This window comes from Paraburkholderia dioscoreae, assembly GCF_902459535.1.
Taxonomy (GTDB): domain Bacteria; phylum Pseudomonadota; class Gammaproteobacteria; order Burkholderiales; family Burkholderiaceae; genus Paraburkholderia; species Paraburkholderia dioscoreae.
This window is the reverse complement of record NZ_LR699554.1, coordinates 633,643-689,596: the sequence shown is the minus strand read 5'-3', so window position 1 is coordinate 689,596 and position 55,954 is coordinate 633,643. Positions and strand designations below refer to the sequence as shown.

Annotated in this window: 54 protein-coding genes (2 of these 54 running past the window's edge); 19 read left to right on the top strand and 35 right to left on the bottom strand. The window is 65.0% G+C overall.

What is annotated here, in order from left to right:
• The 8 genes from PDMSB3_RS23260 to PDMSB3_RS23225 all read right to left on the bottom strand — a co-directional run.
• Positions 1-797, bottom strand: the 5' end (the start) of a protein-coding gene (locus tag PDMSB3_RS23260) for a rhodanese-like domain-containing protein (RefSeq protein WP_165187860.1). Its footprint begins 868 nt before the window's first position; the window shows 797 of its 1,665 coding nt (coding positions 1-797); the start codon lies at positions 795-797; the stop codon falls past the left edge of the window.
• A gap of 54 nt (positions 798-851) precedes the next feature.
• Entirely contained in the window at positions 852-2,075 is a 1,224-nt protein-coding gene (locus PDMSB3_RS23255; RefSeq protein ID WP_007176359.1) for an acyl-CoA dehydrogenase family protein, read from the bottom strand.
• 48 nt (positions 2,076-2,123) lie between these two features.
• Entirely contained in the window at positions 2,124-3,281 is a 1,158-nt protein-coding gene (locus PDMSB3_RS23250) for an LLM class flavin-dependent oxidoreductase (RefSeq protein ID WP_165187858.1), read from the bottom strand.
• 111 nt (positions 3,282-3,392) lie between these two features.
• Positions 3,393-4,433 (bottom strand): ABC transporter ATP-binding protein, encoded by a 1,041-nt coding sequence (locus PDMSB3_RS23245; protein WP_007176357.1) that lies wholly within the window; start codon positions 4,431-4,433, stop codon positions 3,393-3,395.
• Positions 4,423-5,442 carry an ABC transporter ATP-binding protein gene (locus PDMSB3_RS23240; RefSeq protein ID WP_007176356.1) on the bottom strand — a complete coding sequence of 340 codons (1,020 nt, stop codon included), beginning with the start codon at positions 5,440-5,442 and terminating at the stop codon, positions 4,423-4,425. Before PDMSB3_RS23240 ends, PDMSB3_RS23245 begins: the two co-directional genes overlap by 11 nt.
• Positions 5,439-6,302: an ABC transporter permease gene (locus PDMSB3_RS23235; protein WP_007176355.1), complete on the bottom strand. Its 864-nt coding sequence runs from the start codon at positions 6,300-6,302 to the stop codon at positions 5,439-5,441. Before PDMSB3_RS23235 ends, PDMSB3_RS23240 begins: the two co-directional genes overlap by 4 nt.
• Positions 6,299-7,324, bottom strand: coding sequence for an ABC transporter permease (locus PDMSB3_RS23230; RefSeq protein WP_007176354.1), 1,026 nt, complete (start codon positions 7,322-7,324; stop codon positions 6,299-6,301). The genes PDMSB3_RS23235 and PDMSB3_RS23230 overlap by 4 nt, the downstream gene beginning before the upstream one ends.
• Positions 7,317-8,924, bottom strand: coding sequence for an ABC transporter substrate-binding protein (locus PDMSB3_RS23225; protein WP_007176353.1), 1,608 nt, complete (start codon positions 8,922-8,924; stop codon positions 7,317-7,319). Before PDMSB3_RS23225 ends, PDMSB3_RS23230 begins: the two co-directional genes overlap by 8 nt.
• Before the next feature lie 329 nt (positions 8,925-9,253).
• Here PDMSB3_RS23225 and PDMSB3_RS23220 point away from each other — a divergent pair, with 329 nt between their 5' ends.
• Positions 9,254-10,069 (top strand): IclR family transcriptional regulator, encoded by an 816-nt coding sequence (locus PDMSB3_RS23220; protein ID WP_007176352.1) that lies wholly within the window; start codon positions 9,254-9,256, stop codon positions 10,067-10,069.
• Positions 10,070-10,141: 72 nt separating this feature from the next.
• Here the strand turns inward: PDMSB3_RS23220 and PDMSB3_RS23215 are convergent, their stop codons facing one another.
• From PDMSB3_RS23215 to PDMSB3_RS23145, 15 genes are all read right to left on the bottom strand, one after another.
• Complete coding sequence (locus PDMSB3_RS23215) at positions 10,142-10,804, bottom strand: ankyrin repeat domain-containing protein (RefSeq protein ID WP_165187856.1); 663 nt, start codon at positions 10,802-10,804, stop codon at positions 10,142-10,144.
• A 15-nt stretch (positions 10,805-10,819) separates the two neighbouring features.
• Positions 10,820-11,440: a c-type cytochrome gene (locus PDMSB3_RS23210; RefSeq protein ID WP_165187854.1), complete on the bottom strand. Its 621-nt coding sequence runs from the start codon at positions 11,438-11,440 to the stop codon at positions 10,820-10,822.
• A complete protein-coding gene (locus PDMSB3_RS23205) occupies positions 11,437-13,170 on the bottom strand; it encodes a pyrroloquinoline quinone-dependent dehydrogenase (protein WP_007176349.1) in 1,734 nt (577 codons plus the stop codon). Before PDMSB3_RS23205 ends, PDMSB3_RS23210 begins: the two co-directional genes overlap by 4 nt.
• A gap of 284 nt (positions 13,171-13,454) precedes the next feature.
• Complete coding sequence (locus PDMSB3_RS23200) at positions 13,455-14,408, bottom strand: vWA domain-containing protein (RefSeq protein ID WP_165187853.1); 954 nt, start codon at positions 14,406-14,408, stop codon at positions 13,455-13,457.
• Positions 14,405-14,995, bottom strand: a complete 591-nt coding sequence (locus tag PDMSB3_RS23195; RefSeq protein WP_165187851.1) for a tetratricopeptide repeat protein — start codon at positions 14,993-14,995, stop codon at positions 14,405-14,407. The genes PDMSB3_RS23200 and PDMSB3_RS23195 overlap by 4 nt, the downstream gene beginning before the upstream one ends.
• Positions 14,992-15,978: a vWA domain-containing protein gene (locus tag PDMSB3_RS23190; RefSeq protein WP_165187849.1), complete on the bottom strand. Its 987-nt coding sequence runs from the start codon at positions 15,976-15,978 to the stop codon at positions 14,992-14,994. Before PDMSB3_RS23190 ends, PDMSB3_RS23195 begins: the two co-directional genes overlap by 4 nt.
• Positions 15,975-16,928, bottom strand: coding sequence for a hypothetical protein (locus PDMSB3_RS23185; protein ID WP_007176345.1), 954 nt, complete (start codon positions 16,926-16,928; stop codon positions 15,975-15,977). Before PDMSB3_RS23185 ends, PDMSB3_RS23190 begins: the two co-directional genes overlap by 4 nt.
• Positions 16,925-17,794, bottom strand: coding sequence for a DUF58 domain-containing protein (locus PDMSB3_RS23180; RefSeq protein ID WP_007176344.1), 870 nt, complete (start codon positions 17,792-17,794; stop codon positions 16,925-16,927). The genes PDMSB3_RS23185 and PDMSB3_RS23180 overlap by 4 nt, the downstream gene beginning before the upstream one ends.
• Positions 17,795-17,797: 3 nt before the next feature.
• On the bottom strand, positions 17,798-18,817 hold the full coding sequence (locus PDMSB3_RS23175) for an AAA family ATPase (protein ID WP_165187848.1): 1,020 nt from the start codon (positions 18,815-18,817) through the stop codon (positions 17,798-17,800).
• Between the two features lie 209 nt (positions 18,818-19,026).
• A complete protein-coding gene (locus PDMSB3_RS23170; RefSeq protein ID WP_165187846.1) occupies positions 19,027-19,644 on the bottom strand; it encodes a DUF3280 domain-containing protein in 618 nt (205 codons plus the stop codon).
• The gene (locus PDMSB3_RS23165) at positions 19,641-20,603 is read right to left on the bottom strand and encodes a LysR family transcriptional regulator (RefSeq protein ID WP_007176341.1); all 963 of its coding nucleotides are present in this window, start codon (positions 20,601-20,603) and stop codon (positions 19,641-19,643) included. Before PDMSB3_RS23165 ends, PDMSB3_RS23170 begins: the two co-directional genes overlap by 4 nt.
• A 15-nt stretch (positions 20,604-20,618) precedes the next feature.
• Positions 20,619-21,383, bottom strand: coding sequence for a hypothetical protein (locus PDMSB3_RS23160; protein WP_165187844.1), 765 nt, complete (start codon positions 21,381-21,383; stop codon positions 20,619-20,621).
• Entirely contained in the window at positions 21,380-22,291 is a 912-nt protein-coding gene (locus PDMSB3_RS23155) for a substrate-binding domain-containing protein (RefSeq protein WP_007176339.1), read from the bottom strand. The genes PDMSB3_RS23160 and PDMSB3_RS23155 overlap by 4 nt, the downstream gene beginning before the upstream one ends.
• A gap of 30 nt (positions 22,292-22,321) precedes the next feature.
• Positions 22,322-22,741: a c-type cytochrome gene (locus tag PDMSB3_RS23150; protein ID WP_007176338.1), complete on the bottom strand. Its 420-nt coding sequence runs from the start codon at positions 22,739-22,741 to the stop codon at positions 22,322-22,324.
• 182 nt (positions 22,742-22,923) lie between these two features.
• On the bottom strand, positions 22,924-24,741 hold the full coding sequence (locus PDMSB3_RS23145) for a methanol/ethanol family PQQ-dependent dehydrogenase (protein WP_007176337.1): 1,818 nt from the start codon (positions 24,739-24,741) through the stop codon (positions 22,924-22,926).
• Positions 24,742-25,164: 423 nt separating this feature from the next.
• Here PDMSB3_RS23145 and PDMSB3_RS23140 point away from each other — a divergent pair, with 423 nt between their 5' ends.
• The 9 genes from PDMSB3_RS23140 to PDMSB3_RS23100 all read left to right on the top strand — a co-directional run bounded on the left by PDMSB3_RS23140 (position 25,165) and on the right by PDMSB3_RS23100 (position 33,136).
• Positions 25,165-25,563, top strand: coding sequence for a 4a-hydroxytetrahydrobiopterin dehydratase (locus PDMSB3_RS23140; protein ID WP_007176336.1), 399 nt, complete (start codon positions 25,165-25,167; stop codon positions 25,561-25,563).
• Between the two features lie 147 nt (positions 25,564-25,710).
• On the top strand, positions 25,711-26,739 hold the full coding sequence (locus PDMSB3_RS23135; RefSeq protein ID WP_165187842.1) for a beta-ribofuranosylaminobenzene 5'-phosphate synthase family protein: 1,029 nt from the start codon (positions 25,711-25,713) through the stop codon (positions 26,737-26,739).
• A 123-nt stretch (positions 26,740-26,862) separates the two neighbouring features.
• Entirely contained in the window at positions 26,863-27,804 is a 942-nt protein-coding gene (locus tag PDMSB3_RS23130; RefSeq protein WP_007176334.1) for an NAD(P)-dependent methylenetetrahydromethanopterin dehydrogenase, read from the top strand.
• 49 nt (positions 27,805-27,853) lie between these two features.
• Positions 27,854-29,062, top strand: a complete 1,209-nt coding sequence (locus tag PDMSB3_RS23125; protein ID WP_007176333.1) for an ATP-grasp domain-containing protein — start codon at positions 27,854-27,856, stop codon at positions 29,060-29,062.
• Entirely contained in the window at positions 29,037-30,068 is a 1,032-nt protein-coding gene (gene mch / locus PDMSB3_RS23120) for a methenyltetrahydromethanopterin cyclohydrolase (RefSeq protein ID WP_165187840.1), read from the top strand. Before PDMSB3_RS23125 ends, mch begins: the two co-directional genes overlap by 26 nt.
• Complete coding sequence (locus tag PDMSB3_RS23115; RefSeq protein WP_165187838.1) at positions 30,065-31,099, top strand: ATP-grasp domain-containing protein; 1,035 nt, start codon at positions 30,065-30,067, stop codon at positions 31,097-31,099. The genes mch and PDMSB3_RS23115 overlap by 4 nt, the downstream gene beginning before the upstream one ends.
• Entirely contained in the window at positions 31,092-32,030 is a 939-nt protein-coding gene (locus tag PDMSB3_RS23110) for a triphosphoribosyl-dephospho-CoA synthase (protein ID WP_007176330.1), read from the top strand. The genes PDMSB3_RS23115 and PDMSB3_RS23110 overlap by 8 nt, the downstream gene beginning before the upstream one ends.
• Before the next feature lie 101 nt (positions 32,031-32,131).
• On the top strand, positions 32,132-32,641 hold the full coding sequence (gene fae / locus PDMSB3_RS23105) for a formaldehyde-activating enzyme (protein WP_007176329.1): 510 nt from the start codon (positions 32,132-32,134) through the stop codon (positions 32,639-32,641).
• Positions 32,642-32,728: 87 nt separating this feature from the next.
• A complete protein-coding gene (locus tag PDMSB3_RS23100) occupies positions 32,729-33,136 on the top strand; it encodes a hypothetical protein (protein ID WP_007176328.1) in 408 nt (135 codons plus the stop codon).
• A gap of 67 nt (positions 33,137-33,203) precedes the next feature.
• Here PDMSB3_RS23100 and PDMSB3_RS23095 read toward each other — a convergent pair whose 3' ends face one another.
• Entirely contained in the window at positions 33,204-33,728 is a 525-nt protein-coding gene (locus tag PDMSB3_RS23095; protein WP_007176327.1) for a dihydroneopterin aldolase, read from the bottom strand.
• 440 nt (positions 33,729-34,168) lie between these two features.
• Between PDMSB3_RS23095 and PDMSB3_RS23090 the strand changes: the two genes are divergently transcribed.
• The 3 genes from PDMSB3_RS23090 (at position 34,169) to PDMSB3_RS23080 (ending at position 38,280) form a co-directional block, all read left to right on the top strand.
• Positions 34,169-36,244, top strand: coding sequence for a sigma-54-dependent Fis family transcriptional regulator (locus PDMSB3_RS23090; RefSeq protein WP_007176326.1), 2,076 nt, complete (start codon positions 34,169-34,171; stop codon positions 36,242-36,244).
• Positions 36,241-36,819 carry a flavoprotein gene (locus tag PDMSB3_RS23085; protein ID WP_007176325.1) on the top strand — a complete coding sequence of 193 codons (579 nt, stop codon included), beginning with the start codon at positions 36,241-36,243 and terminating at the stop codon, positions 36,817-36,819. The genes PDMSB3_RS23090 and PDMSB3_RS23085 overlap by 4 nt, the downstream gene beginning before the upstream one ends.
• Positions 36,820-36,897: 78 nt before the next feature.
• Positions 36,898-38,280: a DUF6513 domain-containing protein gene (locus PDMSB3_RS23080; protein ID WP_165187836.1), complete on the top strand. Its 1,383-nt coding sequence runs from the start codon at positions 36,898-36,900 to the stop codon at positions 38,278-38,280.
• Between the two features lie 22 nt (positions 38,281-38,302).
• On the opposite strand, the gene rpe is transcribed toward PDMSB3_RS23080, so the two are convergent.
• The 8 genes from rpe to PDMSB3_RS23040 all read right to left on the bottom strand — a co-directional run bounded on the left by rpe (position 38,303) and on the right by PDMSB3_RS23040 (position 47,461).
• Entirely contained in the window at positions 38,303-39,022 is a 720-nt protein-coding gene (gene rpe / locus PDMSB3_RS23075) for a ribulose-phosphate 3-epimerase (protein WP_007176323.1), read from the bottom strand.
• A gap of 29 nt (positions 39,023-39,051) precedes the next feature.
• Positions 39,052-40,089 (bottom strand): class II fructose-bisphosphate aldolase, encoded by a 1,038-nt coding sequence (fba, locus tag PDMSB3_RS23070; protein ID WP_007176322.1) that lies wholly within the window; start codon positions 40,087-40,089, stop codon positions 39,052-39,054.
• 59 nt (positions 40,090-40,148) lie between these two features.
• Entirely contained in the window at positions 40,149-42,191 is a 2,043-nt protein-coding gene (gene tkt, locus PDMSB3_RS23065) for a transketolase (protein WP_165187834.1), read from the bottom strand.
• Between the two features lie 44 nt (positions 42,192-42,235).
• The gene (locus tag PDMSB3_RS23060) at positions 42,236-43,108 is read right to left on the bottom strand and encodes a phosphoribulokinase (protein ID WP_007176320.1); all 873 of its coding nucleotides are present in this window, start codon (positions 43,106-43,108) and stop codon (positions 42,236-42,238) included.
• Positions 43,109-43,172: 64 nt separating this feature from the next.
• The gene (locus PDMSB3_RS23055; protein WP_007176319.1) at positions 43,173-44,300 is read right to left on the bottom strand and encodes a class 1 fructose-bisphosphatase; all 1,128 of its coding nucleotides are present in this window, start codon (positions 44,298-44,300) and stop codon (positions 43,173-43,175) included.
• A 26-nt stretch (positions 44,301-44,326) separates the two neighbouring features.
• Positions 44,327-45,370 (bottom strand): CbbX protein, encoded by a 1,044-nt coding sequence (gene cbbX, locus PDMSB3_RS23050; protein WP_197740270.1) that lies wholly within the window; start codon positions 45,368-45,370, stop codon positions 44,327-44,329.
• Positions 45,371-45,424: 54 nt separating this feature from the next.
• Positions 45,425-45,853 (bottom strand): ribulose bisphosphate carboxylase small subunit, encoded by a 429-nt coding sequence (locus PDMSB3_RS23045; RefSeq protein WP_007176317.1) that lies wholly within the window; start codon positions 45,851-45,853, stop codon positions 45,425-45,427.
• A 108-nt stretch (positions 45,854-45,961) separates the two neighbouring features.
• A complete protein-coding gene (locus tag PDMSB3_RS23040) occupies positions 45,962-47,461 on the bottom strand; it encodes a form I ribulose bisphosphate carboxylase large subunit (protein ID WP_007176316.1) in 1,500 nt (499 codons plus the stop codon).
• A gap of 493 nt (positions 47,462-47,954) precedes the next feature.
• Here PDMSB3_RS23040 and pqqA point away from each other — a divergent pair, with 493 nt between their 5' ends.
• The 3 genes from pqqA to PDMSB3_RS23025 all read left to right on the top strand — a co-directional run bounded on the left by pqqA (position 47,955) and on the right by PDMSB3_RS23025 (position 49,499).
• A complete protein-coding gene (pqqA, locus tag PDMSB3_RS38205) occupies positions 47,955-48,029 on the top strand; it encodes a pyrroloquinoline quinone precursor peptide PqqA (RefSeq protein ID WP_013342881.1) in 75 nt (24 codons plus the stop codon).
• 100 nt (positions 48,030-48,129) lie between these two features.
• Positions 48,130-48,729 carry a DUF447 domain-containing protein gene (locus tag PDMSB3_RS23030; protein WP_007176314.1) on the top strand — a complete coding sequence of 200 codons (600 nt, stop codon included), beginning with the start codon at positions 48,130-48,132 and terminating at the stop codon, positions 48,727-48,729.
• Positions 48,730-48,755: 26 nt separating this feature from the next.
• On the top strand, positions 48,756-49,499 hold the full coding sequence (locus PDMSB3_RS23025) for a (5-formylfuran-3-yl)methyl phosphate synthase (RefSeq protein ID WP_007176313.1): 744 nt from the start codon (positions 48,756-48,758) through the stop codon (positions 49,497-49,499).
• Positions 49,500-49,566: 67 nt separating this feature from the next.
• Here the strand turns inward: PDMSB3_RS23025 and PDMSB3_RS23020 are convergent, their stop codons facing one another.
• From PDMSB3_RS23020 to PDMSB3_RS23010, 3 genes are all read right to left on the bottom strand, one after another.
• Positions 49,567-50,157 (bottom strand): amino acid kinase family protein, encoded by a 591-nt coding sequence (locus PDMSB3_RS23020; protein ID WP_007176312.1) that lies wholly within the window; start codon positions 50,155-50,157, stop codon positions 49,567-49,569.
• 216 nt (positions 50,158-50,373) lie between these two features.
• Positions 50,374-51,507, bottom strand: a complete 1,134-nt coding sequence (locus tag PDMSB3_RS23015) for a hydantoinase/oxoprolinase family protein (RefSeq protein WP_165187832.1) — start codon at positions 51,505-51,507, stop codon at positions 50,374-50,376.
• The gene (locus tag PDMSB3_RS23010) at positions 51,504-52,556 is read right to left on the bottom strand and encodes an ATP-grasp domain-containing protein (RefSeq protein WP_165187830.1); all 1,053 of its coding nucleotides are present in this window, start codon (positions 52,554-52,556) and stop codon (positions 51,504-51,506) included. Before PDMSB3_RS23010 ends, PDMSB3_RS23015 begins: the two co-directional genes overlap by 4 nt.
• A gap of 14 nt (positions 52,557-52,570) precedes the next feature.
• Here PDMSB3_RS23010 and PDMSB3_RS23005 point away from each other — a divergent pair, with 14 nt between their 5' ends.
• The 3 genes from PDMSB3_RS23005 to PDMSB3_RS22995 form a co-directional block, all read left to right on the top strand.
• Entirely contained in the window at positions 52,571-53,323 is a 753-nt protein-coding gene (locus PDMSB3_RS23005) for a HisA/HisF-related TIM barrel protein (protein ID WP_007176309.1), read from the top strand.
• A gap of 286 nt (positions 53,324-53,609) precedes the next feature.
• On the top strand, positions 53,610-54,986 hold the full coding sequence (locus PDMSB3_RS23000; RefSeq protein WP_035516465.1) for a molybdopterin-binding domain-containing protein: 1,377 nt from the start codon (positions 53,610-53,612) through the stop codon (positions 54,984-54,986).
• Positions 54,983-55,954, top strand: the 5' portion of a protein-coding gene (locus tag PDMSB3_RS22995; RefSeq protein WP_165187828.1) for a formylmethanofuran dehydrogenase subunit A. The gene runs 729 nt beyond the window's last position; the window shows 972 of its 1,701 coding nt (coding positions 1-972); its start codon is at positions 54,983-54,985; the stop codon falls past the right edge of the window. The genes PDMSB3_RS23000 and PDMSB3_RS22995 overlap by 4 nt, the downstream gene beginning before the upstream one ends.

Sequence of the window (55,954 nt, the reverse complement as noted above, 5' to 3'; positions counted from 1 at the left end):
TCGACCACGCCGGCTCGCGCCGCCGCGCGTTGCGCGAGCGTCCGCGCGCCGGCGAGCGCGGCTCCGTCGGGACGCGGCGCCGTGCTGATGCGGCCACGCTCGAGTTCGAATCCCGACAGCAGCCACGACATCGATCCTCCTGTCAGCGCTGCAACGGGATTCGGGATACCGGCATTGACGAGCGACTGCGCACCGAGAATGCTGCGCGTGCGACCCGCGCAATTGACCACGATCAGCGTATCGGGCGACGGCGCGGCCGCGAGAGCACGGTGAACCAGCTCGGCACCCGCGCATTCGACGCCGCCCGGTATGTTCATGGACTGGTATTCGGGGAATGGCCGACTGTCGAGCACCACCAGGTCCTCGCCTGCGTCCTGCAGTTGCTTGAGCGTAGGTGCATCGATATTCGGCGTATGCAGCCGATGCTCGATCACCTCGCCGAACGCCTTGCCAGGCACGTTGGTCCCGCTGAACACCTCGAAGCCGGCGGCATCCCAGCCGCTTACGCCGCCGTCGAGAATCGACACGTCCGTGTAGCCGAAGCTGGCCAGCAGTGCCGCGGCACGCGAAGCATATTCGCCGGCTTCGTCAACCAGCACGACCGGCGTGGTAAAACGCGGCACGAGCTGGCCGACGACAAGGCCAAGACGACCGACAGGCGCAATGGACGAATAGAACAGCCGGCGGCGCGCGGATACCCCTTCTTCGCGGACATCGAGAACGGCGAGCTCGCGCCGAGCGGCGAGCGCTGCGCGCAACGCGGAGGGTGTAATCAGCAGAATGGTTGAGTGGCTCATTGTCGGACTAACGGAACGTAATGAAATAGGGAGAGCGAACTAACAGGCGGTGACTCAGAAGAATGCCGCGGTCGGCAGCGGAACACCGTTGATCGCATGGTTGCCAATCACCCTGGCTTTGTAGAGTCCGGGGTTGTGCGATGCGATCGTGCGGATATTGCGCCAGTGACGATCCAGCTGCGCGGTCTGCCTCGCAGCGGACGCACCGCCCACATCGAAAAGCCGCGTGGCCGACTGAAGCGCGAGCTGGTCGATCACCACCTTCGCTTTCGCGCTGCGCAGCGCGGCTTCCACGAACAGCGCGTCGTCGGGCTTGCCGGCAATCGCGCTGTCGAACGCCTCGCCCAGCACACCGGCTGCGTTCAGCACCGCGGCCTCTGCGACGAAAGCCGCGCTCTGTAGCTCGCCCACGGTTTCCTGAAGCAGCGGATCGTCCGCAGGGCGCGATGCCACCGCATGGTAATAATTGCGTTCGCGCTGCAGGACCAGTTTCACCGCGTCCTTCGCGATACGGCGCAGAATGCCGGCGATAATCGTCGTGAGGTAGAGCTGTGCAAACGTGGCCTGATGCGTGACCTTCACATCGGCGGAGAGAACCAGAACGTCATTTGCCGCGACCTCGACGTCGGTGAACACGGTGGTGCCGCTCGCCGTCTGACGCTGCCCGATGCCGTCCCAGTCTTCCCGCACATCGACGCCCGGTTGCCGGACCGACACGCGCGCGCCGACGAATCGCCCGTCCGGCGTCTTCGCATTCACGATAATGTGGTCTGAATAGAGATTGCCGGTGCTGTAGTACTTGGTCCCTGTCAGGCGATAGGCGCTGCCGGTCGGCTCGAGCCGGGTATTGCCGTCACCGTCGCCGATATTCTGCGTACCCAGTTCGCTCGCCCCCAGACCGAAGAGTTCGTTGTCATGCACGAACTGGATCCAGCGTTGGTATTGCGGCAAATGACGGGCGCGCAGAGCCTTTTCGACGAAGGCGAAATGGTTGCGCAGAATGTGCGGGACGTTCGAATCGGCCTCGGCCAGATCCAGCACCAGTTCATATAACTGCGGCAGCGTCGCGCCCGCGCCGCCTTCGGCCTTCGGCACGCGGAACACGCCAAGGCGCGCGGCTCGCACCTGCGCGATCGCGTCGCGGGTATCCGCGTCTCCGCGATCACGGGCTTCCGCCCCGGCTGCGATCGCGGCCACGAGCTCACGCAGCGCTGCTGAGCCGGGTTGCACCGCGTCGGCGCGCAGATTGTCGGCCAGTTTCGAATCGGTCGTTCCCATCAACAAGACTCCCTGTGAATCAAATGAACGCGTTTGTCTGCACGGCTATCACGCAGACGCCTGCACCGGCACTCTGAGGCCGGCCTGCTCCAGCAACGGCAGCACAGCCTCGCCGAAGTACGCGAGATCGGGTTCGAAATCGAAGAAGGTCAGTTGCACGCCGCCGATACCTGCCGCTTTCAGGCGCAGCAGATCTTCCACCACATGCTCAGGTGAACCGATGATCTGGATGTTGCCTCCAAGGACACGCTGCTCACGTTGGTGGCCCTTCCAGGCTTTCGCGTCGCTGCGGCGGCCCGTGAAGCCATCCACCGCGCCAAAATCGGCATGCGAGAGGATCGCGTCGTGATAGGCATGCGCCTCCCGCTCGGTCGGCCGGCAGACGATCGTCGGATTGATCAGCGTGCTTACCTGCCGCCCGTAAGCCTGCGCACGCGCCTGAACCTGCGCGGTGTGGGCCGGCAAGACCTCCAGCGCCGCGTCGATCTGCGCGCCCGCCGAGCTCGTGATGAAGATCAGGTCGGAGCGTTGCGCCGCGTAGTCGATTCCGGCGGGCGAACTCGTCGCGTTGACCAGCACGGGCCGGCCGAAGCGCGGCTTCGGTGAAACGAATGCGTTGCGCGTGCGATACCACTTGCCGTCGAACGTCAGGTTGTCGTCCAGCGACCAGAGCTGCTCCATCAGGTCGACGAATTCCCCGGCCATCTCGTAGCGCAGGTCGTGCTCGAAGTGGCCTTCGCGGCCGAACATCTCGGCCTCGTCGACCGAATGGCCGGTGACCATGTTCAGCCCCCACCGGCCGCCGGAAATATGATCGAGCGTTGCGCCGAACTTCGCGAGATGCAGCGGATGCCAGCCGCCGTAAAGAATATGCAGCGTCGAGATCAGCAGGATGCGGTTCGTAATGGAAGCCAGCGACGCGATCGTGATGAACGAATCGAGCGAGTCGCGACGGTAGCGCGTCGTCCCGCCGTGACCGTCCTTGCCGAGCCACTGCGCGAGACCGAACACGAGGTCGAAGCCGAGAGCCTCCGCCTTGCGGGTCAGCCGCGCGTTGTAGTCGAAGGTCCAGTCGGTCGTGCGCGGCAACGTCGACATGGACCACCCGCCGCTCTGGATCGGCAGGAACAGGCCCAGCATCAGAGGCTGGGAGAGCGCCCGCGAAAGCGGGCTATCGGGAAAACTGGCGGGAGACAAAGTCGACATGGGACACCGCATTAAAAATGGACGTGGAGAGTCATCAGGCTTCGTGCACTGACGCAAGCGACGAATAGGCGGCCATTGGCCATCTGAAAGAACTGGCGACGGGTGATCAAGTCAGGCACTCCTCGTGGTTTCGGGTTGCGGCTCGCCGTCCGCGTTGACGGCCTGCGCCGCGCGGCGGACCGGCCACGCAATGTCTGCAACGGCTACGCGTGCCGAAGCGGCGCTGCCGTACAGGTGACAGGCCACGGCATGCGAGGCGCCGACCGTGAGCAGTGCAGGCGGCGTTTCGCTGCACACCGGTTGCGCATGCGGGCAGCGTTGCTGGAACCGGCAGCCGCGCGGCGGGGCGAACGGATCGGGCAGCTCCGCAGACGAAGCCGCGGGCAACTGCGCGCCACGCGTCGGAATCGAGTCGATTAGCAATTGCGTATAAGGGTGTGCTGCGTGCCGCCAGAGGTGATCGGCCGGCAATATCTCGACGATCTGACCGAGGTACATGACAGCGATCCGGTCGGCCAGATAGCCCACCGCCGCGAGGTCGTGACTGATGAACAGGCAGGTGATCGCGCGCTCGCGCTGCAGGTCGGACAACAGGTTCAGCACCTGAGCCTGGAGCGACACGTCCAGCGCGGAAACGGGTTCGTCGCAGATCAGCACATCCGGGTCCAGGCTCAGCGCACGGGCGATATTGACGCGCTGGCGCTGACCGCCCGACAGTTCGTGCGGCATCCGCTCCGCGAGCGCCGGGGCGAGGCCCACCTGATGCAACAGCGCATCCACGCGCTCGCGCCGTTCCGCGGAGGTTCCGATCCGGTGGACTTCGAGCGGCAGCGTCAGGGTCCGGCGCACGCTCTTGCGCGGATCGAGTGCGCTCAACGGATCCTGGAAGACCATTTGCATGCGCCTGCGCCACGCCAGCCACTGCCGCCGCGTGAGACGGCCGAGGTCCTGGCCGTCGAGCCGCACGGCGCCCTCGGCCGGTTCGATCAGACGCACGATCGCCTTGCCAAGCGAGCTCTTGCCGCAACCGGATTCGCCCACGAGGCCGAGCGTTTCACCGCGCCCTACGTCGAGTGACAACTGATCGACGGCGCTCAGCACGCCGCGCCGTGTCTTGTAGCGAACGCTCAGGCGGTCGATCTCAAGCAGCATCGCTCCTCCTGTCGTCTGTCCCGATGCTGGCGACGCGCGCATCGAGAACGCAGCGAACGCCGCCGTCGCCGAGCTGCCGCCACGCCGGGTCGGCTTCGCGGCATGCTGCATGCGCGAGTTCGCAGCGCGGCGCAAATGCGCACCCGCCTGGCGCCACGCCCGGCGCGGGAACCGCACCGGCAATCTCGGCGAGCCGCGCGCGTGAACCGCCGCGACGCGGCCTCGCTTCGAGCAGGCGTTGGGTATAGGGATGCCGCGGGTCATCGAACAGCGCGGCTGTTGGCCTCTCCTCGATCTTGCGGCCGGCATACATGACCGCGACACGATGAGCAAGCTGCCCGACAATACCGAGGTCATGCGTGATCAGCAGCAACGCCATGCCGGTCTGCTGCTGCAGCGTCGCAAGCAGCGCGAGGATCTGCGCCTGGATGGTCACATCCAGCGCGGTCGTTGGCTCATCGGCAATCAGCAGTCGAGGCCGGCCGGCCAGCGCCATTGCGATCAGCACGCGCTGACGCATGCCGCCCGAAAGCCGGTGCGGGTAATCGTCGACACGCCGCGCCGGCTCGGGAATACCGACCTGGCGCAGCAGTTCGAGCGTTTCGCTGCGCGCGGCCCGTCCAGAAAGTCCACGATGCAGTTTCAACGCCTCGCCGATCTGTCGTCCGATCGTGCGGACCGGGTTGAGCGCGGCCAGCGGATCCTGAAAAATCATCCCGATGCTGCCGCCGCGCAGCCGTCGCCACGACTCTTCGGGCAGGCGCAGCAGGTCGGTTCCGGCGAAATGCAGGCGCGTCGCATCGACACGGGTACTGGATGTGTCGAGCAGTCCCATCAGCGCCAGCGCGGTCGTGGATTTGCCGCAGCCGGACTCGCCGACCAGCGCCAGCGTCTCGCCCTCGCGGATGCCGAACGACAACCGGTCAACCGCCGTCGCGGGCGCACGGCCGCGCGCCGTGGAAAACGCGACGCTCAGGTCCTCGACCTCCAGCAGCGCCGCGCCGCTCACAGCGTTCTCCTGCGACGCGGATTCGCGAGGTCGTTCAGACCGTTGCCAATCAGGTTGAGGCTCAGCACCGTAACCAGCACCGCGCAGCCCGGCAGCGCGGTCATATACCACGCTGTCTGCAGCGCCTCGCGGCCCGATCCGATCATGCTGCCCCACGTGATCACGTTGGGGTCGCCCAGGCCGAGAAAAGACAACACGGCTTCGGTCAGGATTGCATTGCCGGCGAGGATCGAGACCATCACGATGGCCGACGTCGCCACGTTGGGCAGCACATGGGTGAATACGATGCGTGGCCGGCTCATGCCGACCACGATCGCGGCCTGCACGAATTCCGCACGGCTCACGCGCAGCGCCTCGGCCCGCACGAGCCGCGCAACCTGCGGCCAGTTGGTCAGCGCAACGCCCAGCACGATGGTCGCCACGCTCGGATGAACCACCACCACCATCACGATGGTGAACAGCAGCGCGGGCATGGTCTGGAACAGCTCGGTGATCCGCATCAGCACGTCGTCGACGAGGCCGCCGTAAAATCCGGCCACCGCGCCGATCAGAAGGCCAGCCAGCGTGGCAAGCAGTCCGGCCGCGACGCCGATCTCGAGCGACACCCGCGCACCGTACGCGATGCCGCTGAACATGTCCCGTCCCATCATGTCGGTGCCGAGGGGAAAGGCCCGGTCCGTTCCCGGCCAGGTGAACGGCGTCCCGACCATGTCGAGCGGATCGTTATGGGTGAAGTACGGAGCGCCGAGCGCCAGCACGGCTATCGCGACAAGCAGCAGCGCGCCGATCGCGAGGCTCGGTGCCTGAGTCATGCGGTGCCAGAGGCGTGAGCCCGGTCTCGTCAGCAGGAGCTCGCTCATCGCTGCGCCTCGATACGTGGGTCGAACCATCCGTAGGTGAGATCCACCGCCAGGTTGACGACGAGCACCAGCACCGAACTGAAGAACAGAATGCCGAGCAGCAGGTTCAGGTCGCGTGAAGCGACGGCATCGAGGGCAAGCTGGCCCAGACCCGGCCAGCTGAACACCGTCTCGATCGCCACCGAACCGCTGAATAGCGCGCCGAACTGCAATGCGGTCATCGTGACGATTGGCAGCAGTGCATTCGGAACCACGTGCGACGTGATCGTGGCGAGCCGCGACACCCCTTTGGCTCGCGCGGTACGGACGAAATCGAGTCCTGCCACCTCCAGCACGGAGGCGCGCATCAGCCTTGCATAGATGGCAAGGTAATAGGCGGCCAGACAGAACACCGGCAGCACCATGTGCGCCGCGATATCGCTGACGTGAGCCCAACCGGTCGCGGCAACGCCGGGCGTAGTGATGCCCCCTGCGGGCAACCAGTGCAGATGGGCGGAGAACAGCACCATCAGCATCAGGCCGAGCCAGAACAGCGGTGTGGCGAAGCCCAGTGTCGCCAGAACGGAGACCACGACATCGATCCAGCGCCGGCGCGACACTGCGGCCACGGTTCCCGCAAGGCAGCCGAACAGCAGTGCAATCACGAGCGCGCCCACCATCAGCAGCGCGGTGGCAGGCAGGCGCCCAAGGATCAGGGACAGCACGGATTCGTTATAGCGGAACGACCAGCCGAGATCGAGATGGGCGAGCCGGTTGAGGTAGGCAAAAAACTGTAGCGCGAGCGGCTGGTCGGAACCGAACTGGTGACGCAGCGCAGCCAGATACTCCGGCGTGGCGCCGCCGGCCTCTCCCGCCATGACGTCGGCCATATCGCCCGGCGCCAGTCTCAGCCAGAAGAAATTCAGTACCCCGATGAACACGACGAGCGGCAGCGCCTGGAGCAGCCGGCGCACCGGATAAGGCAACGAACGCCGACGCTCGCCGAGCGCCGCCGGCAGCGTACGAACCGGCAGATCAGCCATGACCGGCGGCACCGATACTCACGTCGTTCAGCGACGCGTAGACGCCGATCGGCGTCGTGTTGACGTTCTGCAGGTTCCTTGAATAGATGCGGAAGAACTTCAGCTCGGCCAGCGAGATGGATGGCAGGTCACGCTGCGCCACCACCTGGAGCTGATGAATCGCCTGCGTCCGTTTCTGCGGATCCTGCTCAGTCTGGATTGCCTCGACAACCCGGTCCATCTCCGGCGATGCATAGCCCGAACCGTTGCTCCACGGCGCGCCGCTGATGATGTTCTTCGACCAGAAGCGGCGGATCACGCCGATCTGCGGATCGGCGAACGCCGCATAGAACACGTTCATCGTGTCGAAGTCGTGGTCGGTGTAGATCTTGCGCAAATAGGTCGGCAAATCGTAATTGACCAGCGTGACCTCGACACCGACGCGCTTGAGCTGCTGCTGGATGAACTGTCCGGCCCGCTGGAAGTCTTCGCCATACGTATGGTTCAGGTGATTGAAGCGCATCCGGACACCGTCCGCTCCCCGCGGGAAACCCGCGGCGTCGAGCAGCGCCTCGGCCTTTTGCGGATCGTAGGGATACTGGGGCGTATCCGCTGTGTAGAAGCGTGTCTGGTAACTGGGCACGGGGCCCGTCGCCGGGGTCGCGAAATCGTAGAACACGGTCTTTGTCAGCAGCTTCAGATTGATTGCATGAGCGATCGCCTGGCGCACGCGCACATCCTGGAAGCGCTTCTGACGCAGATTGAAGTCCATGAAGAACATCGGCGCATTCGAGCGCCAGCCCTTCGTATCGACGATGAGATTCGGGTTCTGCTCCAGCCGGTGCGCTTCGACCAGCGATACCGGCGTAAGCGGCGCGTATTGCACGCTGCCGTTCTGCAACGCGATGCTGCGAGCGCTCGCATCGGGAATGATCCGGAATATCAGTTCGTCGACGCGCGGCCTGCCCTTGTCCCAGTAGTCCGGATTCTTCACGAGGCGAATGTAGTTGCCCCGGTTCCATTCCTTGAAGACGAAGCCACCCGTGCCGACCGGCTTCGCGTTGTACGGATTGGCCAGCGGATCGGTCCCGGCGTAAAGGTGCTTCGGGAAAATGAACGCCGACGAGGTATCGAGATACGACCAGATCACCGGGGACGGTTGCGCCAGCCGGAACACCGCGGTATGCGGATCGGGCGTGTCGACCGCGATGATCTGCGCGAAGGTGGGCCGCGCGATCGGATGAACCTTCTTCGATACTTCCATGATCGAATACTGCACATCCGCCGATGTGAACGGCGTTCCATCGTGCCACTTCACGTCGTCGCGCAATTTGAACGTGATCGTGCGCTGATCGGCCGACTCCACCCATGAAGTGGCAAGTTGCGGCACCGGACGGAATGCTTCATCGTAAGTGATGAGCCCGTCGAACAGGTTGCTCGACACGACATTGGTCGGATTCGCCGGCGTTGAGCCGGCTGCGAGGCCGGCGGGCTCAGGCAGCGTGTTCGCAACGAGCGTGGTGCCGCCGCCCGGCGCCGGCGCAGCAAACGCAAAGTCGGCAAGAAGGCCGCCGCCCGCAAACGCACCAGCCCCGATCAGAAATTCCCTGCGAGTAGTCATAGCTGAAATCGTAATTTATATAGGTATCCTAGATATAAGGCGGAAACCCGCCATCCAGGCAGCCAGAAGTTCCGGCCCTAACTTCGAGCCGGATCACCGATGCGATCCACCACCGTAGATTCGGGCGGTCAGTTCGATTCCGACCCGCTACGCCCTATTGCCGGTACAATATTTAGAAATTTCGGAAGAATAATTCCGTTTTATTGTAGAAGGCTGCCCCAGCGGCCCCAACCAAGCAATTCATATATGCAAATCTGCACAACGTGTCCGTTGTTGACGCATTTCGCCGGCTCCCGGCTCGCGCCCGTCTTTTCAGAATCCCGCTGATCATGGCCACTGTCACCACCAACGAGGGAAGTGCCGAACGGCGCGAGGCGGACTCCGGCGCGCTCGCCAGAGGGCTGAACATTCTTTCCCGGCTGAACGAGGCAGCGCGGCCGCTGAGCCTGCAGGACATAGCGGAAAGTGTGGGCCTGCCCACCACCACATGCCACCGTCTGCTGCAGTCCCTCGACCTTGCCGGCTATGTGTACCGGGAAGGCTCGCTCTATTGCCCGACCCCGCGGGCGGCCTGCCCGCTTCCGCTGGAACACCCGCTGAACCGGTTGCGCCGCGACACCGCGTCGCTCATGCGCGAGTTGCAGGAGCGGCACGGCCCGTCCGTGCTGCTCATAGCTTTCCTTGGAGATCACCGGGTGACGGTGGAATGTGTCGCGGGGAATTACAGCGTCACGCCGTATTTCGACACCACGGTTACGGCGCCGCTACACGCGTCCGTGTCGGGCAAGATATTGTTGAGTGACCGCACAGATGAACAACGCGACGCAATGCTTGGCCAGGCGCCCTACTCCGCCCGCACGGAATTGACTATCCGCGATCGCGCGGCGCTCTATGATGAACTCGAAGAGGTACGAAAGCGCGGATGGGCGACCAACCAGAATGAAAACGTGATTGGCATATGCGCCGTGGGCTCACGGCTCGCGGCTCCGTCCGGCCGGGCCTTGGGAGCGATCGTGCTCACCGGGCCGAGCCGCTTCTTCAGCAAAGGCTTCGACACCATGCGTGACGATCTGCTGCAGGCTTGCCAGATGCTGAATTCGACCTCGCATGCCATCCGTACGATGACGCAGCTTCTTGGGGTCTAGGCCGATTCAGGGAACCGGAGTCGCACACGTCGAGTGAATGGCTCCGGATTAGACGCACGTTCAGATCGCGCGCTAGCCAGTAGATAGCAGCCGCGCAACCTGATCCGATTTTGTCTGCACGGCGATATCTTTCGCCGTCATGCCCCGATTGTCCTTCAACGCCCGATTCGCACCGCGCGCGATCAGCAGCCGCACGGTATCCGCGCGATCGTATCCGGCGGCCCACATCAGCGCGGTGAGATCGTTCTTGTAGGTGCGGTTTACATTGACCCCGGCATCGAGCAACTGATTTACAACCTTCGTTTGCCCCTGACCGGCGGCGTACTCCATTGCGGTTTTACCGATGCGGTCCGTGGCAAGAGGATCCGCGTCATGCGCCAGCAGGAGCGCGACGATTTCATCGAAGCCTCCATACGCCGCAGCCATCAACGGTGTAACGCCCGGCGCATTCGCGTGCCGGACGTTCGCGCCGTGGTCGATCAGCATGCGTGCCGTAGCCGCATCGCCTCGTTTGCACGCGGTGATCAACGGAGTGTCGCCGATGCGGTTCATGGCGTCCACCGCCGCGCCGCGCTGGAGCGCCGCGAGAGCCGACGGCTGGTCGCCGTCTTTCGCGGCCGCCAGCAACTGCCTGTTTGTTTCTCCATCGCCCTGCGCATGCGCGGGCAGGCACGCACCCAATGCGCCCGCTAGCAGCGCGACAGTCGCAACGGTACGGGTGAGAGTCTCTTTCACGGTATCTCCTCCCTGCTACTGGAGATTGTTGATATACGCGGCCAGATTGCGAATGTCGTCGTCGGTCAGATTGCGCGTCACACTGGTCATATTGCCGGCGTCGTTGGTTCGCGTGTGCGAGCGGAAGTCCTGCAATTGCTTGACGATGTATGGATACAGTTGACCCGAGACGCGCGGAATCTCGTTCTGGCCGGCAAAGCCGCCCAGGTGGCACATGGTGCATAACACCTCGGCCGCTTTCTTCCTTCCGGCTTCGATGCTGGCGTTATCCGACTTGAACGGAACGGACACTGCCTTTTGCGCGGCAAAGTAGTCGGCCAGATCCTGCATGTCCTCACGCGAAAGGTTGGCCGCCATCGGCGACATGCGCGGGTCGCTGCGCCGTCCTTCCTTGAAGTCCTTGAGCTCCAGATAGATATAGCGCGCGGTTTGACCGGCAAGAATCGGATAGTCCGGGTTCGTCGAATTACCCATCGGCCCATGACAGGCCACGCACACCTGCGCCTTCGCCTTGCCGGCCTCGGCGTCGGCGTGCGCGTTCAACGGCAGCCATGCGGCGGCGAACCAGCCGCACAGCACTGCCGTCCATGAGCGGCGCGCCCGCCCCGGCGTTCCCCGCAGCGTCGGCATCGTCATGGCAACGCAAAGACGAGCACGGTGTTGCCGCGCTTGAAGTCGAGCTGCGTATTGCCGCCCGCCGCGACCGCGATGTACTGCTTGCCGTGCACCATGTATGACACCGCGGGCGCATTGACGCCGGCGCCGCACTGGAACTCCCAGAGCTTCTTGCCCGTGGCGGAATCGAATGCGCGGAACAGGCCGTTGCCTTCGCCGTTGAATACGAGGCCGCCCGCCGTCGTCAGCACGCCGCCGATGAGCGGCTGTTCGGTCTTGTAGTCCCACGCGACCTTGCCCGTATCGACGTTCACGGCGGACAACTTGCCCCATTGCTGTTCGGACGCGATCGTCTTGAACGCGCCGCCCAGCCACAGCTTGCTGCCGCCCGGATAGGCGGCGTCCTCGACCTGATACGTCATCGGCTGATGCAGATTGGCCGCATACACGAGACGCGTGTGCGGATCGAATGCCATTGGCGACCACTCGACTCCGCCGTTCGCGCCAGGCAGCATCCGCGCGCCGGCGGCGGTCGGCAACGTCCACATGTTCTCCTGCGGAATCATCGCCTGCGAATAGCGGATCAGCCTTCCGGTGGCGCGATCGTGAACGTACACGTGACCGGTCTTGCCGCCGTGCACCACGCCCGGAATCATCTTGCCGTTGTTGTCGCGCACGTCGATCAGCATCGGCGGGCTCACGGCGTCCAGGTCCCACACGTCGTGCGGCACATACTGGTAGTGCCATTTGTATTTGCCGGTGTCCAGATCGATGGCGACGAGCGAATCCGTATAGAGGTTGTCTCCCGGCCGGATTGCGCCATACAGGTCAGGCGAAGGATTGCCGACCACGAAGAACACCGTATGCGTCTGCCGGTCGATTGCGGGCGCCATCCACACGCCGCCGCCGAGCGTCTTGTAGAAGTCGCCGCCTTTCTCGGCCAGCTGCCTTTTCTCGGCATCGATGTCGCGTTTCTCGTCGCGGCCGGTCGCGTCCTTCGTAGCCCACACGCCTTCCTGGCCGGTTTCCGGAATCGTATAGAAGGTCCACAGCAATTGACCCGAGTTTGCGTCGAACGCCTTGAGGAAACCGCGAATGCCATATTCGCCGCCGTTCGTGCCGATCAACACCTTGCCGTCGACCACCGTCGGCGCCATCGTTTCCGAGTAGCCTTCATCGGGATCGGCGATCTGCGTTTGCCACAACACGCTGCCGGTTTTTGCGTCGAGCGCGACGAGCTTCGCGTCGAGGGTGCCCATGTAAAGCCGGTCGCCGGCTATGGCTACGCCGCGATTGTTGGGCCCGCAACAAAACGTCGTGACCGAGCCCATCTTGTGTTTGTAATGCCAGAATTCCTTGCCCGTTACTGCGTCGACCGCATATACGTGATTGAACGAGGTGGTAATGAACATCACGCCGTTCGATACGATCGGCGCCGTTTCCATCGACTCGTTGACGGCTGTCTGGAATATGAAAGCCGGCCGGAGTTTCGACACGTTCGTTTTGTTGATTTGTGCACCACGGTAGTACCGCGTCTGCGCGTACGAACCGTTCGAAAGCAGCCAGTCGTTCGACGTGGTGGCCGCCCTGTCGAGCTGTTCCTGGCTCACGGGCTGCAGCGTCGAGGGCACGGGCGAGGTCGTCGTGGTCGAACTGTTCTGAACTTCGTCCGCGGCATACGCAGCGGGCAAGCCGAATGCGATGGCGAGCAGAGGAAGACCAATAGCGTCTGGAATGCGAATGAATGGCATGAGCGTCTCCTTGGCTTTTTATTGTTCAAGAATTTCAGCGCTGGAGTGCGGCATTCATCCACGCAAGCGACGGCGTAGAAAAGCAGGATGGCACAACCCTCTCAAACAACAAAAGCGTACGATTTAGAACCGTTGATTGCTTTGTCAGAATGGGTCGGCTGCGCATGGATGGGTGGAGGGAATGCTCTCTTCCCCAAAAGGCCGGCTCGCTTAAGCGTAGGCTAAACGCTCGGGATTTTCCAGACTCTCAATGGGTTTTGATGAGCATTTTAGTAAGCATGGCTTCACACATATGACGAGTTCGCAGATCTGCCGGTCACGCGACGCGTGGCCCAACGGAACTCCGGCGCGAATCGCCAGACGAGCAGCAACAACGCAAGCAGTGCGGGACACCAGCGCAAGTCGGTCGGCACCGGTTCGCGGTGCGCGAATCGCACATCGAGCATGGCATCGCTCAAGGCCGCGGCACCCAACAGGCGGCGGTATCCGAAGCCGATCTGAGCGGCCACCGCAGCAAGATAATGCCCGTGCAATGCGGACAGTTCCTCGTGGCTTTCCGCCTGCGTTGCGGAACCCGGCAGCGGTGGAGCCTGGATCACATCGTCCGCCTGCCAGTAGCCGCTACGCTTACCGTCGGCATCGGTGTGCGGAATGGGCGCGGCCTGATCACCGCCGACGCCGATCAGCCAGCCCTTGACCTGAGCAGGGTTGATGTCCCGCGCCGGCGCATCCGAAGGCAGCACCGGCGGCGCCTCCTGGCCATCGGTGACGAACACCACGGCCGCGCCATGACCGACGTCCTGCGCCACGCGGACCGCTGAATAGACGCCGCCCTCGGCAATGCGGCTCCAGTTAGTCCAACGCATGTGCCAGTCGATCCTGTCGAGCGACGAAAGCAGCGCGTCATAGTTGCCGCAGACTTCGACCGGCGGCAGCAACAGCAAGGTCCGCTGACCGGTGAACACACTCCAGCCGACCTTCGAGCCGCACGGCAATCGTCCGATCGCGTCGCGCATCGCCGCCCGCGCGAATACCAGCCGGCTCACCGGCACGCCATTCAGCGCGACGTCTTCGACGTACATGCTCTGCGTAATGTCGAAGGTGACGATATAGCTGAAGGTATCGCGCGGCAGCACCACGCGGGGCATGGCGACCGCAGCGATCAGCAACAGCAGTGCCGCAGATGTCGCCCAGTGCCGTCCGCGGGAAAACCCACGCGTCCACTCGAGCAAGCTCATGGCAGATCCTTGCTCTGCGGATCGCTGACCTTGACGTTGTGCTGCGACTTGACCTCGGGCGAATCGTTCGAGGCGTGCGTTTCAGGGGCGAGCCACAGCGCCCGTTCGAGGTTGTAGCGTGCGTCCCAGTCGTCCGGTGCCGCGCGCAGCAACGTACGGTAGCGTGCCTTCGCTTCCTCGATCATCGCGACCGACTGCACTGTGCCGGACCGGTTGTTGCCCAAACTCTCTCTCAGGTACATGTTGCCGAGATCGAACAGCGCGGCGCGCCCGATCTCGTCGAGGTGTTCGTCGCGGATCAGATCCTCGAAGAGCGGGCCGGCCGTATCGTAGATACCGGCGTTCGACAGCGCGACGGCACGCGCGAGTCTGACCTCGCGGAAGTCGCCGCCGCCGTTGCCGCGTTCGTTGCGCGGGGCGCCTGTCGCGCCGCTTTTGCCCGCCGCTTTGCCTGTTTCACCCGCTGCTGCGGCCATCGCCTGATCGACGTGCTGCGCGTGCTGCAGGCGAGCCCAGTCATACGCCGCGACACCAGCGCAGCACAGCGCGACAGTCGCGAAGATCACATGAATGGATAAGCGTTTCATGACCAGGCCCGCACCTGAAGCAACCGCAAAGTCAGCAGGAGCGCACAAGCCGACAGCGCCACCGCGAAACAATACGGGCTGAGATCCTGTCGCGGCAGACGCTCGACAAACGAAGTCCGCGCATTCTGCTGCCGGTTGATCTCCGCCATCGCGTCCTTCATCGCCCGCGCGTTACCGGCCTGAAAAAGCCGGTAGGGTGTCTTCAGCGAGAGAAAGTAGCGATGCAGTTCGGCTTCGGCCGAAGACTCATTCGCGGGCACCGCGGCGTTCAGATCGGGACTGTAGGTGCCGCTACGCAAGTAGATAAAGTAAAGCGCGATCTGGTTGCGCATTAGTCCATCCTGGATGAGCCGCCGTACCTGCGTGTCGAGTCTCGCGCCGCCGTCCGAGACGAGAACGATCGCCCGGCGGCCCGAGGAGGCCCGTCCATTGAACTCGCCGATCGCCGCCAGCAGCCCACGGTCGAGTTGCGTGTCCGGCATGCCGCGACCCACCGCCGTGCCCGCAATTGCCGCCTCGATTGCACGCAGGTCGTAGGTGAACGGCATCGCAAGCACGGGGCTCGTGCCGAACATCATGAACGCGAGCCGGTCGTTGGGCCGCTGCGCGACGAAGTTCGTCAATGAAGCACGCGCCACCTTGTTCTTCGACTCGCCCGCCGGCGACTCCACCCCTTTGCTGTTCATCGTTTCGTCCATGCTCGCACTGCGATCCATCAGGATCAGAATCTGGGCTCCGCTGCCCGTACGCAGCACCTGCCGCTGCGAGCGTCCCGGACCGGCCAGGCCGAACACGATAGCCGCCATCGCCAGCACCGCACTGCCCCGCCCGATCAAGCCGATCCATTGTCCGAGGCGATCGTCCGGAAGCCACGCGACCCAGGAGAAGGCGAGCGTGTCGCCGCGCCGTCGCAGCAACGGCAGCGCGGCCAGCGGCAACAGCACGAGCAGCCACGGATAGGCAAAGTCGAACACCGTGTTCATCGCTGATGGCGCTGCTCTGCGCGATACAGTGCGCGGCATAGCCCCCGCAACGGATAAGGCGCTAACGCCGGTGCGGGCGTGAAGAACCGTTCGCCGGATTGCTGATAGAACTGTTCGAGCTGCGCGTGTAGCGGCTGCAAATACGGCGCTCGCGCAAACAGGCTGGGCAGGGAACCCGCGTGAACGACATGGCCCGCCGTTTCGTTCAGTGCGCGGTGCAGATACAGCCACGCATCTGCGGACGTGTCGGCGTTCGGCCCGTCCATGCGCCGCATCTGCTGCCAGGCGCGCGCGAAAGGCAACCGCGCCGACTCACGCCAGTTGCGCCACAGCCACCAGCCGACCCACGAAAGCAACGTCAGCAGCAACAGGCCGAGCGCGAAAGCCGCCTGCCTTCGCAGCGGCGCGGTCGGCGTCAAGGGAGCCTGCCGGTCGGGCCGCATCGGTTGCAGATCGCCGGCGTCGAAGGCATCGGCGGAGGTTATCGGACCGACGCTGAGCGGCCACTCCGCAACCTGCAGCGTCGCGCCGGACGCGGAGGTCAATGTCAAGGCCGGCAACGCAATCCGGGTGAGCGTGGGCGCGACGTTGACGATCTGATAGTCGATTGCCATCCACCGGCGACCTTCGGCATCGGTTTCGATCCGGGCAGGCCGCCGTTCGAGCCACGCGCCGGTGCGGCCTATGGAAGGCGGCGCGACCGAACCGACATCGTTGCCGCCGGCGCTCAGGAGGATGCGTTGCGTGACGATATCGCCGAGCAGATGGCCGAATGCGCGCGGCTCCTGAACCGTCGGCTGAAGGACATCGCCTGAGCCGGCAGCGACGCTCATCGCCGGCGCTAATGCCAATGCCAATGTCAACGCGAGTGACGAGACAAACCTCGTTGCGCCGGACGCCTCGCACAGCGACCTTCCCGATCTGCCAATGCCGCGCCCGTCAGGTCTCATGCGATCGTCTCCAGAAAGTAGCGCGACATCGCCTCCGGATCAAAAGCGCTCTCGACATAAAACGGCTGGATGCCGCGTTTGCCGAACATGTTCGCGAGTTCCGCGCGCCGCCGCGCGACAGCCTCGCGCCAACGCTCGCGCACGCTGCCGCGCAGCCATAGCGTGCGCTGCCGGGCGGACTCTGCATCGTTGACCGCGAGTAGCGAACCGCCGTTCGGCGGGGCGATTTCAGCGGTGTCCCAGACTACTATCGGGACCACGCAGGCGTGCACCAGCAAATCGAGTGCGGCCGGCAATTCCGCGAGCGGCCAGTGAAAATCCGAAACGAGGAAGATCAGTGCCTGCCGTCCGGCCAGCGCCGAAGCGGCGCGTTGCAGCCCGGCAATACCACCGCTTCCGGCGGCGGCGCTCGCGCTCTCGCTCTCGCGCAACATCGTCGCGAGCAGGTTGCCGACGCCCCGGCCATATCGCGCCGGCATGAAAAGATCGTCGCGCGCGCGGGTATCGAAGGCAAGCATGCCCAACGGATCGCCGACACGGAATGCGCTGTATCCCAACGCTTCGACAAAATCCGCGGCAACCTGCAACTTCGTCTGGCGCTTTCCGAAGTGCATCGACGCCGAGACATCGACGATCACCTGCACCGGCACCGCGGCGCGCTGCAGGTGAACCCGCACCAGCCACTCCGAGCGCGCGGCGCGCACGCTCGCGCGCAGATCCAGGCGGCGCGGATCCGGGTAGTCGAAGAGACGCCCGTGCATCGCGAATTCCTGGCCGGCGCCGAAGCTCGATCCCGGATGCGAGCCGGGACGAAATCCGCCTGCGCGCATCGGCAACCGGTAGTGAAATTCCGCTGTCCCGTTCATGGTTCAGGGTACGGCCAGCCTGTTCATGATTTGCGCCATGAGCGCTTCAGCGAGTTCCTGGCGGCGCAGTTCATAGATCGGCGTGAAGAACACACGATGCCCGAGCGCGGGCATCAGCACGGCATGAATATCTTCCGGAACCAGATGCGAGCGGCCGGCCAGCCACGCCACCACGCGGGCCGCGCGCAGCAGCGCGCTCATGCCCCGAGGGCTTGCGCCAGCCAGAATCAGCCGATCCATATCGACGCCGTCGAGCGCAATGCCGAAACGCTGCGGCGTTTCCGTGGCCTGCCAGATGTCCAGAACATAGCGCTCGATCGTTTCACTCGATTGCACGCTCTCCTGAATGGCCGCGCCGACCTGGTTCAACTGTTCCCACTGAACGATCGCAGGCGGGAGCCGCGCAAGCAGGCTGTCGACGTCATGGAACGCCGCGTCGAATACCAGCGAGCGCCGCACGTCGGGCTCGGTCGGCGTGGGCATGCCCAACTCGAACAGGAAGCGATCGCGCGCCGCCGATGCAAGCTCGAAGGTCTCTTCCTTCTCGACCTTGTTGCGGTCGGCGAACACCGTCATGTGCGGAAAGCGATATTCGCGATCGAACGCCCACACCGAACGCTCCGCCATCGCGCGCAGCAGCAGCGACTGAACCTGGGGACGGGCGCGATTGATCTCGTTGAAGAAGAACGTGGTGAGCCGCTCGCCGTGTCGAAGCAGCGGACCGGGATCGATTCGCGGCCTGCCCTCGGCGTCGACGTACGTGTGATAGACGAGATCGCCCGGCATCAGGTCGATGGTGCCTTCCACGCGCTCGAACTCGCCTCCCACCACCCGCGCAAACGCGCGCAACACGGTCGTCTTGCCGACCCCGACGCCGCCTTCGAGGAGCACATGGCCACGGGCAAACAACGCGACGGTGATGAGACGGATGGTCTGCGGCTGGCCGATCACGACTCGCGAGACTTCGTCTTCGATCTGCAGTGCATGCACGCGCCAGTCCTGAAGCAGTTCGCCAGCACCCATCGATGCAATCCCCTATAGCAGGCAATCAGGCGCGGGCTCGTCATAAACCCGCGATACGGATGTGCTTCTCATCGCTATGCGCGGACCTCGCCGCATACTCTGTGCCAGTACTCGGCTGGACGCAGCAGGTGCGCTCGCGCGAGGAACGATGTCAACCTGTTACGTATTTCGAGTACACAGTGTGCCGCTGCGGGAAAATCGCTGCGCTCTCACGGAGAGGCGCCACGATCTGCCGAGCCCGCTGTCGAGCCCGCTGTCGAACCCGCTGCCGCACCGCCAGCCAGCAATCCGGCCAGCGCCGCCGCGCCTCGTCGCCAGGACAGGTCGGTATTGCCGCGAATATCGACCGAACGCTGGAAGACGGTCGTCCCGCTGGAGACGTCTTCGACATGCAGGTTAATGTTCAGGATCAGGTTGCTGACTTTCTGGACCCAGCACCGGCCGATCTGCTCGACACCGAGTTTGCGTCCCACCTGCCGCGCACAGTCCGCGCATGCGTTCAAATCCTGCGATGCGCCGAGTTGAGCGATCAGGCCGGCAGCGGCCGTATTGTCGGCAACGCGGTAACGCTGACTCTCGCGCAACTGCTCACGCAGCGCCTCGCTCACCATCCCGATGCGCGCCTGCTGGATGCGGTTGGTCCCGGCATCGTTGTAGACCGCGTTATCGTCGATCAACACACAGTCCATGACCGCGATCGAAGTCGGCGCACCGAGCGCCTGCGAACAGGCGAATGCCACGCAGATCATGCCGATGGACCCCACGTAACGCCCATAACGTCCATAACGTCCATAACGCACGCGCGCCGCACCTCCCGCCTCGCTCATTTCAACACTCCCGATTTCGCGGGCAAGGCGACGAACGCCGCATACTCGCGCTCCAGATAAGCGGCGGCCTGTTCGAGCAGAAACTGCCTGAATACCGAACACGTCGGCGACAACTGCTTGGCCCGCAGATGCACGACTTGCCACGTCCGTTCGATCGGCGTGCCGTTCACGTCGAGCAATGCAATTTCCTTGGTACGCAGTTCCAGCAGCAGCGTATGCAGCGAAATCAGGCTCACGCCCATGCCCGCCATCACCGCCTGTTTGATCGTTTCATTGCTGCCGAGCGTGACGACCTTCGCGGGCGTGAAAAGATGCTGCCTGAACATTTCCTCCGCGGCCATGCGCGTTCCGGAGCCGGGCTCGCGCAACAGAAACGTGTCGCCACGCAGTTCCTGCAGATCGAAGCGCCGCGCACCGCATAACGGATGGTCGAGCGGCGCGATCACCACTTGCGGATGCCAGGCGAGCGGCTCGGTCGTGGTGTCGAGCTCCGGCGGCGGGCGGCCCATGATGGCGAGATCGATCGCATTGTCCTGCAGGAGGCGCAGCAGCGCATCGCGATTGCCCACTGAAAAATGCACGTCCACCTTCGGATACAGATGCGAATACATGGCGAGCAGCTTCGGCGCGAAGTACGTCGCGGAACTGACGATGCCCACCGCGATCGAGCCGCTATCGGCCTGCTTGAGCGAGGTCATCGCGTCTTCCGCATCCTTGATCTCGCCGAGAATCCGGCTCGCGTGATGGCTCAGCATCTCGCCCGCTTCGGTCAACGCGAGCTTGCGCGCAATACGCTCGAACAGACGCAGGCCCACCGCCTCCTCGAGCTGATGAATCTGCATCGACACCGCCGGCTGGGTCAGATGCAATTCCTCCGCGGCCCGGGCGAAGCTCGTGTAGCGGCTCGCCACGACAAAGATCTGCAACTGGCGCAAGGTCAGCGAGCGGATGAAATTCACCTTGGCGCGGCCTCGCTAACGGCTCGCACGCGGCGCGTCGGAAGGCTTCAACGGCACATTCGGCGCGTTCGGCGGCGGCGACAGTTTTCGCAGCGCCGCCTGGAAGCTCAGCGTTTGCGTCTGCAACGGGTGCGCGAAATCGTTGTTCGCGCCGGGCACGTCGGTGCGGATCAGCGCGACCTCGCCCGGCACCGTATCGGCAATCAGGAACGTGTAGCGCTTGCCGGTGAATTGTGCGAAGCGTTCCGAATTGGGATCGCCCAGGTACGGCTGGACGACGATCTGCCGCGCCTTCACGGGCTTGCCGCCGACCTGGCTCGTCACCGTCTCGATCTTCGGCCCCGCGGCGAGCGCGAGGCGCAGGCGCTGCTGGAAGTAGCGGCGCTGGCCGCCGGTCAGATGCTCCATCTCCGCGATATCGCGTTCGAGGAAATAGATGATCACCGGATTGCACTGCAAGCCGGCGTTCGGCAACGGCACCGCGCCGCTGTGATCGGACACCTGAGCATCGCCTTTGGCGTTGTCCGGGCTGACCACCAGCACCTTGACCACGTCCGTACTGTGCGCCGGCTGGTCCGTACTGAGGAAAGCGTAGTCGAGCTCGGTTTGCTGCTGGATGCCGTGCAGATGATCCGTCGTGAAGATGAGCCGCTCGGCGGCGGAGATTTCGTCGGTGCCCGCAGCAAACGCTGCGCCGTGCGTCGCACACATTGCGCACGTTACACACACCGCAAGCACTTGCCGCCACGCGCGGCGCGATCGCTGCCGCTCCCGCCTCATGGCGACCCGTCCGCGGGCTTGCCTGCCGGCGTATCGACGGGCTTCAGAAGCGGCACTTCGTAACTGGTGAGGATGTTGTCGATCTTGTCGTGGTTCGCGCCGATCCATTGATCGACCTTGTCCTTCCACGCTTTCTCGCCGTAGCGCACGCCCATCGAGATCGTATAGTCGAAGCGGATCCCCGGCGTGGCCGGGAACGGCACGAGCTTGACCGTATCGCCGGAGCGCTTCGCGAAGTAGCCCGCAATCGGCCCCCACAGGAACACCACGTCCACGTTGCCCGCCTGCAGATCCTTTTCGATCATCTGGCCGGGGTATTCCTGCGGATCGCCGCTTTGCACCTGATACGAAACCGCCTGATCGATCAGATCATGGCTGAGCAGCCAGTCGACCGCGGGCGTCTGCGTGAAGATGCCAAAGCGCAGTTTGTGCAACTGGTCCGGCGGCAGCTTGAGCAGATCGTCCGGCGTATTGATGCCGGCCAGTTCGGGCCGCTTCGTAAAGACCATTGCATACGTGGAGCGCAGATAAGGCTGCGTCGTCGAGGTCATGTCGTAGCCCTTCGGCACGCCGATGATCAGATCGCACTTGTAGCGCTCGGTGTCCGGCACCTTCTCGCGCAACGTGTGCCGCACGAAACCCATGCGCTGCGGAAAATACGTGTATTCGAGCTTGTAGCCGAAATCGCTCGCCATCTGGCTGGCTATGCGGTTCTCGTAGCCCTCGCCCTTGTTGTTGGACAAAGGCATGTTGTTGGGGTCCGCGCAGACCCGCAGCACCCCATCGGCGCCATCGTTATTGGGCATTGTCTCGCCTTGGGCGCGCACCGCGCCGCTTGCAATCGCCGCATAGCACAGCGCGGCAGTTACGATTGCGACGTGCGTGGGCATTCGTTTGCCATGACGCATCGATAACCTCCTGAGGTAGAGACGTGGGCGCTATTTCGAGTCGATGGCCTGCAGATCGCCCGGCTTGATCTGGCCGTCGGAACGCCCTTTCAGATAGGCGTAAAGGTTCTCCCAGTTCTTCTGCATCATCTGGCTCGAACTGAAGTCGGGCATGCCCTTGTCCACGCGACCACCGAACACGGTGCGGTGAAACTCGGTCTTGTCCAGCGTCTTGAACGCATCGACGAGCGAGGGTCCGACCATCCCCTGTTGCTGCGCGCCATGACAGCGTTCGCAGGCCAGTGCGCGCCAGGTCTTCCACCCTTGCAGCGTATTGGGGTCCACCTTGCTGCCGTCGACCACCTTGTACGCCACCTGGGCAATCGCGGGATTGGTCTGGGCGAACGCAGCGGGCAGTACGACGAAAACGGCGGGCAGTGCCGCCCGCAACAAGATTGATCGGCCTTTCATATGCACATGTCTCCTTCAAAGTAAGGCCGCGCCCCGACGCGTTTCATCGACGCATCGGCGAATTGCCGGCAAAGGCGCGGACCAGATGACTCGTAGACGACTACGTATGACTGAAGGCGCCGCCGGCCGCCCGATCCTTTGCAAGGGCAAGCCGGCCACGCGTTTCGGTCAACTCCGGCGCTTCAACTGTTGCCGCCGGGAATGGCGAACACGAAGAGCGTGCCGCCCAACGCCGTGTACTTCGCAAGCTCGCGATAACCGCCCACCGCGCCGAGGCCTTCCGTCGACTTCTCGAGGCCCGCCGCCATGCCGATACCGGCCCAGCCGCCAATACCCGAGTAGACGCCGATGAACTGCTTGCCCTGATACTCGTAGGTGAAGACGTTGCCGATGATTCCCGACGGCGTCTTGAAGCGCCACAGTTCCTTGCCGTCCTTGATGCGGACCGCCTTGATGTAGCCTTCCAGCGTGCCGTAGAAGGCCACGCCGCCTGCGGTGGCCAGCACGCCCGACCATACCGAGAACCGCTCCGGCTTGGACCAGACGATCTTGCCCTTCGAAGCATCCCAGGCAATGAAGTTACCCATCGAGTTGTTGTCGTTCGGGCCCGGATACATCGACAGCGTGGCGCCCACATACGGCTGGCCCGACACGTAGTCGACATCGAACGGTTCGTAGTCCATGCAGACGTGGTTGGTCGGCACGAGGAAGAGGCTCGATCCCGGGTCGTACGCTGCGGGCTGCTGGTCCTTCGAGCCGAGCGCCGCCGGACAGATGCCCTTCACGTTGTGGTCCGAACCGGCTGCCTGCGTCGAATAGGCCGCGTTGCGAATCGGCTTGCCGCTCTTCATGTCGACGTGATCGGCCCAGTTCACCGCCGGGTCGAACTTCTGGGCAACCAGCAACTGGCCGGTCTCGCGATTCAACGTGTAGCCGAAACCGTTACGGTCGAAGTGAACGATAGCCGGAACCTTTTTGCCGTCGATCGACAGGTCCGACAGGATCATTTCGTTGACGCCGTCATAGTCCCACTCGTCGTGCGGCGTCATCTGGTAGACCCATTTGGCTTGACCGGTATTCAGATCGCGCGCAAAGATGGACATCGACCATTTGTTGTCGCCCGGACGCTGCGTCGGATTCCATGTACCCGGATTGCCGGTGCCGTAGTAGACCAGGTTGAGTTTCGGATCCCACGCGTACCAGCCCCAGGTGGTGCCGCCGCCCAGTTTCCACTGGTCCCCCTTCCACGACTTCAGCGACGAGTCCGCGCCCACCGGCACCATCTTGCCGTCGGCATACGTCGTCGTCTTGTCGGGATCGATCAGCATGTCCTTGTCCGGGCCCGTGCTGTAGGCCGTCCAGGCCGGTTTCCCGGTCTTGATGTCGTACGCGATGAGACGCCCGCGTACGCCGAACTCGCCTCCGGAAATGCCGGTCAGCACCTTGTCGCCGAATACGTGCGGCGCGTTGGTGTTGGTTTCACCTGCTTTGGGATTGCCGTTTTGCGCGGTCCAGACCACGTCGCCGGTTTTCGCGTTCAACGCGACGAGTTTGGTGTCGGCCTGCTGCAGGAAGATCTTGCCGTCGCCATACGCGAGCCCGCGGTTGACGGTATCGCAGCACATCACGGACACCACCTGATCGTCCTGTTTCGGCAGGTACTGCCAGATGAACGTCTGATCCTTCAGGTTGATAGCGATTACCTTGTTAGGAAATGGCGAGTGGATATACATGGTGTCGCCGATCACGAGCGGCGCGCCTTCGTGGCCGCGCAGCACGCCGGTCGACATGGTCCACGCGACCTGTAGTTTCCCGACGTTGTTTTCGTTGATCTGCTTGAGAGGGCTGTAGCGATGGTTGGCATAGTCGCCCGCCTGCGCGGCCCAGTTGGACGGATTCTTCATGAGCCCGTCGAGCTGCGAATCGGCCTGTGCAACGAACGAACTCAAGGCTGCCGACGCGAGGATCGCGAGCCCAAGAACCGTGGTGCGTAAGTTCATGTCTCCTCCAGAATGGTCTTGCTGTTCAACTCACGAATGACCCACGCTACCTCGTCGCATCGGGCGCGCCTCCTCGAATACGGGTAACGATCAGCGCCGCTTCCCGATCGTTGCCGGGCTTTATGGCGCATGACGGCCAACGCATATTCCATGCCGGAATCGAACCACCGTGCGCATCGTTCGCCGACAGAAGCTCGTCGGCACGCGCCGCGCGGCGCGGCACGCGGCTCATGCGTGTCACGGCCGTGACGGCTGCGCCGCGGCACGTGGGACATACTGTGTCACTCGCCGGTACGAAGCGTGTCCGTCGCGCAGCAGGCAGCAACAGAACGCCCGAACCTGCGGCGCGAGCGCCTGACTGGCCCGTCAATTGCAGCGCGTCATACGGTTAGCGGCGGTTCCAACACGTGCGGAGCAACGGTCATGGCAAACGCAGAACAGGTCTATTCCGACGAGGAGATCCAGCAACGCCTCATCGGTCCGCTACAGCACTGGTATCTGGAAGAGGGCTGGCTGCGGCGTAAATATCGCACCGAGGGCTGGAAAGGAACCTTGATGGTCGTGAACGCGGTGGGCCACCTCGCGGAAGCCGCCTGGCATCACCCGGATCTCACGGTCTCCTATGCATTCGTGACCGTGAAACTCAAAACGCATTCCGCCAAAGGCATCACGGACAAGGACTTCGCGCTCGCCAGCAAGATCGAATCGTTCATTCAGTGGCAACCAGCAACCGAAGGCGGCCCGCTCGAAGGCACCCCGACCGACGATCAGCGCTTCCGCTACATCAAATACGACAAGCCGAAAGACCCCGGGGCCGACTGATCCCGGTGTCGCGCTACGAGCCTGGTACGGCTTTCGCTTGAAGTCCCCCGCCGGGCCGCCGCGCCGCGGTACGCGCCCTCGTCGCGGCGGCCCACCAGGTAGGTCCGCTGATGCACGGCAACTCAAGCACGAACAAGGACACTCGCGATGCAGCTTCACGTTCGCCGCCTTCCGCCTCAAGCCACCGTGACGGTCGACGCGCCCGCGCGGCTGCACCTGGGCTTTCTCGATCCGAACGCCTCGCTTGGACGCGCGTTCGGCAGTCTCGGGCTGGTCGTCGATGGCGCCGGCACCCGCGTCGAAGCGCGGCTCGCCGAGCGCGACCGGATCGACGGTGCGGCGACCGATGCGGAACGCGAGCGCATTGCGATCTGTCTGGAACGTCTGCACGCCGCCTACGACCCGACGCCCGTTGCGATCGAAGTGGTCCGCACGCCGCGCGCACACAGCGGCCTGGGATCGGGCACGCAACTCTCGCTCGCCGTGGGCAGCGCCTTTGTTCGTCTGCTCGGCCATGTGGCCACGAGCGCCGAGCTCGCCAGCCTGCTCGGACGCGGCGCGCGCTCGGGCATCGGCGTGCTCGGCTTCGATTCCGGCGGCCTGCTGGTGGACGGTGGGCCGTCCGGCGATCTGCATCCGGGCGTGCCGCCTCTGCTCGCGCGCCAGCCGTTTCCGGAAAGCTGGCGCGTGCTGCTCGTCAGCGACAACGCTCGCGAGGGCCTGCACGGTGCCGAGGAACGCCGCGGTCTCGCCGCGCTCGCCCCGTTCCCGCAGCAACTCGCCGCGCACCTGTGCCACCTCGTGCTGATGAAGATCCTGCCGGGCGCCGCGGAGCGCAACATCGTGCCCTTCGCGCATGGCCTCACGGAGATGCAGCAGACCATCGGCGAATACTTCGCGCCCGTGCAAGGCGGCGTGTTCGCAAGCCCCGATGTCGAGCGCGCGTTACGCGCCGTGGCCGCCGAGCGAACCGCGGGCATCGGCCAGACCTCGTGGGGACCGACAGGCTTTGCGATCGTCGCCAACGCGCGCGAGGCCGAGGCCGCGCTCGCCACGGCGCGCGCGGCGACGCGCGGTCTGCCTCACATCGAATGCACGGTGGTGGCGGGACGCAATCGCGGCGCGACGGTGCGCTCCGTCGAAGCGCGGCAGCCGCAGCGTATCGACGCAGCATGACGCGCCCCGGCCTCGCACTGCTGCCTGCCGATCCGGCAGCGAGGCAGCCGCGGATAGCCCACGCAGCCATGAGCCATTCCCTCGCGCCTTCATGAGAAACGTCACTGAAACGAGCCTCCTGCCATGTCCGACACCACTGAAAAACCCGCTGAAAGGCCTTATATCCTGCACATGTTCACGGCCACGCCGCAGATGAGTCCGTTCGACGTGAACATGGCCGCCGACGCCGGCTACCAGATCATCGTGCCGTATTGCAGCGTCGAGGCGGGGATGGTCGCGAACCTGACTCAGGACGCGATTTTTTCGCGTGGTCCGAAGGGCGTGTCGCGCACCGGCATCTTCATCGGCGGGCGCGACGTCATGCTCGCCGCCGACATGCTCGACAGCGCGCGCAAAGCGATGGTCCCGCCGTTCGAAGTCTCCGTGTTTGCCGACCCAAGCGGCTCGTACACGACCGCCGCCGCGCTCGTCGCACTGGTCGAGCGGCATCTGGCCAAGGCGTTCGGCATGGAACTGGGCGGCAAGCGCGTGCTGATTCTCGGCGGCACCGGCGCGGTCGGGCGTGTGGCGGCGGCTATGGCGGCCTCGCTCGGCGCCGACGTGTCGATTGCGAGCCACACCGACCAGGCGCGCGCGGCGCATGTCAGCGACGACATCAACCGGCGCTTTGGCATCGTGACCAAGGGAGTGAGCACGGCGACGCCGGCAGACCTGCGCGCGGCATTGGGCGAGGCCGAGATCGTGCTCGCCACCGCCATCGCCGGCGTGCAGGTGGTCCGCACCGACGACCTCGCGCATGCCCGGCATCTGCTGATTGCCGCGGATGTGAACGCCGTGCCGCCGGAAGGCATTGCGGGCGTCAACGTGATGAACGACGGCAAGCCGATCGAAGGCGCGCCGACGGCTGGCGGCGCGATCGGCATCGGCGCACTCGCGATCGGCAATGTCAAATACCAGGTGGAGCATCGCCTCTTCATCCGCATGCGCACGGGCGGCAAGCCGGTCTACCTGGGTTTCCCGCAAGCCTTCGACGAGGCCCGCGCAGTCGCGGCCGGCCTCGGATGAGCGCGCTTCGTTGCGCCTGCGCGCTACACCTGACCCTGCCCGAGTCGCCATGAAGCCGCACCCATCGCTACCGCCTGCGCCGTTCGTCGCCGTGGCGGGACTGTCCGCCCGCATGCTCGCGCAGTCCGCCGCGCGCGCGGGTCTGCGCGTCGCCGCGCTCGATGTGTTCGGCGACCGCGACACTCGCGAAGCATCGGAGTTGTGGTTCGACATCGGCGGCGGCCCGTTGTCGATCGACGCCGAGCGGCTCGCCGCGGCGCTCGAACGTACCGCGCGTTTGCCGGGTCTCATCGGCTGGATCGACGGCAGCGGGCTCGAACCGTTGGTCGCGCGGTTGTGCGGCATGCCTCACCTGCCCCGCTTCATCGGCAATCCTGTGGAAGCGAGCGCCGCAGTGCGCGAGCCTCGACGTTTTTTCGCGCTGCTGGACGCGCTGGATATTGCCCATCCGCCGGTCGTGTTCGCGCCGCCCGCAGCGGCGCACGGCTGGCTCGTCAAACGCGCGGACGGTTGCGGCGGCACGCATATCGAACTGGCCACGGCGTTCAGCGATCCGCGTGCTCCCGCGCAAGTCTATTTCCAGCGCCGGCGTGGCGGGCGTTCGCTGTCGGCGCTGTTCATCGGCGCCCGCGGCCACTCGCGTGTGCTCGGCTTCGCTGAGCAACTCACCTGCGAAATGGGCAATCTGCCCTTCGTGCATGCCGGGTCGATCGGTCCGATCGACCTGCCGCTGACCGTCCAGGCGCGCGTGCATGCGGCCGTCGCCGCGCTCTGTGCGCAGACCGGCCTCACGGGCATCAATAGCTGCGATTTTCTGCTCGACGGCGACGCGTTCGAACTGCTCGAAATCAACACCCGCCCCTCGTCGACGATGACGCTCTACGAAACCGCGTCGCCGCATGCATGGCCGCGCGGGCTGCTCGCGTGTCATATCGAAGCGTGCCGCCACGGCCGCCTGCCGGCCGCGCCAACGCCCGCGGCAGCACCGTGGCGTGCGGGTCAACAGGTGTTGTTCGCGCCGCGTCCGTTCGCCGTCTCCCAGTCCTTTAGCGACGCGTGTCTGCGCGATCCGCGCTGCCGCGACGTGCCGATGCCCGGCACGCGCATCGAAGCCGGCCAGCCGGTCTGCACGCTGCTCGTGCGCGCGGCTTCGGTAGACGCGGTGCGGTGTGCGCTCGACGCGCAGCGCGCGCTCGTTCTGCAACGAATCGAAACCTGCCGTGAGCCCGACTATGCCTTCATCCAATGCCACTCCTGATGCGCCCCAGCCGCCGCTCGCCGGTGCTGCCGCGCTGAGCGTCAACGCGCTCAGCGAGCGTCTCGTCAGCCGTCTGGTCGACGACGCCGCGCGCTTCGGCGCGGCCGTCAGCCATGCGCAAAACGGCACCGTGCTCGTCGACGCGGGCGTCGTGGCGCCCGGCAGCGTCGCGGCAGGCGTGCTGATCGCGCGCATCTGCATGGGCGGGCTTGGCCACGTCACCGTGCGCGAGAGCCTTGATGCGCAGCCGCTGTGGCCCAGCATGATCGAAGTGCGCACCTCGTGGCCCGTGCTGGCCTGCCTCGGCAGCCAGTACGCCGGCTGGAGCCTGTCGGCGACCAAAGAACAGACCGGCGGCAAGAAATTCTTCTCGCTCGGCTCGGGACCGGCGCGGGCGCTGGCCGTGAAGGAGCCGCTGTTCGCCGAACTCGGCTACCGCGACACGCATGAGCGTGGCGCGCTGGTGCTGGAGGTCGACCGCCTGCCGCCGCAGGTCGTGATCGACAAGGTGCTGCGCGACTGCGGCCTCGCGCCTGAGCGGCTGACGCTTGTCACCACGCCGACACACTCTGTCGCGGGAACGGTACAGGTGGTGGCGCGCGTGGTCGAAGTTGCGTTGCACAAAACGCATGTGCTCGGCGTCGCGCTGGACGAAGTGGTGGAAGGCGGCGGTTCGGCGCCGCTGCCGCCGCCCGCGCCGGACGGCATTCAGGCAATGGGGCGCACCAACGACGCAATCCTGTACGGCAGCCGCGTGCATCTCACCGTGAAGCACGATGCAGTGGCCAGACGGCTCGCCGCGGAACTGCCCGCTTCCACCTCGCGCGATTACGGCCGCCCATTCGCGGACATCTTCACGTCGTTCAATTACGACTTCTATCAGATCGATCCCGCGCTGTTCGCACCGGCCGAAGTGTGGGTGAGCAGCCTTGAAAGCGGCGCGACGTATCACGGCGGGCGCGTCGACGCGGCGTTGCTGCATGACCAATGGAGCGGCAAGCCATGAGTTTCCCCGCGCCTTGCGCAGAGCCCGTCGATCCGCAAGCGCCCCTGCGCATTGCGATCATGAGCGACGAAACGGGCTGGCACACCGGCCGCCTGAAAAAGGCCTTCCGCGCGCGCGGCGCGCAGGCGCGCTGTATCGATCTGGCGGACTGCCGGATCGATACGACGTGGGAGCCGCATGGGCTGGTGCTGCCGGGCTTCGGCCGCACGCTGCCGGACGCGGTCTTCGTGCGCGGCATCGCCGGAGGCACCTTCGAACAGGTCACGTTGCGACTGGGTATCCTGCATGCGCTGCGCGAGTCCGGTGTGCCGGTGTACAACGACGCGCGCGCGATCGAGCGCAGCGTCGATAAATCGATGACGAGTTTTCTGCTGCATCGCAACGGCGTACCGACGCCCGCGACATGGGCCGGCGAATCTGCGGCATTTGCGCAGCGCGTGCTGATGCGCGAAGCAGCGGCCGGACGCCAGGTGGTACTCAAGCCGCTGTTCGGCTCGCAAGGCCACGGGCTCAAACGGCTCGGCGCGGGCGGCGCCCACCCCGGCGCGCTGGCGCCTCTGCCTTCGCTCAAAGCGTATCGGCAGGTGGCGTATCTGCAGCGCTATATCGAAGGCGGCCGTCCGGGTTTCGACTGGCGCGTGCTGGTGATCGGCGGCCGTGCCGTCGCGGCGATGCGGCGCGTCGGCGGCAAGGGCTGGATTCATAACTTCGCGCAAGGCGCCGCGTGCGAAGCCGCCGAGCTCGATCTGCCGCTCGCGCAAACCGCGGTGCGGGCCACCGAGGCGCTCGGACTCGACTATGCGGGCGTCGACCTGATCCCCGATCCACACGACGCCGCCCGGCCGCTCGTACTCGAAGTCAACGGCGTGGCGGCATGGCGCGGCCTGCAGTCGGTCGCGTCGATCGACATCGCGGCGGCGCTCGCCGACGATCTGCTCCTGCGCAAGCTGCCCGCGCAGCGCCGCGCCGTCGGCGAGTCCGGCGAGACCCGCGAGGCCGCCGTCGTGGCGTTGCACAGACGTCATGGCTGAGCCGCCCGGTTGCGTCGGGTTCGAGCAGGTTCACGCCGCTTTCCTCGCGGCCTGCCGGCTCGATGTGGAAACGCCCAAGCCGGGCAACGTCAGCGTGCAAAGCGCCGGCCACGGCATGCGCGCAGCCCAGTTCATCGCCAGCGCGGCAGTCGCCGCCGACGCGCTGCTCACACGCGGCGCGCCGGTCGGTCAGCGCGTGCTCGATGCGGTCACTCGCACGCGCGACGCGGTCGGCTGCAACACGAACCTTGGCATTCTGCTGCTGGTCGCCCCGCTCGCGGCGGCGCTGGAGGACACCGCGCGCCCACTGTCGGCCGACGCCTGGCGCGCGGCGACCGCGCGCGTGCTCGCGCGGCTCGACATCGACGACGCTCGCCTCGCGTATCGCGCGATTGCGCTCGCCAATCCCGGCGGTCTCGGCGAGGCCCCCGAGCAGCCGGTCCACAGCGCGCCCACGGTCAATCTGCGCGACGCGATGACGCTCGCCGCCGGGCGCGACAGCATCGCCCGTCAATACGCGGAAGGCTTTCGCGACATCTTCGAAACCGGTCTCGCCGCGTTTCGCGAAATGCCCGCAGATCAGCCGCGCAGCGCCACGCTCCATGTGTTTCTCACCTTCCTAGGCCATTGGCCCGACTCTCACATTGTGCGTAAGCAGGGTGTCGCGGTGGCGCAGAGTGTCACGCTTGCGGCACGCGAACGGCACGCGCAATGGCGGCATACCCTCGCGCAAAAGCGCCCAGATGCAGCAGCGCAACCGCTCGATGCATGGGACGCCGAACTGAAGGCGCGCGCGATCAACCCCGGCACCAGCGCGGACCTGACCGTGGCCACGCTGTTCGTCGCCGGCTGCCTCGCACGTGCCTGCAATGGCGGCCCGATCCCACCGCAGCAACGCGAACCGCGCACTGGCACGGATCCTGTTAGTTAGTGCCACCGTGCATCAACCGGCCGTCCGGCGATCGGGCAACAGGATCGCCACCGGCGGCATGTCAGTCAGCAAGTCCGTATTCCACTCATCGGAGGAACAGAATGGCCAAGATCAATCGCGTGCTGATAGGAGAGTCGCTCGTCGGCGACGGCAACGAGGTCGCACACATCGACTTGCTGATCGGACCGCGGGGTTCGGCTGCGGAAACCGCATTCTGCAATGCGCTCACCAATAATAAGGATGGCTTCACATCGTTGCTCGCCGTCATCGCACCGAACCTCCTCACCAAGCCGAACACGATCCTGTTCAACAAGGTGACCATCAAGGGCGCCAAGCAGGCCGTGCAGATGTTCGGCCCAGCGCAGCATGCCGTTGCGCTCGCTGTCGCGGACAGCGTCGAGGACGGCACGATTCCGAAAGACGAGGCGGACGATCTGTTCCTGTGCGTCGGCGTCTTCATTCACTGGCAGGCGGACGACGACAAGAAGATTCAGGAGTTCAACTACAAGGCCACGCGCGAGGCGATCCAGCGCGCTGTCGCCGGTGAACCGAGTGCCGCGGAGGTCGTGGCGAAAAAGGGCAGCGTCGCGCATCCGTTTGCACCGAACTGAGGGTGCGCGAGTTCGCGTGGATGCGACAGGAGCCCGCCGTTGCGCGGGCTCTGAGCTGAAGCGCAAACCCTTTGATAGAGGCATGAGATGACCATACGATGTCGTGCGCTGGCGGCCTGTGCCTGCGTCGCGCTCGCGGTGCCGCTCGCCTGGGCGGACGGCGACGCGCCCACGGCGCAGGCCCCGGCGGGAGGCTACAGCTACCCGACGCAGGGACGCGTCGAATACGTGTTGAGCTGCATGGACGACAACGGACACGATTTCGTGAACGTCTATAAATGCTCGTGCGTGATCGACAAGATGGCCACCGCGCTGTCCTACGACGATTTCGTCGCCCAGTCGACGTTCTCGAAGTACGCAACCCTGGGCGGCGAAGGCGGCTCGGAGTTTCGGGTCGATCACGCGAAAGCACAGACGAAGAAATTCCGCACGCTGCAGACCGAGGCCTATCACAGTTGCGGACTGGGCCCCGACAAGACGGCGTCGGCGAAATAGTCGACCGTGTGACGCACAGCATGAGGCAAGCGGCGCCGGCAACGGCGCCGCTTGCCTTCTTTTGCGCTCAATTCGGAATCAGCCCTGCCCCGAGCGACGCATAACCCACGAGCCCTGTGGCCGCTTGCTGCATATCGCTACGCTGCCGCTCGATCTGCACGCCGACGGCCGACACGTCATCGAACTTGGCGGGTTTGGCGAGCGCAACGCGCACCCAGTGAGCGCCGAAGTCCGTAATCAGCAGACGCGCCACCGCTTCGGCGAGCGCTTCGAGCAGCCGCACGCCGTGCGAGGCGAGCAGCGCATGCAGCGCACTGCGAACCGCCGCATAATTTATCGTGTCCTCGATGCGATCGGTCGTGCACGCACGAATCGAGGGAACCCCGATTGCGAGGTTCATTCTTACCGGCTGCAGAACATGTTGCTCGCTGCTGTCGATACCGATAATCGTCTGACCGACAAAGTTTTCGATAAAGACGATGTCCATGCGCCCGGACAGCGTACCGGCAGAGAGCGAACCGGACGGGGCAGTGGCGCCCGGCGCGCCGGCAGCGGAGAAACTGGCAAGGCGAACGGCATCGATACGGTCCATGATGTTCTCCACCGCAGTGCGGCAAATAATGGGCAAACGAGTTAACAGACGGGATTCGGGTAAACACAAAAGGGTAAACACAAAGCAGATCATGGGTGACAGGACGCGAAGCACTCTGCACCAAACCTGCAACAACCTCCGCGCCGCCGGCGAGCGCGAAGCGCCCGCAACGGCATGGCATTGATAAAAGCAAAAATCGGGCACGCCATGTAGGGTTATTGCGACTTCTTATTGAACGGCCGCGACATCCGGCGTACAGTTTTAAGCCGACGCCTTGTTACAAGGGCGAATCACTCAGTGCGCATACGGACAGCAGAAGCCGCAGCGCGAGGGGAAGACAGTATCGATAAAGCGGCACTCGTGACGCGCATGGCGAAGCAGAGCACCCGCAACGCAATGCGAGCCGGCGCGCACGAACTGACGCAACGGAGACAGGCCCCATGTCGTTGCTCGCTGACAGCACTCTGCACGTCCGTGAAGTTCTGAACGTCGTCAACCATCAATTGGCCACGCGCCCAACGAGCGAGCCCGTCGCTCAATCGTGGGCGCGCTGCATGAACGAATTCCGGCTCGACCCTTCCCGTTTTGTCACACCGCCTGTCCTGACAGACTACGAACTAAGTTCGCGCCGCGAGGCAATGGGTGATCTGATCGCCTGTTCGAAGCTCGAAATGACCACGCTTTATCAGCAACTGGCCGATCCCGAACTGGCGGTCGTGCTGGTCGACGCGGGCGGCATGATCGTCCATCAGGTTTCGTCGGTGCCTTTCGCCGAGGCAGTCGCCGCGGACGGCTTTCGCGTCGGCGCGTTGTGGAGCGAGCGCGAGGCCGGCACGAACGGCATGGGCACGTGTCTGGCCGAGCGCGACTGCATCGCCGTCTGCCAGCACGAACATTTCTATCCGCGCTATACGTCGCTCACCTGCTCCGCCGCGCCGATTTTCGATGACCGCGGCGAGATTGCCGGCGTGCTGGACGTAACGAGCCGCTCGAAGCTGTTGCAGCAGCATTCGCTGGTGCTGGTCGGCATGTCGCGGCAAATGATCGAGAACCGTCTGCTGGATGCGCGCTACCGGCACGCGAACATGATTCATTTCCACAGCCGCCCGGAATTCGTCGGTACGCTGCACGGCGGCAAACTGGCGGTAGCGGACGACAGCACGGTGCTCGCCGCGAACCGCAGCGCCCTCTTCCAGCTCGGCTTTCGCACGCTCGGCGAATTGCGCGGCCGGCGTATCGAGGAAGCCTTCAATGCGTCGCTCGAAGACATGATCGCGCGCAGCATTCGCGGGTCGTTTCATCCGGTCACCGTGTACAGCGCGAACGCGACCAACCGCTTCTTCCTTGTCGCGCAGACGCCGCAAAACAGCGCGGAGCGCGGCACGCGGGTGGTGGTGTCGGCGCCGGCCGCGCGCGCCAGCGCCGCTGACAAACGGCCGGCGCCGGCGAGGCTCGACGAAATCGCACACCTGGAGTTCGGCGACCCGCGCATGGCTTCGCAAATCCAGCTCGCGGCGCGCGTGGTCCAGCGCAAGATCCCGATCATTCTCAGAGGACAAACGGGCACCGGCAAGGAAGTCTTCGCGCAGGCGCTGCATAGCATCAGCCCGCACGCATCGGGCCCGTTCGTGCCGGTGAATTGCGCATCGCTGCCCGAAAACCTCATCGAAAGCGAACTGTTCGGCTATCGTGCCGGCGCGTTTACCGGCGCCCAGCGCGAAGGGCGGCGCGGCAAGATCGTGCAGGCCAACGGCGGCACCCTCTTTCTCGATGAAATCGGCGACATGCCGCTCTCGTTGCAGGCGCGGCTCCTGCGCGTGATCGAAGAACACGAGGTCACACCGCTCGGCGCGGAAACGACTATCAAGGTGGATTTTCAGCTCATTAGCGCAAGCCACCGCAATCTGCTCGAACTCGTGCATGGCGGACAGTTCCGCGAGGATCTGTACTACCGGCTCAAGGGCGTCGAACTGAATCTGCCGCCGCTTTCCGAACGGATCGACAAGCTCGCGCTGATTCATCATCTGCTCGAAAACGAGTCGGACAACGATCCGCCCGAATTGACGCCGGAAGCCGAGCACGCGTTACTGACCTACGCGTGGCCCGGCAATATCCGCCAGTTGCGCCACGTATTGCAGATGGCCATCGCGCTGTGCGACGGACAACCGATCCGCTGCGAGGATCTGCCTGTCGAAATCACGCAACGTGGGCCGGAAACCGGGCTGCCAGTCGGTTCGCGCACGGCGGCGGTGGACTTCGAGCCGCATCCGGCCGACGAAGCGGATCTCTCCTCGCTCAATGCGATTCAATTGAACGAACGCGGGACTGTGCTTACGCTGCTCGACGAGCATCGCTGGAACGTCAGCAACGTTGCCAAGGCGCTCGGCATCAGCCGCAACACGCTGTACCGCAAGATGCGCCGGTTGCATATCCGTCTGTCTCACGACGGCTCGGCGCTGGACGGATTGCCGCCTGACGATTCGCCATCCGAAGAATCGCCGCCCTTCACCGCATGACCCAGGCGCCTGCTCGCAATCTCGCGGACTTCAAGCCCGATGCGCGCTTCGCGTGGTGCGTAACCGGCTCCGGCCATCTGCTCGACGAGTCGATTACGCTCGCACTGGAGTTGCCGCGCGCCGACCTGTTCCTTTCCGCAGCCGCGGAAGAAGTCCTGCCACTCTACGGCTGGCCGTTGCCGAGGCTGCGCAAACACTTCCGCGTGTTTCGCGACAATAGCGCGAGCGGCGTGCCGGTCGGCATGCTCTATCACGGCATGTATCACACGGTCGTGATCGCGCCGGCCACCAGCAACACCGTCGCCAAATGTGCGTTCGGCATCTCCGACACGTTGCCCACCAATATGTACGCGCAAGCCGGCAAGCAATGCATTCCGGGCATTGTCTTTGCATGCGACACCGAACCGACCGTGGTCACACAGAGCCCGAACGAATGGGTCGAACTGCGTCCGCGGGCGATCGAACTCGACAACGTTGAGCGCCTGTCCCGCTTCGAATACACGACGCTCGTCCGCTCGCTGGACGAACTGAAAGCGGCGCTCGGTGAACGCCTGTCGACATTCGATCTCACATGAAACAGCACCCACGCTCCGTACGTTCTCAGCTTCCCGAGCGGGAGTCGATACATTTGGGGCAGCCCCGCGCGTACTGACATGGATCACATCGTCTTCCTGACTGGCCGGCTCGCCGAAAAGAGCCTGATCCGCGTGCTCGAAAGCATGGCGTCCACGCCATTCAGTTGGGAAATCCGCGAAATCGGCCTGCAGGTCGCCGCGCTCATGACGGCGGACCTGATCCGTCGCCGGGTGCCTGCGCCACTCGTCGCGCAGCGCGTGATCGTGCCCGGTCGCTGCCGTGGCGATCTCGCTGCGCTGACCGAACACTACGGCGTGCCGTTCGAGCGCGGCCCGCAAGAGGTCAAGGATCTGCCGCAATTCTTCGGCCGCGAGGCGCAGCCGTTCGATCTGACGCGTTACGAGACCGACATTTTTGCCGAAATCGTCGATGCGCCACGCCTCGATCTGGACGGCATCGCCGCGCGCGCGCGCGAGTATGCCGCGCAGGGCGCCGATGTGATCGACATTGGTTGCCTGCCCGAAACGCCGTTTCCGCATCTCGAAGACGCGGTGCGCCTGCTGAAAGACCAGGGGTATCGTGTCAGTGTCGATTCGATGCGCAGCGAGGAATTGCTGCGCGGCGGCCGCGCGGGCGCGGATTATCTGATGAGCCTGAATCTCGATACGCTATGGATTGCGGACGAGGTGCCGTCCACGCCCATCCTCGTTGCGCGCGAGCCGGGCGATCCGGCCTCGCTCGACGCCGCGATCGAACTGCTCGCCGCACGCGGACGCGCGTTTCTCGCCGACCCGATTCTCGATCCGATTCCGTTCGGCCTCGCCGCATCGATTGCGCGTTATGTCCGGCTGCGCGAGCGCTACCCGAACATCGCCATCATGATGGGCATCGGCAACGTGACCGAGTTGACCGAGGCCGACACCAGCGGCATCAACGCGGCCCTGCTCGGCATGGCGGCGGAGCTTCGCGTGAGCGCGGTGCTCACCACGTCCGTCAGCCTGCATGCGCGGCGCGCGGTGCGCGAAGCCGACGTCGCTCGCCGGGTGATGCACGCCGCGCGCGAGGCGCAGGTGCTGCCCAAGGGCATCGACAGCGATCTCGCTACCGTCCACGCCAAACGCCCGTTTCCGTACAGCGCCGCCGAAATCGACGAGTTTGCGCGCGACGTGCGCGACCCTAACTTCCGCGTCCAGGTCAGCGCCGACGGCATTCATGTCTACAACCGCGACGGTCATCGCCTGGCAGGCGACCCGTTCGCGCTCTACCCGCAGTTGCATCTCGAAGCAGACGGCGGCCACGCGTTCTATATGGGCGTCCAACTCGCGCGCGCCGAGATTGCATGGCGGCTCGGCAAGCGTTTCGATCAGGATCAGCCGCTCGATTGGGGCTGCGCGGTCGAGCGGCCCGAACAGGATCTCGCGGCATGGCGTGCGCCGGGCGAAACGATGAAGAAGCGCTGAAGACGAAAGCCGGCGCGTCGAGTCATCGCGCCATCGCCAAAGCGTCGGCGCCTTCGTTGTCTTCGTTCACGTGCTCGAGTTCATCGCGCATCGTGCCGATTGCCTGTGCATAGTCACCCGCACCGAACACAGCCGACCCCGCCACGAACACGTCCGCGCCCGCCGCCGCGATTCGTGCGATGTTCGCCGCCTTCACGCCGCCATCCACCTCGATCAGCAACAGCCGTCCCGTTCGCTGCATCGCCGCATCGACCCGTTCGCGCAAGACCCGCAGTTTATCCAGCGTTTCCGGAATGAACGCCTGCCCGCCAAAACCCGGATTCACCGACATCAGCAGCACCACGTCGAGCCGCTCGATCACATGGTCGAGCACCGCGAGCGGCGTAGCCGGATTGAGCGCGAGTCCGGCGCGCGCACCGCTCGACTTGATGAGCTCGATGGTCCGGTGCACATGCAGCGACGCTTCCGGATGAAAGCTGATCGTATTCGCACCGGCTTCGGCAAAACCGGCCACGAGCGAATCGACGGGCATCGTCATCAGATGCACGTCGATCGGCACGGACGTATGCGGGCGAATCGCCGCGCACACGAGCGGCCCGACCGTGAGGTTCGGCACGTAGTGATTGTCCATCACGTCCAGATGAATCCAGTCGGCACCGGCTGCCGTGACGGCGCGTATTTCGTCGGCAAGGCGGGCGAAATCGGCGGACAACAACGACGGGGCTATCAGGAAATCGCGCATGGCCGTCTCCTTGCGAACAGGTCAATGGTTCAGTGGTAACGGCGCGCCATCGCATCGAGCGGCAGCGGCTTGATGCGCGACGCCTGGCCCGCGCAGCCGAACGCCTCGAACCGTTCGACGCAGATCGCGCTCGCCGCCGCCGTCGCCGCCTTCAACGCGGCGCGCGGGTCGAACTCGGCGCGTGCATTCGCCATCGACTTGCGCATCGCGCCGCTCATCGCGAGCCGGATGTCGGTGTCGATATTGACCTTGCGCACGCCATGCGCAATGCCGCGCTGGATTTCCTCGACGGGCACGCCATACGTGGTGGGAATCTCGCCGCCGTATTCGCGGATCACCGCGAGCCACTCCTGCGGCACCGAAGACGAACCGTGCATCACGAGATGCGTGTTCGGAATCCGCTCATGAATTTCGACGATCCGGTCGATGGCCAGAATATCGCCGGTCGGCTGACGGCTGAATTTGTACGCGCCATGCGACGTGCCGATTGCAATCGCCAACGCGTCGACGCCGGTCGCCTCCACGAAAATCTGCGCCTCGCGCGGATCGGTGAGCAGATCGTCGCGCGAGAGCTGGCCTTCGGCGCCGACGCCGTCCTCTTCACCCGCCGTGCCGGTTTCGAGTGAGCCGAGACAGCCCAGTTCGCCTTCCACGGAAACGCCCACTGCGTGCGCCGCCTCGACAACCCGGCGACTCACATCGACGTTGTACTCGTACGCGGCGGGCGTCTTCTGGTCGGGCAGCAAGGAGCCGTCCATCATCACCGACGTGAAGCCCGAGCGGATCGCCTGTTGACACACCGCCGGGCTCGCGCCGTGATCCTGGTGCAGCACGAGCGGGATATCCGGATGCGCTTCGAGCGCCGCGAGCACGAGATGGCGCAGATACGGCTCGCCCGCATACTTGCGCGCGCCCGCCGACGCCTGCAGGATCACCGGGCTCGAGGTCGCCTCGGCGGCCTGCATGATCGCGTGGATCTGCTCCATGTTGTTGACGTTGAAGGCGGGCACGGCGTAGCCGTGCTCGGCCGCGTGGTCCAATAGTTGCCGCAGTGCTATGAAGGCCATCGCAAACTCCTCGAAATCGGATCAGATCGTGGCGCGCAGTGCGTGCCGCGTGTTCGGGTTTATCGCGCGAGTTGCGCGACACGGCGGGCTTCGTCCACCACCGCGCGCGCAGTCAGACCGAAATGTTCGAACAGCGCGGCGGCGGGGGCGGATTCGCCGAACGTATCGATGCCCACCACGCCGCCTTCGAGGCCCACGTATTGCCGCCAGAACGCGCACACGCCCGCTTCGACCGCGACGCGCGGCACGCGCGGCGGCAGCACCGCGTCGCGCCATGCGGCGGGCTGGCGGTCGAATACGCTGGTGGATGGCATCGACACGACCCGCGCGGCGATACCGGCTTGCGCGAGCGGCGCGACGGCATCGAGCGCGAGCGAGACTTCCGAGCCGGTGGCGATCAGCACGACCCGCGTTTGCGCCCGTTCCGCAGGCCAGTCACGCAACACATAGCCGCCGCGCTCGATCGCGTCGATCTGTTCAGCGCTACGTGCGGCGAACGGCAGATTCTGGCGGCTCAGCAGCAGGCACGACGGCCCATAGCGTTCCACTGCGCTCGCCCATGCGCGCGCGGTCTCGACCGTGTCGCACGGACGCCAGACGTCGAGCCCGGGAATGAGCCGCAAGCTCGCCGCGTGCTCCACCGACTGATGCGTCGGCCCGTCTTCGCCAAGGCCGATCGAGTCATGCGTGAACACGAAAATCGAACGGATCTTCATCAACGCGGCCATGCGCAACGCGCTGCGCGAGTAGTCGGAGAACGTGAGGAAGGTGCCGCCGAACGGAATATGCCCGCGATGCAGCGCAATACCGTTCATCACCGCGCTCATGCCGAATTCGCGCACGCCGTAGTGCAGATAGTTGCCGCCTTGCAGGCCGCTGTCGTCGGCATGAACATCGACCGACATTTTCCAGTTGGTGAGGTTCGAGCCGGTCAGGTCGGCCGAACCGCCCAGCAGTTCCGGCAACGCGCGAGCCGCTACGGCGATCGCCTGCTGCGAGGCCTTGCGGGTCGCGATCGATTCGGCCGCGTGGTCCGCGTCGCGCACCATCGCGCGGACCGTGTCACGCCACTGCGCGGGCAGCGTGCCTTGTGTCCTGCGCTCGAACTCGGCGGCTTCATGCGGATAGTGCTTGCGATACGCTTCGAAACGCGTGTTCCAGTCGGCTTCAGCGGCCGCGCCACGTTCGCTCGCATCCCACAGCGTGCGAACCTCGGCCGACATAGCGAACGGCGCATGCGGCCAGCCGAGCGCGCGCCGCGTGTTCGCGACTTCGTCGGCCCCGAGCGGCGCACCGTGCACGTCGTGCGTGCCCGCTTTCGACGGCGAGCCTTTGCCGATCACCGTGCGGCAGCAGATCAGCGTCGGCCGGCCGGCTGCGCGTGCGCGCGAGAGAGCCCGATCGACCGTGTCCACGTCATGTCCGTCCACCTCGCGTACGACATGCCAGCCGTAGGCCGCAAAACGCGCGGGCGTGTCGTCGCTGAACCACTGCGAGACGTGGCCGTCGATCGAGATGCCATTGTCGTCGTACAGCACTGTGAGCTTGTCGAGCTTCAACGTGCCGGCAAGCGAAGCCGCCTCGTGCGAAATGCCTTCCATCATGCAGCCGTCGCCGACGAATACATACGTGCGGTGATCGACGATCGAATGGCCCGGCCGGTTGAATTCGCGTGCGAGCAGCGCCTCGGCGAGCGCCATGCCGACCGCATTGGCGAGCCCCTGACCGAGCGGTCCGGTGGTCGTTTCAACGCCGGGGGTCACGCCCACCTCGGGATGCCCCGGCGTCCTGCTGTGCAATTGCCTGAAGCGCCTGAGTTCGTCGATCGGCAGGTCGTAGCCGGTGAGATGCAGCAGGCCATACAACAGCATCGAGCCGTGCCCGTTCGACAGCACGAAGCGGTCACGATCGGGCCACGCGGGATTGCGCGGATTGTGTTTCAGATGCCGGTCCCACAGCGCGACCGCAATCTCGGCCATGCCGAGCGGCATGCCCGGATGACCGGACTTCGCGGCTTCGACCGCGTCGATCGCGAGCATGCGCAGCGCGTCGGCCATCAGCCGGGTCGCGGGTGTTGCGACGGATTCTGCGACGGCACTCATCGAACCTCTCCTTGCACGAAATGGATAAACCGTGTTGCGCAGCGTCAGGCGCGCGCCCGCCGGTCGATCAGTTGCAGAATCATCGGCGTGAAAATCAGCTGCATCGCGAGACCCATCTTGCCGCCCGGCACGACGATCACATTCGGGCGCGACATGAACGAATCGTGCAGCATGGTCAGCAGATACTGGAAGTCGATCCCCTTCGGGCGCGCAAAACGGATCACCACGAAGCTCTCGTCCGGCTGCGGAATCTCACGGGCGATAAACGGATTCGACGTATCCACGGTCGGCACGCGCTGGAAGTTCACATGCGTGCGCGAGAATTGCGGGCAAATGTAGTTCACGTAGTCCGGCATACGCCGCAGGATCGTATCGACCACGGCCTCGTGCGAGTAGCCACGCATGGTCTGGTCGCGATGCAGTTTCTGAATCCATTCGAGATTGATGATCGGCACGACGCCGATCAGCAGATCCGCGTGTCGCGCAATGTCGATATCGTCGGTCACGGCTGCGCCGTGCAGGCCTTCATAGAACATCAGGTCGGTGTCGGGCGTCACCTCCTCCCACGGCGTGAAGGTTCCGGCATCCTGCTTGTAGAGCCGCGTTTCGCCTTCGTCATGAACGTAGTGGCGCAGCCTGCCGTTGCCGTTCTCGCCATAACTGGCGAACAGGGTCTCAAGTTCTTCGAGCAGATTCGCTTCCGGTCCGAAATGGCTGAAATTCGGTGCGCCATCCCGCTCGTGCTGCTTCATGGCCTCGCGCATGCCGTTGCGGTCATAACGATGAAAAGCGTCGCCTTCCACGATCTGCGCGTTGATTTTTTCGCGCCGGAAAATATGGGTAAAGCTCTTCATCACGGTTGTGGTGCCGGCGCCGCTCGAACCGGTCACCGCGATGATCGGGTGTTTGACTGACATGCGCTTGTCTCCGGATAGTGGTGTTCTGATCGGATGCCTTTCGCGAACCCGGGCTTTCCGGCGGCTAGGCCGTGAAACCCGGCAGGAACAGCGAGCGCCTGCTGAAAAGCGGCGAGGTGAAGGGCTGATCTTCGCCACGGTCGTATTCGCCGTGATAGCGGCCGATACGCTCCACCTCGTGCTTCGAGCCGAGGATCACCGGCACGCGTCCATGCAGCGCGCGCGGCACGACCTCGAGAATCCGCTCGCGCCCGGTGATCGAAAGACCACCCGCCTGTTCGACGAGAAAGCTCATCGGGTTGGCTTCATAGAGGAGCCGCAGGCGCCCTTCCATCGCCGGCGTCTTCGAGTCGCGCGGGTACATGAACACACCGCCGCGCATCAGGATGCGATGAACCTCGGCGACCATCGACGCGATCCAGCGCATATTGAAGTCGCTCGCACGGCAGCCGCTGCGCCCGTCCTTGCATTCCTGCACATAGCGGCGCACCGGCGGTTCCCAGAAGCGTTCGTTCGACGCGTTGATCGCGAACTCGACGGTGTCTTCGGGAATGCGGATGTTCGAATGAGTGAGCACGAAATTGCCGATCTCGCGCTCAAGCGTAAAACCATGCGTACCGTTGCCTACCGAGAGCACGAGCATGGTCGATGGGCCATAGACGGCGTAGCCCGCGGCCACCTGCTCGCAGCCCGGCCGCAGAAACGCGGACTCGCGGACTGTGCCGCGCGGATCGCTGCCGTTTCCATTTCCATTTCCATCGCCATTGCGCAGCACCGAAAAGATCGACCCCACCACGCCGTTGATGTCGATATTCGACGAACCGTCGAGCGGATCGAAGGCAAGCAGATAGTCGCCGCGCGGATAGCCCGGCGGGATCGCATAGACGCTCTCCATTTCCTCGGACACCATCGCGGCGAGCAGTCCGTCCCATTCGCATTGCTGCACGAAGATTTCATTGGTCGCGACGTCGAGCTTCTTCTGTTCCTCGCCGTGCGTGTTGATGCTCTGCGCGGAGCCGTAGTTGCCGCCGAGCGCGCCTTTGGTGAGCATCGCGGAGATCGACTTGATCGCGGCGGCGACATCGATCAGAAGCGCCGAGAGGCCGGCGTTGCGCGCCGTTTCCGTCGAACAGGGCTGGCGGTCGAGGGTGTCGATCAGAAACTTCGAAAGGGTCGTACGTCCGTCTTGCATGGCGATCTCCTGAGGATTGTTTTCGTTCAGCCTGGCGGCGCCGGCACGGCGCGCGTTGCATGCGAGGACGCAGGCGCCCCGGCGTTCGCCGCGAGCGCTTCAGATTCAGTGAACACGCGGCTCGCGCGAACGTCGGCGGCGGCGATCAGCGTGAGCGCGGCCGCGTCGATCGGCGCGCCGCCCTGCATCGCCGTGGCGAAAAGACGGTTGGCCTGGCGCAGCCGCGAGCGATCGAGCGCATTGCGCACCGAGCGGGCGTTGGCGAAATTCGCCTGCCTGGTGCGCAGCGCGAGATAGTCGGCGAAAGCGCGCCGCGAGTCGGCGTCGAAGCGGTAATGCATCGTCGCGAGCATACGCTCGGCGATGTCGAGCAGTTCCGCGCCGTCGTAGTCGGGAAACGTGATGTGATGCGCAATGCGCGAGCGAAAGCCCGGATTGCTTTCGAAGAACACTTCCATGCGCGCGGCGTAACCGGCCAGAATCACCACCAGATCGTCACGCTGGTTTTCCATGGTCTGCAGCAGGATCTCGATTGCTTCCTGACCGTAATCGCGTTCGTTTTCCGGGCGATACAGGTAATAGGCTTCGTCGATGAAAAGCACGCCGCCCATCGCGCGTTTCAGCACATCGCGCGTTTTCGGCGCGGTGTGGCCAATGTACTGGCCGACCAGGTCGTCGCGCGTGACCGACACCAGATGATTGCGGCGAATGTAGCCGAGCCGGTGCAGCACTTCCGCCATGCGCAGCGCGACCGTGGTCTTGCCCGTGCCGGGATTGCCCGAGAAACACATATGCAGGGTAGGCGCGCCGCCCGCGAGACCGAGCGAATCGCGCGCGCGCTCAACGAGCAGATGCGCCGCGATCTCGCGAATGCGGGTTTTCACCGGGGCGAGCCCGACCAGATCGCGGTCGAGTTCGGCGAGCACGTCGCCGATGCCGGAGTCGCGATAGAGCGCGGCGAGATCGACCTGCGGCGCTTGCGCGCGGCTGTCCTGGCTGTCCTGTAACGCGGCAGCGTCTCGCCCGTCAGAACACAGCGCGTTCGCGTCTATGGCGGCAGCTTCGGTCATGGCCTCTCCCTCTGCTTGTGGCATTCATCGAGCCTCGCATTGCGGGCTCCCCTTTTAGCGCGCCGCTCCGTATCGTTCGCCCGACGGCCGGTCGCCCGCGTAGCCCGACAACCCGTAGCGCTGCACGCGTCCCGGTCCGTCCTGACGCGTCAGGCGGAAGCCCGGCTCTTCGTCCGGACGGTTGACGATAAACGACAGGCGCATCGTCTCGAAGCCGCGCACCGAGTCGAACGCGTTGACCTTGATGTAGTGCTGCGGCTGCGCCGCGCGGCACGCCTTCACTTCCTGCAACACGCCGGCCGCATCGCGCAGGTCAAACATCGGCAGGCCCCACATTTCCCAATACGTGTTGCGCGGATGCGGGTCGTCGGTGTATTCGACCGAGCAGGCCCAGCCCTGGCTCAGCGCGTAGTCGATCTGCAAACGGATCTCCTCGTCGGTCAATTCCGGCAGGAAGGAAAACGTGCCCTGTGTAATACGCATGACGTACCTCGTTGATGAATGCAGCGTTCGGAACGGCGCCAGCAGTCTCCCGCGCAGTGCGGCTGCACTGCGGTCGAACCCGCCCTGAAAATCCTGAATGCCCGCCGCTCACGCCGCGGTCGGCGTGGCGGCGAAATCCGGCGTGTCGGTGGACGCGTAGTTGAAGGTCACGTCCCGCCACGTATCGAGCGCCTGCTTGAGCGGCGTGCACCAGCGTGCCGCGGCTTCGAGAATGTCCGGCCCTTCGTGAACGATGTCGCGGCCCTCGTTGCGCGCCTTCACCATCGCTTCGAGCGCGACGCGATTCGCCACCGCGCCCGCCTGGATACCGGCCGGGTGGCCGATCGTGCCCCCGCCGAACTGCAGGATCGCGTCGTCGCCGAACAGATCGAGCAGTTGATGCATCTGTCCCGCGTGAATGCCGCCTGAGGCCACCGGCATCACTTTGCGCAGACCGGCCCACGGCTGGTCGAAGAAAATCCCGCGCGACAGGTCGACCTCGTTGTGCGATTCGCGGCACACGTTGTAATAGCCTTGCACCGAAAGCGGATCGCCTTCGAGTTTGCCCACCGCCGTGCCCGCATGCGCGTGATCGACGCCCGCCATGCGCAGCCACTTCGCGATCACGCGAAACGAAATGCCGTGGTTGCGCTGCCGTGTATAGGTGCTGTGCCCGGCGCGATGCAGATGCAGAATCATGTCGTTCCTGCGGGCCCAGCGCGCCATCGACTGAATCGCGGTCCAGCCGATCACCAGATCGATCATCACGATGCATGAACCCAGTTCCTTCGCGAATTCGGCGCGCTCATACATGTCCTCCATCGTGCCGGCCGTCACGTTCAGGTAGTGGCCCTTGACCTCGCCCGTCTCCGCCTGCGCGCGATTCACCGCTTCCATCGCAAACAGAAAACGGTCGCGCCAGTGCATGAACGCCTGCGAGTTGATGTTCTCGTCGTCCTTCAGAAAATCCAGCCCGCCGCGCAATCCTTCGTACACGACGCGGCCATAGTTCTTGCCCGACAAACCCAGTTTCGGCTTGACGGTCGCGCCGAGCAGCGGCCGTCCGTACTTGTCGAGCCGTTCACGCTCGACGACGATTCCGGTCGGCGGCCCCTGGAAGGTCTTCAGATAAGCAACAGGTATGCGCATGTCTTCGAGACGCAGCGCCTTGAGCGGTTTGAAGCCGAACACGTTGCCGATGATCGACGCCGTCAGGTTGGCGACCGACCCTTCTTCGAACAAATCCAGTTCATAGGCGATGTACGCGAAATATTGCGGTTCGCCTGCGTTCGAGGCCGGCACCGGATCGACCCGATAGGCTTTCGCGCGGTACATGTCGCACGCGGTCAGCCGGTCAGTCCACACCACGGTCCAGGTTGCCGTCGACGATTCGCCGGCCACGGCCGCCGCCGCCTCCTCCGGATCGACGCCGGGCTGCGGCGTGATGCGAAAGAGCGCGATCACGTCGGTATCTTTGGGCGTGTAATCGGGCTGCCAGTAGCCCATCTCGCGGTACTTCATCACGCCCGCGGCGTACCGTTCGCGAGGGTTCCCCGCGTCGCGCGGCTTGTGTATGGAATCGATCACCGGTTGACTGAAATCGTTCATGACGTATCCTCGAGAGTGAACAGGCGCGCTGCCGGAAGAACGAAGCGCTTGTGTGCACTGTAGGCATGAACGCAGTCATTGAGAATTCACGATTTTATTTGGCAGACTTAACCGATCCGTTATCGTTCACCGAAACGCGGATCACGAAAACGCAGTTCACGAAGCGAATTTTCAACACGTGCGCTTTCGATCGGTAGACAATGATCTGCATGGGAATTGCAAGCATCGCGTGACAGAAGCGGCTGCCTTCGCCCGTCATGGAACACTTTGCTGCATTCCCGGAACAGTGCGCGGTGCAACCGCATCGTGCCGCGCGCCCGGTGGCCGCGCCGGCGCAATTCGGCAAACGCTGTATTGCGGCGCGTCAGTGCGCTATCCACGCCGTGTCGCCGAATACCCGGCATGGAGCTTGCGTAGTAACCCACGCCAATGAAGTCCGGCATCACGCCGGGCCGACGGCGCAACGCTGTATCAATACCTGGAGGAAACACGTATGCAATGGACCACTCCGAGCTACACCGATATGCGTTTTGGTTTCGAAATCACGATGTATATCGCTACGCGTTAAGCCCGCACGGGCCGCGAGACGCGGCCCTTCTGCGGATTGCTGTGTAATCCCTAGCTAGACGGCCGGCCTTTCGGCGCTGCCAGGTCACGCGTTCCCAGCCATGATCCACGAAACGATCGTCACCACGGCAGCGTGCGATGGCCGTCCTCACATCGCGCCAATGGGAGCGCGTTACGAGGGCGACTTCGTCATCCTCTCGCCTTTTCGTCCGTCCGTGACGCTCGACAATATCGCGGCGTCGCGCGCAGCGGTGCTGAACTTCACCACGGACGTCCGTATCTTTGCCGGCTGCGTTACGCATTACGCAACCGATTGGCCCACGCTCGCGGCGAGCCGCGTGGCGAGCGTCAGGCTCGCCGAATCGCTCGCGCATGCGGAACTCGAACTCGACGACCTGCGCGACGACAAGGAGCGCCCGGTGCTGCGCATGAAATGCGTGCACCGCGAAAACCATGCGCCGTTCGGCGGCTTTAACCGCGCCCAGGCGGCGGTGGTGGAAGGCGCGATTCTCGTCAGCCGGCTGTTCATGCTGCCCGCCGACAAGGTGGACCGGGAAATGGCCTACCTGCAGATCGCCATCGACAAAACGGCGGGCGAGGCCGAACTCACCGCCTGGAACTGGCTCACCGCCGCGATCGCGCGGCACCGCGAGAATCTCGCAGCGTCCGGCGGCTCGGCCGCCGAACTCGTGTCCCACTAGTTTTTCCCGTCTTTCGGAGAATATCGATGACCGCATTGCTCGCGAGCGTCCGCTCGGATGAGGAGGCGTTCGACGCCGCCCAGGCCGGCGCCGAACTGATCGACCTGAAGGAGCCGAACGCGGGTGCGCTCGGCGGTTTGTCGATCGGCGACATCACGCAGATCGCGCGCCGGCTGCGCGCCCATTACCCGGTCAAGCCTATCAGCGCCACGATCGGCGATGTACCGGCGGATGCGCTCGACGAGATCGCGACACGCGTTATCGAAGTGAGCGACGCGGGCATCGATTATGTAAAAGTGGGCGTGACGCCCGGACCGGCCGCACGGCGTTGCCTCGAACAACTGGCCAACCTGCCGGCAGCGGTCGTGCCGGTGCTGCTATGCGACGGCGGGATGGACGGCGAGCTGGTTGCCTACGCGGCCACGCTCGGCTTCGTGGGCCTGATGTTCGATACCGCCGGCAAGGACGGCAGCACGCTGTTCGACCACGTGGATGGCGACACGCTCGCCCAATGGTTGCGGATCACGCGCGAGCGCGGCGCGATGAGCGGCATTGCCGGCTCGCTCGGCTGGGCGCAGTTCGAGCAGATCCGTGCGCTCGCGCCGGACGTGGCGGGTTTTCGCACCGCGCTATGTGTCGATGGACGGCGCTCGCGGCTCGATCCGCAGCGCGTCGCGCAATGGGCCGCCGCGCTGCACCGTCCGTCGGGCGAGGTCAGTGGCGCGGTCGCGGCGGCGGACGCGCGAGCCTCGGGCGCGGCGCGGTTTTGATGCTTGCCCATGCATACCATTACATGTCACCGCACAACCGGCGACATGCAACGCACGCTCCAAAACGCTAGCTAACCGGCGTATTCAACAGCCGGTCGCGCATCAACGCGACATTGTCCTTGTTGAACAGTTCGACCACGTAATTGGCCTCGTTCACATAGTCGACGAAACACCGGTCGACCACGCCCGAGGCGGCCAGCGTTTCGAGCCGCTCGTCCTCGGCGATCGGACATGACTTCACCACGATCAGCCGCTCGGCGTTGAGCATGGTCGAGAGCCACGCGGCGAGGCTGTCGGAAGTGGTGTCCCAGTTGCTCATCGCGTCCGGCGTGTCGCGCATCAACGCGGTCGGCACCCACACGGCGACATGGCCGTCGCGCAGCGCGCGGCGGATCTTCGCCTCGCTCGAGGCGAGTACGAGTTCAGGCAAGACCCCTTGCATCAGAATCGCGTATTGCGTCATGGCGAGCAGACACATATTGTGCGCGGCGAGATCGTCGAAGCGCCACTCGCTCTGGTATTGCCGCACCTTGTCCGCGAAATCACCGCCGCCGGGCACGATGACGACGCGCCCGCCCCCCACTTCGCATAGCTCGGTGAGCCAGTGGCGCAGCGTCGGCTCGTGACTCAGGCTGCCCCCGATCTTGACCACCCACATGACCGTTGTCCTCGTTTCCGATTAACTGCATTGACCTGCCGCCTGCCCGATTGCCCGCCTGCCCGATTGCCCGATTGCCCGATTGCCCGATTGCCCGATTGCCCGTTTGCCCGCTTCGTTCGCCCGATTACCTGCCCGTCTGCATGCTCCGTCGCGTCCAACAACCGCTCTTTGCCGCCTCGCGCGACAACCTGCGCTGCACCGCGTCCGTTCGCGTCAAGCCGCCCGCGACGCCGCTCTACAGTTTTCATCAGCGGCTTCGTCGTAGCGCGTTGCCGCCAGCAACGCCACCGCCACACTCGGCGCGCACGTCGCAGCCCGGTCCGACCGGCTCGCCGGCACACTCGCCAGCGTGCCGAAATCGATGTAGCCGCGCGCCTCTTCGCGCGCAAGCGCCGCCGCGAGAAACCGTCCGCAGCCTGCGCCCACCAGCGGCGCGGCGGCGAGTTCAGGGTGCGCCGCCGTCACCCGCGCCAGATTGACGCCGATTTCGCGCAGTTGCAGTTCGCGCCAGCGCAGCGCGAACCGGCGCCATTCGGCGGGATCCGTTTCATGAGCATCGCGGCCGATCATCCGCGCGAGCCGCGTGCGGCTTGCGCTTTCCGTCTTCGGCCCCTGGTCGGCGCACGGATACAGGTCGTACTGCGGCGCCAGTTCACCCGTGAGCCGATAGACGTCCGCCGTGGTCGCAAACCATTCGTTCATCACGTTGACGGCCGTCCCGGCGAATTCGATGCGCTGCGCGACACCGCACAACGGCGTGCGCACCACCCCCTGGTACACGAGCTCGCCCGTGGCGAGCCGCCCGGCATCGGTCGCGGCGCGCGCGACGACACGGCCGCCCGCGAGCGGAATGATGTCGGTGGTCGTGCTGCCGATGTCGATGAGCAGCGCATCGGGCACGCGTGTCGCCACCCAGCGCGCGGTCGCCAGCCAGTTCGCCGAGGCGACGCTGCGCCAGCCGGCCGCGCAGGTCTGCGCCGTGAGCCAGCCGGCGTCGCCGGCGTAGAAGCAGAGCCGCGGCCCGAGCCGCTCTGCCAGCGCGGCGGCGATCGCCCGCACGCCTTGCGCGCGGTCCTCGAAAAGGTCGACCATCTCGCCGGTCATCGTCACCGCGTGTTGCGCGGCGTGGCTCTGCGCGAGCGGCCAGCGCTCGAAGACGAGGTCGATGGTTCGCTCCAGATGGTCGAGCCCCTGCCACAGCGGACACGCCCATTGCGCGATGTCGAGCACGGTGCCGCCGGCATCGGCCATCGACACCTTCACATGCGCGCCGCCCACATCCCAGCCGAACACCGGCCCGCTATCCTGAGTCGCGGGACTTGCATGCTTGACGCGCGCGGTGCTCACGGCTGGGCTCCACAGGCAGACTGTGCGCCACGGCTGCGCGCCGCCGGCCCGGATCGCCCGATGCGCACCCCGTGCGCCGCGAGCAGGGTGCGTGCGAGTTCGCCGCCCGGCGCCCCGCACAGGCCCGCATACGCCACGGTCAGGCGCGGATTGACCTCGATCACGACCGGCCCGCGCAGCGGATGCCACACCACGTCGATGCCGACGAAGCCGCGCAAGCCCGGCATCGCCTTCGCGACGCGCTGTGCCAGCGCGCCAAGCAAGCGCCCCTGATCGCCGGCCAGATCGATCTGATTGACCGTCACGCCGTCGAATTCGACAATGCGCGGTTGCCGCTGCGACGCGTCGTTTGCGCTCAAGCTGATTTGCTGCCGGTTGATGCTGATGAGTTCCACACCGTCGGCACGGCAGATCAGCGAAAGGCTGAGCGGCTCGCCGTCGACCCAGGCCTGCAGCACCGGATTGCGCGCGGCAGCCGCGCGTGCATCGTATTCGGCGCAGGCGTCGGCGAAATTGTCGAACACGAAGGTATCGAGGCCGCCCGCGCCGTCGTCCGGTTTCACGACCCAACGCTCGCCGGGCAGTTCGTCGGACTGTCCGGGTTCGATCGCGGGCGTCGTGGCGATACCCTGCGCCGCGAGCAACGCCGCCGTGGCGCTCTTGCTCGACGCCACGCGGATCGCTTCTTTCGCGCAGCCGAGCCAGCGCGCCGCGCCCACCGCGTCGTATAGGTGGAGCAGCAAGCCGTCGCATTCCGGCGCGATGATCCACGCGTAATCGTGCTCGCGCGCCACCCGTGCGACGAAGGCCGTCATGGACTCGCCTTGCGCGGCCCTACAATGAGCGAGCGCCGGGTCGACGGTTTCGAAGCGCGAGCTCGCGAAGCTCACGTCCACGCCGTCGAGCTCACGCAAGTCGCTCACCAGCGCGTCGCGCATCACCCGGCCTTCGACTATCAGCGCGCTCAGGTCGGCGAGACTCGCCGCGCCGGCATGTGCCGGGTCGATGCCGCCGCCGGTGAGATACTCGTAGACAAAGATCTTGGTCAAAGGAACGCGCCCCTATGCAGGTGATACCGGTTCTCGATCTGCTCGACGGCCACGTGGTGCGCGCGGTGCGCGGCGAACGAACGGCCTATCGGCCCATCCGCTCGTCGCTCGCCGCCACCAGCGAGCCGCTTCACATCGCCCGTGCGCTGCTTGCGGCAAGCGGCGCACGAACGCTCTATATCGCCGACCTCGGCGCGATCCTTCAGCAAGGCGCTCATGTCGAGACGCTCGCTGCACTGCGTGCCGCCCTGCCCGGCACTGACATCTGGCTCGACGCGGGCTATGCCGACTACACCTCGATGCATTCGCTGTTCGAACGCATCGAAGCAACCTGCAAGCGCAACAGCAACAGCCAACCTGCTCCGCACGATCTCGCGACCCTCGTGCCCGTATTCGGCACCGAGTCGCTGCGCGACATCGACGCGCTGCGCGCCGCCGAAGCCGCCGGTCTCTCGCCGATCCTTTCGCTCGACCACCGCACCGGCCAACTACTCACCGCCACCGCATTCGAGCGCACCTCCGCGTGGTGGCCTCGAAGAGTGATCGCAATGACGCTCGATCAGGTGGGCAGCTACGACGGCCCCGATCTCGCCACGGTCGAACGCATTCGTGCCGTTGCTCCCGCGCATTCCGCCGTGATCGGAGCGGGCGGCATTCGCCATCGCGACGATGTTGCGGCAGCGGCCCGCAGCGGTGCTTCTGCGTGGCTCGTCGCGTCCGCGCTGCATGATCGGCAGATCGGCGCGCCGCTCATCGAATCCACATAGGCGAGCCATACAAATTCCATGCCAAACGTCGGAGAGGGTGTGGATGTAAACGAACGGCAAGCTGATGTGGCAGTTCGTGACACTCTGCTCCAGATTGACACACAACCTGTGCGGCGCAGCCGGCAGGCGTGACGCCGATTCGGCTGGGCAGATGCGGCGCATCGCGCAAACGGCGGCCGTATCGATCCCTTTAAGCGCAGTGCCACATGAGCGGCGCACCATTCGCCGCACACCCGCGCCATCGCCATGCATCCGGATCGGCATGGAGCTTGCTAAAAGTGCGGCCATGCACCTCTCGTCCATCGATCCATCGTCCACGAGCCCGTCGGCCGCGACCAGCGCGCCCGCCTCGCCGGTTACGCGCGATTGGATCTGTCCGTTCTGCCCGCTGCTATGCGACGACCTCGTCGTCGAGTCGCGCGAAGACGCCACGCTCGCGGTGCCCGATACCGAATGCCCGCGCCTCGCGCAAGCGCTCGCATGCTATGGCAGTGCGGATGCGCAGTGCGGCAACAGCGTCGATGGTCAAGACGCGGATCTCGATACCGCACTGGCGAGCGCGGCGCGGATACTTGCCTCGGCACGCCGCCCGTTGTTCGGCTCGCTGACCACGGACGTTGCCGGCACCCGTGCGCTGTACACGCTCGCCGCTGGCTGCGGCGCCATTCTCGATCATCTGCACGGCGATGCGATGAGCGCGGCCACGCTGCCATTACAGGATCGTGGGTCGTTCTTCACGACGCTGTCCGAAGTGCGTTCACGTGCGGACCTGCTGGTGTTTTTCGGCTGCCGGCCGTCGCAGCGTTACCCGCGTTTCTTCGCGCGTACGCTGGAAGGCACGCAGCAGCAACGCGACCTGGTGTTCGTCGGCTGCACACCTGACCCGGCGGCGAGCAGCCTGGCGAATGCGCGAATCGAAGCGCTCCTGCCGGACGCCGATCCTTTCGACACGCTCGCGCTCTGGTCCGCACTTAGCGAAGGCCGTGAGCCTGGCGCATTGCAGGACGACAGCACGGGTGCAGCAGAAGCGCTTGCCACGCTACAAGCACGCATCGCCGCCGCGCACTACACCGTGCTCGTCTACGAACCTGCGGCGCTGCCCGGCCCGCACGCCGCGCTGCTGATCGAAGCATTGAACCGGATCGTCAAGGCGGCCAACCGCACCGTACGCGCCGGCTGTCTCGCGCTCGGCGGCGACGACGGCGCGCTGACCGTCAATCAGACCGTGACCTGGCTTTCGGGTCTGCCGCTCCGTACTCGTGTCTCCACGCCCGCACGCATCGCCGGCACGGCGCCGCTCGACTACGATCCGTATCGCTACCGCACGGCCCGACTGCTCGCCGAGGGCGAGATCGATGCCTTGCTGTGGGTCGCCAGCTTCGCGCCGCCGGCCTGGCCGCAAGCGCTCGCCGAAGACGTACCGGCGATCGTGCTCGGCCATCCCGCTTTAGCGCAGGCCGCGAAATCGCGTGGCGGCGCCACCGTGTTCATTCCCGTCGCCACGCCTGGCATCGATAGCGGCGGACATCTGTTTCGCGTCGACGGCTCGGTCGTGATGCCGCTCGCTGCCGCACGCGGTGCGGCGCTGCCGTCAGTGGCGGCGATCGCATCGCGACTGGCTGAGCGGCTCCACGCCCAACCCGCCGCACAGGTGCAGCCATGAGTCTGATCCGGCTCAAGGGCGGCACGCTCTTCGATCCCACCAACGGCGTGAACGGCGAGCGCCGCGACCTGGCGATCCGCGACGGCCGCATTGTCGACGTGCCCGCCGGTACGCCGGCCGACCATGAATACGATGCCACCGGCATGATCGTGATGGCAGGCGGCATCGACATGCACTCGCATATCGGCGGCGGCAAGACCAATCTTTCGCGCCTGCTGCTGCCCGAGGATCATCGCGACGACCGTGTGCGGGACGCCGCCTACGAATCGGTGCAGGATGCGAACGGCCGCTATCTGCGGCTGCCGTCGTGCGGAGTCTGCACGCCCGGCACGCTCGCAACCGGCTACCGCTACGCCGAAATGGGCTACACGGCCGCGTTCGAACCGGCCATGATGCCGTCCAACGCGCGCCACACGCACCTCGAAATGGGCGACACGCCGATCATCGATCACGGCGCGTACGTGATGCTCGGCAACGACGAACTGTTCCTGCAGATGCTCGCCGCGCGCGACGACTTCGAGCGGCTGCGCGACTACATCGGCTGGACGATTCATGCGAGCAAGGCGCTCGGCGTGAAGGTCGTCAATCCCGGCGGCATCTCGGCGTTCAAGTTCAACCAGCGTTCGCTGAACGTGGACGAGCCGCACGTGCATTACGGCATCACGCCGCGCGAGGTGCTGCACACCCTCTCGCGCGCGTTGACCGAACTGCGCGTGCCGCATCCGCTACATGTGCATGCGAGCAATCTCGGCGTGCCCGGCAACATCGATTCGACGATCGCCACGATGGATGCCGCCGACGGCCTGCCGATCCATCTCACGCATATCCAGTTTCATAGCTATGGCACCGAGGGTCCGCAAAAGTTTTCGTCGGGCGCGCGGCAGATCGCCGAAGCGGTGAACGCGCGGCCGAACGTGTCGATCGACGTCGGACAGATCATCTTCGGGCAGACCGTCACCGCATCGGGT

What these genes read in the sequence shown, in the direction of transcription:
- PDMSB3_RS23135 (WP_165187842.1), top strand. Translation starts at nt 25,711, where the DNA reads ATGCAGCTTCACGTTCGCCGCCTTCCGCCTCAAGCCACCGTGACGGTC.
- PDMSB3_RS23170 (WP_165187846.1), bottom strand. Translation starts at nt 19,644, where the DNA reads ATGAGCGAGGCGGGAGGTGCGGCGCGCGTGCGTTATGGACGTTATGGA.
- PDMSB3_RS23150 (WP_007176338.1), bottom strand. Translation starts at nt 22,741, where the DNA reads ATGAAAGGCCGATCAATCTTGTTGCGGGCGGCACTGCCCGCCGTTTTC.
- PDMSB3_RS23100 (WP_007176328.1), top strand. Translation starts at nt 32,729, where the DNA reads ATGACCATACGATGTCGTGCGCTGGCGGCCTGTGCCTGCGTCGCGCTC.
- PDMSB3_RS23145 (WP_007176337.1), bottom strand. Translation starts at nt 24,741, where the DNA reads ATGAACTTACGCACCACGGTTCTTGGGCTCGCGATCCTCGCGTCGGCA.
- PDMSB3_RS23130 (WP_007176334.1), top strand. Translation starts at nt 26,863, where the DNA reads ATGTCCGACACCACTGAAAAACCCGCTGAAAGGCCTTATATCCTGCAC.
- PDMSB3_RS23030 (WP_007176314.1), top strand. Translation starts at nt 48,130, where the DNA reads ATGATCCACGAAACGATCGTCACCACGGCAGCGTGCGATGGCCGTCCT.
- PDMSB3_RS23205 (WP_007176349.1), bottom strand. Translation starts at nt 13,170, where the DNA reads ATGCCATTCATTCGCATTCCAGACGCTATTGGTCTTCCTCTGCTCGCC.
- PDMSB3_RS23235 (WP_007176355.1), bottom strand. Translation starts at nt 6,302, where the DNA reads ATGAGCGAGCTCCTGCTGACGAGACCGGGCTCACGCCTCTGGCACCGC.
- PDMSB3_RS23025 (WP_007176313.1), top strand. Translation starts at nt 48,756, where the DNA reads ATGACCGCATTGCTCGCGAGCGTCCGCTCGGATGAGGAGGCGTTCGAC.
- PDMSB3_RS23155 (WP_007176339.1), bottom strand. Translation starts at nt 22,291, where the DNA reads ATGCGTCATGGCAAACGAATGCCCACGCACGTCGCAATCGTAACTGCC.
- PDMSB3_RS23190 (WP_165187849.1), bottom strand. Translation starts at nt 15,978, where the DNA reads ATGAACACGGTGTTCGACTTTGCCTATCCGTGGCTGCTCGTGCTGTTG.
- PDMSB3_RS23020 (WP_007176312.1), bottom strand. Translation starts at nt 50,157, where the DNA reads ATGTGGGTGGTCAAGATCGGGGGCAGCCTGAGTCACGAGCCGACGCTG.
- PDMSB3_RS23125 (WP_007176333.1), top strand. Translation starts at nt 27,854, where the DNA reads ATGAAGCCGCACCCATCGCTACCGCCTGCGCCGTTCGTCGCCGTGGCG.
- PDMSB3_RS23080 (WP_165187836.1), top strand. Translation starts at nt 36,898, where the DNA reads ATGGATCACATCGTCTTCCTGACTGGCCGGCTCGCCGAAAAGAGCCTG.
- PDMSB3_RS23200 (WP_165187853.1), bottom strand. Translation starts at nt 14,408, where the DNA reads ATGAGCTTGCTCGAGTGGACGCGTGGGTTTTCCCGCGGACGGCACTGG.
- PDMSB3_RS23095 (WP_007176327.1), bottom strand. Translation starts at nt 33,728, where the DNA reads ATGGACCGTATCGATGCCGTTCGCCTTGCCAGTTTCTCCGCTGCCGGC.
- PDMSB3_RS23160 (WP_165187844.1), bottom strand. Translation starts at nt 21,383, where the DNA reads ATGAGGCGGGAGCGGCAGCGATCGCGCCGCGCGTGGCGGCAAGTGCTT.
- PDMSB3_RS23225 (WP_007176353.1), bottom strand. Translation starts at nt 8,924, where the DNA reads ATGACTACTCGCAGGGAATTTCTGATCGGGGCTGGTGCGTTTGCGGGC.
- PDMSB3_RS23220 (WP_007176352.1), top strand. Translation starts at nt 9,254, where the DNA reads ATGGCCACTGTCACCACCAACGAGGGAAGTGCCGAACGGCGCGAGGCG.
- PDMSB3_RS23250 (WP_165187858.1), bottom strand. Translation starts at nt 3,281, where the DNA reads ATGTCGACTTTGTCTCCCGCCAGTTTTCCCGATAGCCCGCTTTCGCGG.
- tkt (WP_165187834.1), bottom strand. Translation starts at nt 42,191, where the DNA reads ATGAGTGCCGTCGCAGAATCCGTCGCAACACCCGCGACCCGGCTGATG.
- mch (WP_165187840.1), top strand. Translation starts at nt 29,037, where the DNA reads ATGCCTTCATCCAATGCCACTCCTGATGCGCCCCAGCCGCCGCTCGCC.
- PDMSB3_RS23005 (WP_007176309.1), top strand. Translation starts at nt 52,571, where the DNA reads ATGCAGGTGATACCGGTTCTCGATCTGCTCGACGGCCACGTGGTGCGC.
- PDMSB3_RS23085 (WP_007176325.1), top strand. Translation starts at nt 36,241, where the DNA reads ATGACCCAGGCGCCTGCTCGCAATCTCGCGGACTTCAAGCCCGATGCG.
- rpe (WP_007176323.1), bottom strand. Translation starts at nt 39,022, where the DNA reads ATGCGCGATTTCCTGATAGCCCCGTCGTTGTTGTCCGCCGATTTCGCC.
- PDMSB3_RS23255 (WP_007176359.1), bottom strand. Translation starts at nt 2,075, where the DNA reads ATGGGAACGACCGATTCGAAACTGGCCGACAATCTGCGCGCCGACGCG.
- PDMSB3_RS23000 (WP_035516465.1), top strand. Translation starts at nt 53,610, where the DNA reads ATGCACCTCTCGTCCATCGATCCATCGTCCACGAGCCCGTCGGCCGCG.
- PDMSB3_RS23090 (WP_007176326.1), top strand. Translation starts at nt 34,169, where the DNA reads ATGTCGTTGCTCGCTGACAGCACTCTGCACGTCCGTGAAGTTCTGAAC.
- PDMSB3_RS23245 (WP_007176357.1), bottom strand. Translation starts at nt 4,433, where the DNA reads ATGCTGCTTGAGATCGACCGCCTGAGCGTTCGCTACAAGACACGGCGC.
- PDMSB3_RS23180 (WP_007176344.1), bottom strand. Translation starts at nt 17,794, where the DNA reads ATGAACGGGACAGCGGAATTTCACTACCGGTTGCCGATGCGCGCAGGC.
- PDMSB3_RS23210 (WP_165187854.1), bottom strand. Translation starts at nt 11,440, where the DNA reads ATGACGATGCCGACGCTGCGGGGAACGCCGGGGCGGGCGCGCCGCTCA.
- PDMSB3_RS23110 (WP_007176330.1), top strand. Translation starts at nt 31,092, where the DNA reads ATGGCTGAGCCGCCCGGTTGCGTCGGGTTCGAGCAGGTTCACGCCGCT.
- PDMSB3_RS23045 (WP_007176317.1), bottom strand. Translation starts at nt 45,853, where the DNA reads ATGCGTATTACACAGGGCACGTTTTCCTTCCTGCCGGAATTGACCGAC.
- PDMSB3_RS23230 (WP_007176354.1), bottom strand. Translation starts at nt 7,324, where the DNA reads ATGGCTGATCTGCCGGTTCGTACGCTGCCGGCGGCGCTCGGCGAGCGT.
- cbbX (WP_197740270.1), bottom strand. Translation starts at nt 45,370, where the DNA reads ATGACCGAAGCTGCCGCCATAGACGCGAACGCGCTGTGTTCTGACGGG.
- PDMSB3_RS23175 (WP_165187848.1), bottom strand. Translation starts at nt 18,817, where the DNA reads ATGGGTGCTGGCGAACTGCTTCAGGACTGGCGCGTGCATGCACTGCAG.
- PDMSB3_RS23055 (WP_007176319.1), bottom strand. Translation starts at nt 44,300, where the DNA reads ATGCAAGACGGACGTACGACCCTTTCGAAGTTTCTGATCGACACCCTC.
- fae (WP_007176329.1), top strand. Translation starts at nt 32,132, where the DNA reads ATGGCCAAGATCAATCGCGTGCTGATAGGAGAGTCGCTCGTCGGCGAC.
- PDMSB3_RS23115 (WP_165187838.1), top strand. Translation starts at nt 30,065, where the DNA reads ATGAGTTTCCCCGCGCCTTGCGCAGAGCCCGTCGATCCGCAAGCGCCC.
- PDMSB3_RS23195 (WP_165187851.1), bottom strand. Translation starts at nt 14,995, where the DNA reads ATGAAACGCTTATCCATTCATGTGATCTTCGCGACTGTCGCGCTGTGC.
- PDMSB3_RS23185 (WP_007176345.1), bottom strand. Translation starts at nt 16,928, where the DNA reads ATGAGACCTGACGGGCGCGGCATTGGCAGATCGGGAAGGTCGCTGTGC.
- PDMSB3_RS23140 (WP_007176336.1), top strand. Translation starts at nt 25,165, where the DNA reads ATGGCAAACGCAGAACAGGTCTATTCCGACGAGGAGATCCAGCAACGC.
- PDMSB3_RS23060 (WP_007176320.1), bottom strand. Translation starts at nt 43,108, where the DNA reads ATGTCAGTCAAACACCCGATCATCGCGGTGACCGGTTCGAGCGGCGCC.
- fba (WP_007176322.1), bottom strand. Translation starts at nt 40,089, where the DNA reads ATGGCCTTCATAGCACTGCGGCAACTATTGGACCACGCGGCCGAGCAC.
- PDMSB3_RS23040 (WP_007176316.1), bottom strand. Translation starts at nt 47,461, where the DNA reads ATGAACGATTTCAGTCAACCGGTGATCGATTCCATACACAAGCCGCGC.